This window comes from Buttiauxella sp. B2 (assembly GCF_006376615.1).
Classification (GTDB): domain Bacteria; phylum Pseudomonadota; class Gammaproteobacteria; order Enterobacterales; family Enterobacteriaceae; genus Buttiauxella.
The window spans coordinates 226,827-284,497 of sequence record NZ_VEXQ01000001.1; the positions used below are offsets into that span (position 1 = coordinate 226,827).

At 48.5% G+C, this 57,671-nt stretch carries 50 protein-coding genes and 2 tRNA genes (2 of these 52 cut by a window edge); 27 read left to right on the forward strand and 25 right to left on the reverse strand.

The annotated features are described in order from the left end of the window. From FH968_RS01230 to rnt, 4 genes are all read left to right on the forward strand, one after another. A protein-coding gene (locus FH968_RS01230) for a TetR/AcrR family transcriptional regulator (protein WP_139876569.1) crosses the window boundary here: on the forward strand, positions 1–560 show its 3' portion. Its footprint begins 40 nt before the window's first position; only the last 560 of its 600 coding nucleotides appear in the window; the start codon falls outside the window, past its left edge; the stop codon is at positions 558–560. Positions 561–612: 52 nt separating this feature from the next. Beyond that, a complete protein-coding gene (locus FH968_RS01235) occupies positions 613–1,710 on the forward strand; it encodes an alkene reductase (protein WP_139876570.1) in 1,098 nt (365 codons plus the stop codon). Between the two features lie 84 nt (positions 1,711–1,794). Continuing rightward, positions 1,795–2,202: a lactoylglutathione lyase gene (gloA, locus tag FH968_RS01240; RefSeq protein ID WP_139876571.1), complete on the forward strand. Its 408-nt coding sequence runs from the start codon at positions 1,795–1,797 to the stop codon at positions 2,200–2,202. A gap of 95 nt (positions 2,203–2,297) precedes the next feature. After that, positions 2,298–2,951: a ribonuclease T gene (rnt, locus tag FH968_RS01245; RefSeq protein WP_139876572.1), complete on the forward strand. Its 654-nt coding sequence runs from the start codon at positions 2,298–2,300 to the stop codon at positions 2,949–2,951. 61 nt (positions 2,952–3,012) lie between these two features. Here rnt and FH968_RS01250 read toward each other — a convergent pair whose 3' ends face one another. Then, positions 3,013–3,357: a Grx4 family monothiol glutaredoxin gene (locus FH968_RS01250; protein ID WP_139876573.1), complete on the reverse strand. Its 345-nt coding sequence runs from the start codon at positions 3,355–3,357 to the stop codon at positions 3,013–3,015. A gap of 361 nt (positions 3,358–3,718) precedes the next feature. Between FH968_RS01250 and FH968_RS01255 the strand changes: the two genes are divergently transcribed. Both FH968_RS01255 and sodB read left to right on the forward strand, forming a co-directional pair. Then, positions 3,719–4,528: a C40 family peptidase gene (locus FH968_RS01255; protein ID WP_139876574.1), complete on the forward strand. Its 810-nt coding sequence runs from the start codon at positions 3,719–3,721 to the stop codon at positions 4,526–4,528. A gap of 126 nt (positions 4,529–4,654) precedes the next feature. After that, complete coding sequence (gene sodB / locus FH968_RS01260; RefSeq protein ID WP_139876575.1) at positions 4,655–5,233, forward strand: superoxide dismutase [Fe]; 579 nt, start codon at positions 4,655–4,657, stop codon at positions 5,231–5,233. A gap of 31 nt (positions 5,234–5,264) precedes the next feature. Here sodB and FH968_RS01265 read toward each other — a convergent pair whose 3' ends face one another. Further along, complete coding sequence (locus tag FH968_RS01265) at positions 5,265–5,354, reverse strand: YnhF family membrane protein (RefSeq protein WP_139876576.1); 90 nt, start codon at positions 5,352–5,354, stop codon at positions 5,265–5,267. 295 nt (positions 5,355–5,649) lie between these two features. Between FH968_RS01265 and purR the strand changes: the two genes are divergently transcribed. After that, the gene (gene purR, locus FH968_RS01270; protein WP_139876577.1) at positions 5,650–6,675 is read left to right on the forward strand and encodes an HTH-type transcriptional repressor PurR; all 1,026 of its coding nucleotides are present in this window, start codon (positions 5,650–5,652) and stop codon (positions 6,673–6,675) included. A 19-nt stretch (positions 6,676–6,694) separates the two neighbouring features. On the opposite strand, the gene punR is transcribed toward purR, so the two are convergent. Beyond that, positions 6,695–7,612, reverse strand: a complete 918-nt coding sequence (gene punR / locus FH968_RS01275; RefSeq protein ID WP_139876578.1) for a DNA-binding transcriptional activator PunR — start codon at positions 7,610–7,612, stop codon at positions 6,695–6,697. Positions 7,613–7,727: 115 nt separating this feature from the next. On the opposite strand from punR, the gene punC reads away from it, so the two are divergent. The 5 genes from punC to FH968_RS01300 all read left to right on the forward strand — a co-directional run bounded on the left by punC (position 7,728) and on the right by FH968_RS01300 (position 14,312). Beyond that, complete coding sequence (punC, locus tag FH968_RS01280) at positions 7,728–8,921, forward strand: purine nucleoside transporter PunC (protein ID WP_139876579.1); 1,194 nt, start codon at positions 7,728–7,730, stop codon at positions 8,919–8,921. A 298-nt stretch (positions 8,922–9,219) separates the two neighbouring features. After that, positions 9,220–10,368 (forward strand): cyclopropane fatty acyl phospholipid synthase, encoded by a 1,149-nt coding sequence (gene cfa, locus FH968_RS01285; RefSeq protein WP_139876580.1) that lies wholly within the window; start codon positions 9,220–9,222, stop codon positions 10,366–10,368. 206 nt (positions 10,369–10,574) lie between these two features. Further along, a complete protein-coding gene (locus tag FH968_RS01290; RefSeq protein WP_139876581.1) occupies positions 10,575–11,894 on the forward strand; it encodes a PTS sugar transporter subunit IIC in 1,320 nt (439 codons plus the stop codon). Between the two features lie 48 nt (positions 11,895–11,942). Next, positions 11,943–13,334, forward strand: a complete 1,392-nt coding sequence (locus FH968_RS01295; RefSeq protein WP_139876582.1) for a glycoside hydrolase family 1 protein — start codon at positions 11,943–11,945, stop codon at positions 13,332–13,334. A gap of 54 nt (positions 13,335–13,388) precedes the next feature. Continuing rightward, positions 13,389–14,312, forward strand: coding sequence for a LacI family DNA-binding transcriptional regulator (locus FH968_RS01300; protein ID WP_139876583.1), 924 nt, complete (start codon positions 13,389–13,391; stop codon positions 14,310–14,312). A 115-nt stretch (positions 14,313–14,427) separates the two neighbouring features. Here FH968_RS01300 and FH968_RS01305 read toward each other — a convergent pair whose 3' ends face one another. Further along, the gene (locus tag FH968_RS01305) at positions 14,428–15,069 is read right to left on the reverse strand and encodes a riboflavin synthase subunit alpha (protein WP_139876584.1); all 642 of its coding nucleotides are present in this window, start codon (positions 15,067–15,069) and stop codon (positions 14,428–14,430) included. A gap of 226 nt (positions 15,070–15,295) precedes the next feature. On the opposite strand from FH968_RS01305, the gene mdtK reads away from it, so the two are divergent. From mdtK to FH968_RS01320, 3 genes are all read left to right on the forward strand, one after another. Then, complete coding sequence (gene mdtK / locus FH968_RS01310) at positions 15,296–16,669, forward strand: MdtK family multidrug efflux MATE transporter (protein WP_139876585.1); 1,374 nt, start codon at positions 15,296–15,298, stop codon at positions 16,667–16,669. 153 nt (positions 16,670–16,822) lie between these two features. Beyond that, a tRNA-Val gene (locus FH968_RS01315) sits at positions 16,823–16,899 on the forward strand. Positions 16,900–16,925: 26 nt separating this feature from the next. Then, positions 16,926–17,002, forward strand: a tRNA-Val gene (locus tag FH968_RS01320). A gap of 86 nt (positions 17,003–17,088) precedes the next feature. Here FH968_RS01320 and FH968_RS01325 read toward each other — a convergent pair. After that, positions 17,089–17,355, reverse strand: a complete 267-nt coding sequence (locus FH968_RS01325) for a hypothetical protein (protein ID WP_139876586.1) — start codon at positions 17,353–17,355, stop codon at positions 17,089–17,091. A 194-nt stretch (positions 17,356–17,549) separates the two neighbouring features. Between FH968_RS01325 and FH968_RS01330 the strand changes: the two genes are divergently transcribed. Beyond that, the gene (locus tag FH968_RS01330) at positions 17,550–17,798 is read left to right on the forward strand and encodes a DUF883 family protein (RefSeq protein WP_139876587.1); all 249 of its coding nucleotides are present in this window, start codon (positions 17,550–17,552) and stop codon (positions 17,796–17,798) included. Positions 17,799–17,891: 93 nt separating this feature from the next. On the opposite strand, the gene FH968_RS01335 is transcribed toward FH968_RS01330, so the two are convergent. The 5 genes from FH968_RS01335 to FH968_RS01355 all read right to left on the reverse strand — a co-directional run bounded on the left by FH968_RS01335 (position 17,892) and on the right by FH968_RS01355 (position 22,423). Then, positions 17,892–18,575, reverse strand: coding sequence for a hypothetical protein (locus FH968_RS01335; RefSeq protein WP_139876588.1), 684 nt, complete (start codon positions 18,573–18,575; stop codon positions 17,892–17,894). Between the two features lie 39 nt (positions 18,576–18,614). After that, positions 18,615–18,854 (reverse strand): DUF2164 domain-containing protein, encoded by a 240-nt coding sequence (locus FH968_RS01340; RefSeq protein WP_139876589.1) that lies wholly within the window; start codon positions 18,852–18,854, stop codon positions 18,615–18,617. A gap of 441 nt (positions 18,855–19,295) precedes the next feature. Next, entirely contained in the window at positions 19,296–19,553 is a 258-nt protein-coding gene (locus FH968_RS01345; RefSeq protein ID WP_139876590.1) for a SemiSWEET transporter, read from the reverse strand. 2 nt (positions 19,554–19,555) lie between these two features. Then, positions 19,556–20,983: a melibiose:sodium transporter MelB gene (gene melB, locus FH968_RS01350; protein ID WP_139876591.1), complete on the reverse strand. Its 1,428-nt coding sequence runs from the start codon at positions 20,981–20,983 to the stop codon at positions 19,556–19,558. Positions 20,984–21,067: 84 nt separating this feature from the next. Next, positions 21,068–22,423 (reverse strand): alpha-glucosidase/alpha-galactosidase, encoded by a 1,356-nt coding sequence (locus FH968_RS01355; RefSeq protein ID WP_139876592.1) that lies wholly within the window; start codon positions 22,421–22,423, stop codon positions 21,068–21,070. Between the two features lie 271 nt (positions 22,424–22,694). Here FH968_RS01355 and melR point away from each other — a divergent pair, with 271 nt between their 5' ends. After that, entirely contained in the window at positions 22,695–23,624 is a 930-nt protein-coding gene (melR, locus tag FH968_RS01360; protein ID WP_139876593.1) for a transcriptional regulator MelR, read from the forward strand. A gap of 5 nt (positions 23,625–23,629) precedes the next feature. Here melR and FH968_RS01365 read toward each other — a convergent pair whose 3' ends face one another. From FH968_RS01365 to FH968_RS01380, 4 genes are all read right to left on the reverse strand, one after another. Next, positions 23,630–24,832 (reverse strand): cytochrome c, encoded by a 1,203-nt coding sequence (locus FH968_RS01365; protein ID WP_139876594.1) that lies wholly within the window; start codon positions 24,830–24,832, stop codon positions 23,630–23,632. A 6-nt stretch (positions 24,833–24,838) separates the two neighbouring features. Continuing rightward, positions 24,839–26,731, reverse strand: coding sequence for an NAD(P)/FAD-dependent oxidoreductase (locus FH968_RS01370; RefSeq protein ID WP_139876595.1), 1,893 nt, complete (start codon positions 26,729–26,731; stop codon positions 24,839–24,841). Positions 26,732–26,887: 156 nt separating this feature from the next. Then, positions 26,888–27,364 (reverse strand): ester cyclase, encoded by a 477-nt coding sequence (locus FH968_RS01375; RefSeq protein WP_139876596.1) that lies wholly within the window; start codon positions 27,362–27,364, stop codon positions 26,888–26,890. A 9-nt stretch (positions 27,365–27,373) separates the two neighbouring features. Further along, positions 27,374–28,801, reverse strand: a complete 1,428-nt coding sequence (locus FH968_RS01380) for a gamma-aminobutyraldehyde dehydrogenase (protein ID WP_139876597.1) — start codon at positions 28,799–28,801, stop codon at positions 27,374–27,376. A 266-nt stretch (positions 28,802–29,067) separates the two neighbouring features. Here FH968_RS01380 and FH968_RS01385 point away from each other — a divergent pair, with 266 nt between their 5' ends. After that, the gene (locus FH968_RS01385) at positions 29,068–29,793 is read left to right on the forward strand and encodes a FadR/GntR family transcriptional regulator (RefSeq protein ID WP_139876598.1); all 726 of its coding nucleotides are present in this window, start codon (positions 29,068–29,070) and stop codon (positions 29,791–29,793) included. A gap of 14 nt (positions 29,794–29,807) precedes the next feature. Then, positions 29,808–30,500 (forward strand): cache domain-containing protein, encoded by a 693-nt coding sequence (locus FH968_RS01390; protein ID WP_139876599.1) that lies wholly within the window; start codon positions 29,808–29,810, stop codon positions 30,498–30,500. 94 nt (positions 30,501–30,594) lie between these two features. Here FH968_RS01390 and FH968_RS01395 read toward each other — a convergent pair whose 3' ends face one another. The 3 genes from FH968_RS01395 to puuE form a co-directional block, all read right to left on the reverse strand. Next, a complete protein-coding gene (locus FH968_RS01395; protein ID WP_139876600.1) occupies positions 30,595–32,076 on the reverse strand; it encodes an APC family permease in 1,482 nt (493 codons plus the stop codon). A 237-nt stretch (positions 32,077–32,313) separates the two neighbouring features. Then, on the reverse strand, positions 32,314–33,762 hold the full coding sequence (locus FH968_RS01400; RefSeq protein WP_139877223.1) for an NAD-dependent succinate-semialdehyde dehydrogenase: 1,449 nt from the start codon (positions 33,760–33,762) through the stop codon (positions 32,314–32,316). An 11-nt stretch (positions 33,763–33,773) separates the two neighbouring features. After that, complete coding sequence (gene puuE, locus FH968_RS01405; protein WP_139876601.1) at positions 33,774–35,039, reverse strand: 4-aminobutyrate transaminase; 1,266 nt, start codon at positions 35,037–35,039, stop codon at positions 33,774–33,776. A 109-nt stretch (positions 35,040–35,148) separates the two neighbouring features. On the opposite strand from puuE, the gene FH968_RS01410 reads away from it, so the two are divergent. Beyond that, positions 35,149–36,645, forward strand: coding sequence for a PLP-dependent aminotransferase family protein (locus tag FH968_RS01410; protein ID WP_139876602.1), 1,497 nt, complete (start codon positions 35,149–35,151; stop codon positions 36,643–36,645). A gap of 50 nt (positions 36,646–36,695) precedes the next feature. Here the strand turns inward: FH968_RS01410 and tnaA are convergent, their stop codons facing one another. The 4 genes from tnaA to FH968_RS01430 form a co-directional block, all read right to left on the reverse strand. After that, positions 36,696–38,111 (reverse strand): tryptophanase, encoded by a 1,416-nt coding sequence (tnaA, locus tag FH968_RS01415; protein WP_139876603.1) that lies wholly within the window; start codon positions 38,109–38,111, stop codon positions 36,696–36,698. Between the two features lie 274 nt (positions 38,112–38,385). Further along, on the reverse strand, positions 38,386–38,463 hold the full coding sequence (locus FH968_RS24115) for a tryptophanase leader peptide (protein WP_139877225.1): 78 nt from the start codon (positions 38,461–38,463) through the stop codon (positions 38,386–38,388). Positions 38,464–38,593: 130 nt separating this feature from the next. Next, the gene (locus tag FH968_RS01425) at positions 38,594–39,301 is read right to left on the reverse strand and encodes an exonuclease domain-containing protein (protein WP_139876604.1); all 708 of its coding nucleotides are present in this window, start codon (positions 39,299–39,301) and stop codon (positions 38,594–38,596) included. A gap of 2 nt (positions 39,302–39,303) precedes the next feature. Further along, a complete protein-coding gene (locus FH968_RS01430) occupies positions 39,304–41,169 on the reverse strand; it encodes a DUF294 nucleotidyltransferase-like domain-containing protein (RefSeq protein ID WP_223271256.1) in 1,866 nt (621 codons plus the stop codon). A gap of 294 nt (positions 41,170–41,463) precedes the next feature. Between FH968_RS01430 and FH968_RS01435 the strand changes: the two genes are divergently transcribed. From FH968_RS01435 to FH968_RS01455, 5 genes are all read left to right on the forward strand, one after another. Beyond that, the gene (locus tag FH968_RS01435) at positions 41,464–41,958 is read left to right on the forward strand and encodes an SH3 domain-containing protein (RefSeq protein WP_139876606.1); all 495 of its coding nucleotides are present in this window, start codon (positions 41,464–41,466) and stop codon (positions 41,956–41,958) included. Between the two features lie 59 nt (positions 41,959–42,017). After that, entirely contained in the window at positions 42,018–42,968 is a 951-nt protein-coding gene (locus FH968_RS01440; RefSeq protein WP_139876607.1) for a hypothetical protein, read from the forward strand. 39 nt (positions 42,969–43,007) lie between these two features. Continuing rightward, a complete protein-coding gene (locus tag FH968_RS01445; protein WP_139876608.1) occupies positions 43,008–44,393 on the forward strand; it encodes a protein kinase in 1,386 nt (461 codons plus the stop codon). 143 nt (positions 44,394–44,536) lie between these two features. After that, the gene (locus FH968_RS01450; RefSeq protein WP_139876609.1) at positions 44,537–46,249 is read left to right on the forward strand and encodes an alpha,alpha-trehalase; all 1,713 of its coding nucleotides are present in this window, start codon (positions 44,537–44,539) and stop codon (positions 46,247–46,249) included. 314 nt (positions 46,250–46,563) lie between these two features. Next, positions 46,564–48,747 (forward strand): TonB-dependent siderophore receptor, encoded by a 2,184-nt coding sequence (locus tag FH968_RS01455; RefSeq protein WP_139876610.1) that lies wholly within the window; start codon positions 46,564–46,566, stop codon positions 48,745–48,747. 44 nt (positions 48,748–48,791) lie between these two features. Here the strand turns inward: FH968_RS01455 and FH968_RS01460 are convergent, their stop codons facing one another. The 4 genes from FH968_RS01460 to ebgR form a co-directional block, all read right to left on the reverse strand. Continuing rightward, positions 48,792–50,288, reverse strand: coding sequence for an amino acid permease (locus FH968_RS01460; RefSeq protein WP_139876611.1), 1,497 nt, complete (start codon positions 50,286–50,288; stop codon positions 48,792–48,794). Between the two features lie 67 nt (positions 50,289–50,355). Beyond that, a complete protein-coding gene (locus tag FH968_RS01465; protein ID WP_139876612.1) occupies positions 50,356–50,808 on the reverse strand; it encodes a beta-galactosidase subunit beta in 453 nt (150 codons plus the stop codon). A 13-nt stretch (positions 50,809–50,821) separates the two neighbouring features. Next, entirely contained in the window at positions 50,822–53,890 is a 3,069-nt protein-coding gene (gene ebgA / locus FH968_RS01470) for a beta-galactosidase subunit alpha (protein ID WP_139876613.1), read from the reverse strand. A 175-nt stretch (positions 53,891–54,065) separates the two neighbouring features. Continuing rightward, the gene (ebgR, locus tag FH968_RS01475) at positions 54,066–55,046 is read right to left on the reverse strand and encodes a transcriptional regulator EbgR (protein WP_139876614.1); all 981 of its coding nucleotides are present in this window, start codon (positions 55,044–55,046) and stop codon (positions 54,066–54,068) included. Between the two features lie 208 nt (positions 55,047–55,254). On the opposite strand from ebgR, the gene ygjJ reads away from it, so the two are divergent. Both ygjJ and ygjK read left to right on the forward strand, forming a co-directional pair. Further along, entirely contained in the window at positions 55,255–56,325 is a 1,071-nt protein-coding gene (gene ygjJ, locus FH968_RS01480) for a protein YgjJ (protein WP_305038332.1), read from the forward strand. A gap of 9 nt (positions 56,326–56,334) precedes the next feature. Continuing rightward, positions 56,335–57,671, forward strand: partial view of an alpha-glucosidase gene (ygjK, locus tag FH968_RS01485; RefSeq protein ID WP_139876616.1) — the 5' portion only. 1,036 nt of this gene lie beyond the right edge of the window; the window shows 1,337 of its 2,373 coding nt (coding positions 1–1,337); it begins with the start codon at positions 56,335–56,337; its stop codon lies beyond the right edge, outside the window.

Here is a 57,671-nt window from a genome sequence, read left to right on the forward strand (position 1 = left end):
TTGCGATCGGCGAGCAGCTTTGCCTGCAACGCGGATTTACTGGCATGGGATTAAGTGAATTATTAAAAACGGCCGCGGTACCGAAAGGTTCTTTTTATCACTATTTTCGTTCAAAAGAGGCGTTTGGTGTCGCAATGCTGGAACGGTATTACACCGCTTACAACCTACGATTGCAGCAGCATTTTTCGCAAGAGAGCGGGAATTATCGTGAAAAATTACTGGCATGGTATCAGGAAACAGTTACCTGGTTTTCTCAACACGGTAGCCTGATCAGCTGTTTGACAGTCAAACTATCGGCTGAAGTGTGTGACCTTTCGGAAGATATGCGTGCAGCATTAAACAAAGGCTCGGCGCAAATTGTATCCCAGCTTGCGGATGCTCTGGCAAAAGGTGATGCCGAGAAAAGCCTGAAATTAACCGGTGTTGCATTAAGTCAGGCACAAGTGATTTATGCACTGTGGCTAGGCGCGAGTTTGCAGGCGAAGATTTCACGTAGTGCGATGCCGCTCGAATGCGCCCTCGCCCATGTAACCCAAATATTAGCGGAGCCTGTGTCCTGACAGGCTTTTTATTTAATTCAAAACTAGACGACCGGTCTACTCGAGGTTTTTTATGTCAGCAGATAAATTGTTTACTCCACTGAAAGTGGGTGCCATTACCACGCCAAACCGCATTTTCATGGCGCCATTAACTCGTCTGCGCAGCATCGTACCTGGCGATATCCCAACGCCATTGATGGGCGAATATTACCGTCAACGTGCGAGCTCCGGGCTTATCATCAGCGAAGCGACTCAAATTTCAGCACAAGCTAAAGGCTACGAAGGTGCACCAGGCCTGCACAGTGACGAACAAATTGCTGCATGGAAAAAAATCACCGCTGGCGTACACGCAGCTGATGGTCGCATTGCTGTGCAACTGTGGCACACCGGCCGCATCTCTCACACTAGCATTCAACCAGGCCAACAAGCTCCTGTAGCACCCTCTGCAATCTCTGCAGGAACGCGCACTTCCTTGCGTGATGAAAACGGCCATGCGATTCGTGTCGATACCTCAATGCCACGCGCCCTTGAACTCAATGAAATCCCTGGCATCGTGAATGATTTCCGTCGGGCTGTGGGTAATGCGCGTGACGCAGGTTTTGATATGGTCGAGCTGCACTCAGCGCATGGCTACTTGCTACACCAGTTCCTCTCCCCAACGTCCAACCATCGTACCGATGAATACGGTGGCAACCGTGAAAACCGCGCTCGCCTCGTGCTGGAAGTGGTTGATGCTGTGAACAAAGAGTGGAGCGCCGATCGCATTGGTATCCGTGTCTCACCAATTGGGTCTTTCCAGAATGTCGATAACGGCCCAGACGAAGAAGCAGATGCCCTGTATCTGATTGAAGAACTTAGCAAACGCGGCATCGCTTATTTGCACATGTCCGAGCCTGACTGGGCGGGTGGCAAGCCTTATACCGAAGAGTTCCGCCAGAAAGTTCGCGAACGTTTCAAGGGCGTCATTATCGGTGCTGGTGCTTATACCCCAGAAAAAGCAGAAGCGTTAATCGAGAAAGGTTTGATTGACGCCGTAGCCTTTGGTCGTGACTACATTGCTAATCCGGATCTGGTAGAGCGCCTGCATCGTAATGCAGAACTCAACGCTCAACGCCCTGAAACCTTCTATGGCGGTGGTGCCGAGGGTTACACCGATTACCCGATTTTGTAGACCTCTCTCATTGATAGCGGCGCTAGTTCGCCGCTATACTTACCTCACATTTAGAAATTAACCATTTAATTCTACGAGGATTTTATGCGCTTACTTCACACCATGCTGCGCGTTGGCGACCTGCAACGCTCCATCAATTTTTACACCAACGTTCTGGGTATGACCCTGCTGCGTACCAGTGAAAATCCTGAATACAAATACTCTCTCGCATTCGTTGGCTACGGCCCAGAAACCGAAGAAGCGGTTATTGAACTGACCTACAACTGGGGCACAGACAGCTACGATTTGGGTACCGCATACGGTCACATCGCCCTGAGCGTTGATGATGCAGCCGAAGCTTGCGAACGCATTCGCAAAAACGGCGGTAATGTCACCCGTGAGGCTGGCCCGGTAAAAGGCGGTTCCACCGTTATCGCTTTCGTTGAAGATCCAGATGGCTACAAAATTGAGCTGATCGAAAGCAAAGACGCGGGCAAAGGCCTGGGTAACTAATACTAATTAGCGGGGCCTTTTTGCGCCCGCTACTGCATCCCTTCACAAAATTTGCCATAATGCGCGCTGCTTTTTCCCCGTATTAAGAGATCCTGATGTCTGACAACACGCAACTGCAAGGCCTGTGCGACCGTTTTCGTGGTTTTTATCCGGTAGTCATTGACGTTGAAACCGCCGGGTTTAACGCTAAAACCGATGCTTTACTGGAAGTCGCAGCCATCACCTTAAAGATGGATCAAGATGGCTGGTTAATGCCTGATGAAACCCTGCATTTCCATGTCGAACCTTTTGAAGGTGCAATTCTCCAGCCTGAAGCGCTGGCCTTTAATGGTATCGACCCGCATAACCCGTTGCGTGGTGCCGTCAGTGAATATGATGCATTGCATGCGATTTTTAAAATGGTGCGTAAAGGTATCAAAGACAGCGGATGTAACCGCGCAATTATGGTGGCCCATAACGCGACATTCGATCACAGCTTTATGATGGCAGCTGCAGAGCGTGCTTCTTTAAAACGTAATCCATTCCATCCATTTGTGACCTTTGATACTGCGGCGCTGAGCGGGCTGGCGTTAGGCCAAACCGTACTGGCGAAAGCTTGTATTGCGGCGGGTATGCCGTTTGACAGCAGCCAGGCACACTCAGCGCTTTATGACACTGAGCAAACTGCTCAACTGTTCTGTGAGATAGTCAATCGCTGGAAACGTTTAGGCGGCTGGCCTCTTCCGCTACCGGCTGAACCCGAAGCATGAGCATAAAAAAAGCGACCTTAAAGGTCGCTTTTTTTCATTTACAGCTTAATCCAGCAACAAATTACTCTGCATCTGACTCTTCTGATTTGTGCTTAGCTGCAGCTTCTTTAATTAGTGACTGCAATTCACCACGCTGATACATCTCAATGATGATGTCGCAACCGCCAACCAGTTCGCCATCAACCCACAATTGCGGGAAGGTCGGCCAGTTTGCATATTTTGGCAGCTCAGCACGGATGTCCGGATTCTGCAAAATATCGACGTACGCGAAACGCTCGCCGCACGCAGACAGTGCCTGCACAGCCTGGGCTGAGAAGCCACAGCTAGGGAGTTTCGGAGAACCTTTCATATAAAGAAGGATTGGGTTCTCAGTAATCTGTTGTTGGATCTTTTCAATAGTGCTCATTGCTTGCTTCCTCAAACCAAGTCCTGGCATAGTCTGCCATTGTAGCGATTGACGCCCTCTCCAGAAAACACCATTTTTTACAGGGTTTCTTTGTCATGCGTGATGGAGGGACAACATACATCAAGAATAACACTTTTCCCGCAGCTGCAAATCAGCAAATAACCATATGCATGATCAATAAATAGCCTTGCAACCATTAGTTTGGTTAATTTTTTTGCGTCTGGTAACGAAACAGGAAGAGGAATAGTAAAAGGTTATTAACTTTATTGCGTCTTATAGATTAGAATCGGCAGGTTTTGCAAAATCATACACGGGCATGATGGTATTCATCGTGCATTCAATTTAACCAGGGGATTGTTGAGTGGCGCGGATAACAAAAATTTCTATCACGCTCTGTGCTCTGCTATTTACCTTGCCGTATACACCATTGACGCAGGCGTCTGAGCACGCTCGTCCCGTGGCTGCGCAAAAAGCGCACGTTGTGAAGAGCACAGAAAAGAGTAATAAGAGTAAAGATAAAACCACTACCGCCAGCAAGAAAAAAGAAACGACTGCAGCGAAAAGTAAAACTGCTAAAAATTCCAGCAGTACTAAAACGAAAACCCCAGCAAAAAACTCCAGCAAAAAAACTTCTCAGCTCGCCAAAGTCCAGCCTGTTACTTTCACCGAAAAATGCAGTAAGCCACGTAAAGGCTACAAAACGCGTTGTGTAAAAGTCAAAGCAGAGCAACCAACGACGATTGCGGCAGCGCATAAAGTCCGTGTGCAGAAAGCACAGAAAACGGCGATGAACAAATTGATGGGCCAGATTGGCAAACCCTACCATTGGGGTGGTACTTCCCCAACTACCGGGTTTGATTGCAGCGGTCTGGTTTATTACGCCTATAAAGATTTGGTGAAATTCCGTATTCCACGTACCGCAAACGAAATGTATCACCTACGTGATGTCTCATCTGTGGATCGTGGTGAACTGGAAACGGGTGACCTGGTGTTCTTCCGTACCCGTGGCCGAGGAACTGCCGATCACGTTGGCGTGTATGTCGGTAATGGGAAATTCATTCAGTCACCTCGCACTGGCCGTGATATTCAAATCACGTCTCTGAGCGAAGATTACTGGCAGCGCCACTATGTTGGTGCAAAACGCGTCATGACACCAAAAACCATTCGTTAAAACCTTCACTTGCCCTGAATTGGGCAGGTGAGTTCTTCTTTTGCTTATCCTTTCAATTTGTTAACCTAAACCCACACTAAGTGTGGTTACTTAGTGATGTATAAATCAAATAAGAAGGAGTTAGCAATGTCGTTCGAACTACCTGCGTTACCATATGCAAAAGATGCTTTAGCACCGCATATCTCTGCCGAAACCCTGGAATACCACTACGGCAAACACCATCAAACCTATGTCACTAACCTGAACAATCTGGTTAAGGGCACTGCGTTTGAAGGTAAAACTCTTGAAGATATCGTTCGTACCTCCGAAGGCGGCATATTTAACAACGCAGCCCAGGTATGGAACCACACCTTCTACTGGAACTGCCTGGCACCTAATGCTGGCGGCGAGCCAACGGGTGACGTTTTGGCTGCCATCAACACCTCTTTTGGTAGCTTTGCTGATTTCAAACAGCAGTTTACTGATGCTGCTATCAAGAACTTTGGTGCAGGCTGGACTTGGTTGGTTAAACAAGAAGATGGCACTTTGGCCATTGTTTCTACATCAAATGCTGGTACGCCGCTGACAACAGCTGCAAAACCATTATTGACTGTAGATGTGTGGGAGCATGCGTACTACATCGATTACCGTAATGCTCGTCCTAATTACCTCGAGCATTTCTGGGCGTTGGTGAACTGGGAATTTGTTGCGAAGAATCTGGCATAGTTGATATGGGCCGCGATTGCGGCCCATTTAATCAGTGCAGTACGGCAGTTAATGCGCCACAAACAATCAGTGTCAGAACAATAACTGTGGTCGTGATTGAAAATTTCAGGTCTGTACTCATCAGCAAACTCCTTTTATTACCTTACAATCGGTGTGTCGAAGTGATTTTCCCACAACCAGAGACAAAAATCCTCCTGGTTTTAAGCTGATGTTACTTTTCCCTCTTCCACTTTCCGCCAGGATAGGCCAAAATCCCTCGCTAATTTATTGCGTACCATCAATTCAACGCCCTCCTCCCGTTTTATGTCGCATCCCCGACATACCTGCAACCATAACGTTGCCTTAGGAGTTAGCGTACGCAAACGTTTAACATATTAGTTATCAGGAGTTTACGATATGGCCTGGAGTGACATTTAATGGCGACAATCAAGGACGTAGCGAAGCGCGCAAACGTTTCCACTACAACCGTATCACATGTGATTAACAAAACCCGTTTTGTGGCAGAAGAAACGCGCAACGCGGTATGGGCGGCAATTAAAGAATTACATTATTCGCCAAGCGCCGTAGCGCGCAGCTTGAAAGTTAATCACACCAAAACGATTGGCCTGTTAGCGACTTCCAGCGAAGCACCCTATTTCGCCGAGATAATCGAAGCTGTCGAAAATAGCTGCTTTGAAAAAGGCTATACCCTGATTCTGGGTAACGCACATAACAATTTCGAAAAACAGCGTGCTTACCTGTCCATGATGGCGCAAAAACGCGTCGATGGCCTGCTGGTCATGTGTTCTGAATATCCGGAATCATTGCTTTCTATGCTTGAAGAGTACCGCCACATCCCAATGGTTGTGATGGACTGGGGCGAAGCGCGTGCTGATTTCACCGACTCCGTTGTTGATAACGCTTTCCACGGGGGTTATTTGGCCGGGCGTTATCTGATTGAGCGCGGTCATCGTGAAATTGGTGCGATTCCAGGGCAAATGGAGCGTAACACCGGCGGCGGACGCCATGCTGGCTTTATGAAGGCACTGGAAGAAGCAGGGATTACCATTCCAGAAAACTGGATTGTTCAGGGTGATTTCGAGCCTGAATCCGGATATAGGGCAATGCAGCAAATCATCAGCCAGTCACATCGCCCTACTGCAGTGTTCTGCGGCGGTGACATCATGGCAATGGGCGCGATATGTGCGGCTGATGAAATGGGCCTGCGCGTACCGCAGGATATTTCCGTTATCGGTTACGACAACGTGCGCAATGCGCGCTACTTCTCTCCAGCGTTGACCACCATTCACCAACCAAAAGACTCACTGGGTGAAACAGCGTTCAACATGCTGCTGGATAGAATCGTCAATAAACGCGAAGAATCCCAGTCTATTGAAGTACACCCGCGCTTGATTGAGCGCCGTTCAGTCGCTGATGGTCCGTTCCGCGATTATCGTCGATAAGTTTTGTTGAGCCCGGGATTTACTCGGGCTCAGGCTCCTGCAACCACTCCTGATTCATCGTCTCACTATCCCCCAAATAATCCAGCAACCAGCCCAGTGCCGGTGATGCATCATTTTGCCGCCATGTCAGGCAACAGGCCGCATCGGGGAATGGGTTATCGAGTGTCAGTTCACTCCACTGCCCTGAAGCCAGCCACGGTCTTGCGATATGCAACGGCACCATACCAATACACAATCCCGCACTAAGGCAATCTGAACCCGATTCCCAATCCGGGACCACAACACGTCGTTGGTTATCCAGCAACCAGGTAATACGTTTTGGCAATGAACGCGACGTATCTTCCAGAACCAGTGAAGGCCAGGCGCGTAAATCATCATCGCTCAACGTGCCGCCACTTTGTGCCAGTGGATGAGTTGAAGCCACCACACAACGCCAGCTCAACGAACCCATGTCACGGAATGCATAGCGGCCCCCAACCGGAATGGCTTGCGTTGCACCAATCGCCACTTCGACACGCCCATCAGCCAGCGCATCCCACACACCATTGAACACTTCCTGGAAGATACGCAATTCGATATCCGGAAAATGGCGATAGAAATCGACTACCAGCTGTCGCGTTCGCTCGGGTTTTACAATGTTATCAACCGCAATGGCCAAATGCCCACGCCATCCATTTGCGATCTGTTGACACTGCTGCCGTGTCGTCATCATTTTTTTGATAACAGAGCGGCCTTCTTTAAGAAAAAAGACGCCTGCGGGGGTTAATTCAACATCCCGATGGCGTCGTTCAAAGAGCGGAACGGCTAACCATTCTTCAAGTTGCCGCACTGTATAACTAATGGCAGACGGAACGCGATGCAGCTCTTGTGCGGCACCACTGAAACTACCATTGCGCGCTACCGCATCTATCACTTCCAGCGAATATTCTGACCACATTTCTCTGCTCACAAAATTTTTGAACGCAACCTACAAATATTAGCGTTTCACAAGCGCATTTGCACTCCGTACACTCTCGCGGCAATCAATCTGCAAGATAAAACAAGAGAAAATTATGCAACCATCAAAAGGATTTCTTATCTGGCTGGCCGGATTAAGCGTGCTGGGCTTCCTCGCCACAGACATGTACCTGCCTGCTTTCGCTACCATTCAGCAAGATTTGCAGACGGATGCTTCCGCCGTGAGCGCAAGCCTGAGCCTGTTCCTTGCTGGATTTGCGTTTGCCCAGTTAATGTGGGGACCGCTCTCAGACCATTTTGGACGCAAACCAGTATTGCTGGCGGGTCTGAGTCTGTTCGCCATCGGTTGTATTGGCATGTTGTGGGTAGAAAGTGCTGCAGCTCTGTTAGTGCTGCGTTTCGTTCAGGCGGTTGGCGTATGTTCTGCCGCTGTAAGCTGGCAGGCATTGGTTACCGATTATTATCCGGCGAATCGCGCGAATCGTATTTTCGCAACAATTATGCCGCTGGTTGGTCTGTCTCCGGCATTAGCACCACTGCTGGGAAGTTGGATTTTGAACCACTTTGACTGGCAGGCGATTTTCGTCACGCTATTTGTCATCGCGCTGGTACTAATGATTCCAACTCTGCGTCTGAAACCACGTACTCAGCATCACCCACAGACAGAAGACAATAAAGTCAGCTTTATGTCGTTACTACGCTCTCGCGTATACAGCGGTAACGTATTGATTTATGCCGCCTGTTCCGCGAGCTTCTTTGCGTGGTTGACCGGTTCGCCGTTCATTCTTAATGATATGGGTTACAGCCCTGCGGCAATTGGCCTGAGCTATGTGCCACAAACAATCGCCTTCCTGATTGGCGGCTACGGTTGCCGTAGTGCGCTGCAAAAATGGCAAGGTAAACAAATGCTGCCATGGTTGTTGGGTGTTTATACGTTGAGCACGTTCGCAACCTGGGGTGTCGCAGTCAGTGGTCACGCCAACCTTACCTTGCTGCTGATTCCATTCTGTGTGATGGCAATGGCAAACGGCGCGATTTACCCGATTGTCGTGGCTTCCGCCCTGCTGCCTTTCCCACAAGCCACAGGCAAAGCCGCTGCATTGCAAAATACCCTGCAATTAGGGCTGTGTTTCTTCGCAAGCTTGATGGTTTCATGGCTGGTCGTGACCCCACTGCGGACCACCACCAGCGTGATGTTGGTAACAATCATTTTAGCCATGCTAGGTTATTTACTGCAACGCCGTAAAAACGTCGAATCGTGGCAACCCGCTGAATCCGATGCACATTAATGTGCATCAATCGTGACAGCAACATCGTTAGCGAACTAACGATGTTGCGTTGAATCGTTTCGCTTGGGAGCCTATACTGATTAACGGCTCGTAAGTCAGTACCATAATAATATGAAGTCGTGACGGGAGCCTATGTGCTCCCGTTTGTTGTTTTTGAAGCGTATTTTTTGGGCGTACGCCCGTTTCTCTGTTCTACGCCGGATATCAGGCTCACGGAATTTTTCGTGACATTTCTCACATGCCCAAAATAGCGTCTACGCTGTTTGAAGGTTCCTCTCACAAAGGTGATGGAGAAGCTATGAGTTCATCGTGTATAGAAGAAGTCAGCATAAGAAATAACCCGTGGTATCGAATTGTGAATGAAATGCTCACGCGGGCTGGGGTGGAAATTAATGGCCCACGTCCATTCGATATACAGGTTAAGCATCCCGATTTTTTTAAACGCGTCCTGCAAGAAGGTTCACTTGGACTAGGTGAAAGCTATATGGACGGTTGGTGGGATTGCGAACGGCTGGATATATTTTTCAATAATGCCATCCGTGCTGGACTTGAGCGCCAACTCCCTCGTCATTTAAAAGACACGCTACGTGTTGCTGTCGCCCGTTTTCTCAATCTGCAATCACAAAAACGCGCCTGGATTGTCGGGAAAGAGCATTACGATCTCGGCAACGACTTATTTATCCGTATGCTCGACGAGCATATGCAATATTCCTGTGGCTACTGGAAAGACGCTTCCACCCTTAGCGATGCGCAGAATGCAAAACTGAAAATGATCTGCGATAAGCTTCATCTTGAGCCGGGTATGACCCTGCTTGATATTGGTTGCGGTTGGGGAGGCCTTGCAGAATATGCAGCGCGAAATTACGGTGTTGCCGTTCACGGTGTCACTATTTCTGCTGAGCAGCAAAAAATGGCGCAGCAACGTTGTGGCGGGCTTAACGTTAATATTGCGCTGCAAGATTATCGCGAACTGGATATGCAGTTTGACCGCATTGTTTCCGTTGGCATGTTTGAACACGTCGGGCCGAAAAACTACGCCACCTACTTTAACGTTGCCGACCGAAACCTGAAACCAGAGGGTATTTTCTTGCTGCATACCATCGGTTCCAATAAAACCGATAACGCCGTCGACCCGTGGATAGACAAATATATTTTCCCTAACGGTTGTCTGCCATCGGTTCGCCAGATTGCAGATGCCAGCGAAGGCCATTTTGTGATGGAGGACTGGCATAACTTTGGTGCCGATTACGACAAAACCTTAATGGCCTGGCATGAACGATTCCATAGTTACTGGCCAGAAATTGCGGATAACTATTCAGAACGATTCAAACGTATGTTTAGCTATTATCTTAATGCATGTGCAGGCGCTTTCCGCGCACGTGATATACAGCTCTGGCAAATCGTCTTCACGCGAGGAGTCGAGAACGGCTTACGCGTCCCGCATTGATTTTCACCCCGGTCACGCCGGGGTAATCCCTTCGCTCACCTGTTTGCATCATTTTCTTAACAAAGCGTGAGTTTCTTCACGTTTCTCGCTGACAATTATTCGCGATTTTGATCCGGTTAACACTTATCTCTTTCTTCATTGGAAACCGGTTTCCATATTGTTTCACAATAAGCCCACATTCAAAAAACAATAGCAAGGATACCGCCATGAGCATGTACCAAAAAATGGTCAATGTGATTGAGCAAAAAGTCACGCCGATGGCGGGAGCGATGGGCTCTCAACGCCATGTCATCGCCATCCGTGACGGTTTTATCTCCGCTCTACCGTTTATGATTATCGGTTCTTTCTTGTTAGTGTTTATCTTCCCGCCATTCTCTCCGGACAGCAGCTGGGGGTTTGCTCGCTCGTGGCTGAATTTTTCTCTCACCTACCGCGAACAACTGATGCTGCCGTTTAACCTCAGCATGGGCGTGATGACCTTCTTTATATCCGTCGGGATCGGCGCAAGCCTCGGGAAGCATTATAAGCTCGACCCAATAATGACCGGATTGCTGGCATTCATGGCTTTTTTACTGGTTGCCGCACCTTATAAAGATGGGCAGATCTCAACACAATTTTTCTCCGGCCAGGGCATCTTTACTGCACTGATAACCGCGATCTACGCAAGCGAGATGTATGCGTTCTTAAAACGCCACAACATCACAATCCGCCTGCCAAAAGAGGTGCCGACGGGGGTCGCGCGTTCGTTTGAAATTCTGATCCCGGTCGTGGTGATTGTCGCCACCTTGCATCCACTGAATTTATTCATTGAGTCCACCACCGGAATGATTATTCCGGAAGCGATTATGCATCTACTGGCACCGCTGGTTTCTGCTTCCGACTCACTGCCCGCGATTCTTATTTCCGTGTTTATCTGCCAGATCCTGTGGTTTGCCGGGATACACGGCGCACTGATTGTTACCGGCATTATGAACCCGTTCTGGATGGCTAACCTTTCCGCCAACCAGACAGCGCTCGCCGCCGGTAACGTGCTGCCACATATCTACCTGCAAGGGTTCTGGGATCACTACTTACTGATTGGTGGTGTCGGTTCAACGTTGCCACTGGCATTCCTGCTGCTGCGTAGCCGCGCAATTCACTTGCGTACCATTGGTAAAATGGGCGTGGTGCCAAGCTTCTTTAACATCAACGAACCGATTCTGTTCGGGACGCCAATCATCATGAACCCGCTGTTCTTCTTGCCGTTTACGTTAGTGCCTATGATTAACGCCACACTGGCTTATATCGCCACTAAGTTAGGTTGGATTGCACAAGTGGTGTCGTTGACGCCGTGGACCACGCCTGCCCCAATCGGTGCCTCATGGGCTGCAAACTGGGCGGTAAGTCCCGTAATCATGTGTCTGATTTGTATGGTCATGTCGGCTGTGATGTATTACCCATTCCTGAAAGCTTATGAGCGTACCTTGCTTAAACAGGATGAAGAGCGCAACGCGCAGGATGAAAGCAGCCCAGTGACAGTGAATTAAACTTTTATTGCCTGCCCGGATGGCAGGCACGTCAAACGAGGAACGAAAATGAAATACGTATTTCCTGATAATTTTTGGTGGGGCAGCGCAAGTTCAGCGCCACAGACCGAAGGCGAAACGCTCTCCTTTGGCAAGTCTGCCACCATTTGGGATCAGTGGTTTAAAGAGCAACCAACCCGTTTCCATAACGGCGTAGGCCCTGCTGATACGTCTACTTTCTACCAAAACTGGAAGCAAGATATCGCCCTGCTCAAAGCGCTTAATCACAATACTTTCCGCACCTCTATTTCCTGGGCTCGTCTGATTCCTGAAGGCCGTGGTGCAGTAAACCAGGAAGCAGTGACTTTCTATAATAACGTTATCGACGAGTTACTGGCTCAAGGCATTAAACCGTTTATCAACTTGTTTCACTTCGATATGCCGATGGTGATGCAACAACAAGGTGGCTGGGAAAATCGTGACGTTGTCACGGCTTATGCAGAGTTTGCTAATGTTTGCTTCGAATTGTTTGGCGACCGCGTGAAGCATTGGTTCACCTTTAACGAGCCGGTTGTGCCCGTTGAAGGCGGTTATCTGTATGATTTCCATTATCCAAACGTAGTTGACTTCAAACGTGCGGCAACCGTTGCTTATCACACCATGATTGCGCATTCGCTGGCGGTGAAGAGCTACCATGAACGTAATGACGGCGGTGAAATCGGGATCATCCTGAACCTCACGCCTTCTTACCCGCGCTCGCAAAACCCTGCAGATGTAAAAGCGGCTAACATTGCCGATTTGATGTTTAACCGCAGCTTCCTCGACCCTGCTCTGCGTGGCGAATATCCACAAGAGTTAGTGGCGCTGCTGAAAGAACACGGTCAGTTACCTGAATGCCTGCCAGAAGATAAAACCCTGCTAGCTGCGGGCGTCGTCGATTTACTAGGGATCAACTACTACCAACCGCGCCGTATTAAATGTCGCGATTCGCAGGTCAACCCAGAAAGCCCATTTATGCCTGAGTGGTTCTTCGAGTCTTACGAGATGCCAGGCCGCAAAATGAACCCGTACCGTGGCTGGGAAATCTACGAGCAAGGAATTTACGATATTCTCACCAATCTGCGCGAGAATTATGGCAACCCATATTGCTATATTTCCGAGAACGGAATGGGCGTTGAAAACGAGGGGCGTTTCGACGAGAACGGCCAGATTCAAGATGACTACCGCATTGATTTCGTGCGCGACCACCTGAAGTGGCTGCACAAAGGCATCAGTGAAGGCAGTAACTGCCTCGGTTATCATATGTGGACGTTTATTGATAACTGGTCATGGTGCAACGCCTACAAAAACCGTTACGGTTTTGTCTCGTTAAACCTTGAGACGCAAGAACGCACCATCAAGAAAAGCGGTGAATGGTACAGAGCGACCGCAGCGGAAAATGGCTTTAACGATCGGACGTAATCTCAACATCCGGGCCGCAAGGCCCGTTTCTGGCTGAGTGCAGGGAAACACACCATGTCGAATATTAATGATGTAGCACGCCTTGCGCAGGTTTCTAAAGCAACCGTTTCGCGAGTGTTAAGTGGCAGCCGTGGCGTCAAAGAAGAAAGTCGCCAGGCCGTTTTACACGCAGCGGAAATCCTCAATTATAAGCCTAATGCTATTGCTCAATCCTTGAGTAGTCAGTCAACTAATTGCATCGGCGTTATCTGTGCAACCGAGCATATTCAGCAGTCCACAGGTTACCTGCAAGCGCTTGAGAAGCAGCTTAATCAGCATCATAAACATTTATTGTTACGCTTCGCCAATGACCATGACAGCGTGGCGCAAGCGGCTCAGGAACTATCAAACGGCTTGTGTGATGCACTGGTTGTGGTGGGTGCACGCTTCCCGTTACCCGAGTTAGATGACGACATCATGTTGATTGATTGTCTAAGTGGCTCCAACAACTTAAGCATCCAATGTGATCATATTTTTGCTGCAGAAACTGCAGTTCATTATTTATGTAACCAGCAACGACGGCATATTGCATTGATTAACTTCGGAAGTGGAGAAGCCGCAGCGCTGACACTTGAGGGTTATCACCAGGCGCTTCACAATCACGTCGTACCGTTCAACCGTCAGTTAGTCATTGAAGATGAGTCGTCTGTGCGTATCGCGTTGCAACGTCTGATTAACCGTGGCGTGAAGTTTTCTGCACTGCTGGTCACCGATGATACCCAGGCACAGGAAGCGGTGATGATGCTCAATCAGTATCAGTTAAAAGTACCAGAGCAAGTAATGGTATTCAGCCTGGATGGTTCAACCAGAATGCCAGGTTCAACCGCAATTCCTGCGATTAAATATCCACTTGAGAGTATTGCCCGTCGGGCAGTTGAGTTGCTGTTAGGCGAGCGCCATACCAGCGATTTGGTGCGTGGCAGTTTGTTGATTGCCTGATGTGAGTCACTGTACGTTTTTGTCGGATGTAGCACATGCTAATCCGACCTACAAAAATCGTTGTTTTAGGGTGGATTAGCGTAAGCGACATCCACCGTTTACACAGTTCTTCTCGTTATTGCTTCGGCAAAACTGCATCCAGCGTTGCTTCACGTTGTGCCAGTACGCGCTCAACGGTATCGACAATCGCCTGAGTTTGCGGGTCGATTTCAATATTAATGCGGTTACCCAATTTCTTGTTACCAAGCGTGGTGCGCTCAAGCGTTTCTGGAATTAAATGCACGCAGAAACGCGAAGAGGTAACTTCCCCCACCGTCAGGCTAATACCATCAATACCGATATAACCTTTATGCAGGATATATTTCATCAGCGTCTTATCACGCATTTTAAACCAGATCTGGCGGTTGTTTTCTGAGGTCAGAATTTTGACAACTTCGGCCGTGGTCATAATATGACCTGACATAAGATGTCCGCCGATTTCATCGTTGAATTTAGCCGCGCGCTCGACATTCACGCTATCGCCCACCACTAACTCGCCGAGATTGGTGATGCGCAACGTCTCTTTCATTAAATCGAAACTGACGCGGTTACCGTTGATTTCCGTGACCGTCAGGCAACATCCGTTGTGCGCAACAGAGGCCCCTGTTTCAAGGCCTGGTAACATCGCATCTGGCATTTCAATGACATGCGTACGGAAGTTAGGTTTCTCATCAATGGAGACCAGGGTCGCAGTGCCCTGCACAATACCTGTAAACATCGTAAAGCTCCTGGTAAAAATATTGCGGCTGAAAATTTATGATGCAGCACTTTAACAGTTGGAAAAAAGCCTTGCCAGCTATCCGCACTACCCCACCATTATTTGGCTGGCGTAATCGTTTTCTCACGCTACAATAGTCAGGCTTATTCCCCTGCAATTCCTATTTTGCTGCCATTTATGGCGGCCTCGTAGTCTTTCTAATAACTAAAAATAATCAGGTGTAGACATGCAGAAGTACGTTATTGAAGCCCGCCAGTTACTCGGACTGGCGATACCCGTGATCCTCGCGCAAATTGCACAAACCTCAATGGGTTTTGTCGATACCGTCATGGCCGGTGGTTATAGCGCAACCGATATGGCCGCTGTAGCAATCGGTACATCCATCTGGCTACCAGCCATTCTCTTTGGCCATGGCTTGCTGATGGCGCTGACGCCAACCGTTGCGCAACTCAACGGTTCAGGTCGCCGTGAACGCATCACCCATCAGATTCGCCAGGGCTTCTGGCTCGCGGGTATTGTCTCCGCGCTTATCATGGTCGTGTTATGGAACGCGGGTCATATCATCCATGCGATGAAAAATATCGACCCACAACTGGCTGATAAAGCCGTGGGCTATCTGCGCGCGCTGTTGTGGGGCGTCCCTGGCTACCTGTTCTTCCAGGTTGCACGTAACCAATGTGAAGGACTGGCGAAAACCAAACCCGGTATGGTGATGGGGTTTATCGGTCTGTTGGTTAACATTCCAGTCAACTACATCTTTATTTATGGCCACTTTGGCATGCCAGAACTTGGTGGCGTGGGCTGTGGCGTAGCAACGGCGGCGGTATATTGGGTCATGTTCTTCTGCATGATTTCTTATGTGAAGAAAGCACGCTCAATGCGCGATTTGCGTCACCCAAAAGGCTTCGTGCAACCCGACTGGAAAGTGATGTACCGTCTGACCCAGTTAGGGCTACCCATTGCGCTGGCGCTGTTCTTTGAAGTGACACTGTTTGCTGTCGTCGCACTGCTGGTTGCGCCATTAGGGATTGTTAATGTCGCAGGTCACCAGATTGCACTGAACTTCAGTTCGCTGATGTTTGTATTGCCGATGTCGTTATCCGCGGCGGTCACCATCCGCGTTGGCTTCCGTCTTGGGCAGGGTTCAACACTCGATGCTCAAACTGCAGCCTGGACAGGCATCGGCGTTGGGATGTGTATGGCGATGGTTACCGCTATCTTCACTATTCTGATGCGTGAGCACATCGCCCTGCTCTACAACAGCAACCCGGAAGTGGTCGCACTGGCAGCTCATCTGATGCTGCTGGCGGCGGTTTACCAACTGTCCGACTCCATCCAGGTTGTCGGCAGTGGTGTATTGCGTGGTTATAAAGATACGCGTTCTATTTTCTTTATCACCTTCATCGCTTACTGGGTGTTGGGATTACCGAGCGGTTACATCCTCGCGCTGACCGATTGGGTAGTTGAACCGATGGGGCCGGCAGGATTTTGGACTGGCTTTATCATTGGCCTGACCTCCGCCGCAATTATGATGATGCTGCGGATGCGTTGGTTACAACGCCAGCCATCGCTAAATATATTGCAACGCGCTGCGCGATAATCCCTGATAGCCGCCGTTATGGCGGCTATTTTTCCATCGAGTTGCGCAGATGCTCAGCAAACAGGTGAAATATGGAAGAAAATTGCTGTTTTCCTCTTGCAAGGCTTAGGTGCTACCGCTAATATTCGTCCCCGTTGTCACAGACAACCCGATGCGTTCATAGCTCAGTTGGTTAGAGCACCACCTTGACATGGTGGGGGTCGTTGGTTCGAGTCCAATTGAACGCACCATTTTAAGTTTTACCGCAGCAAACAGTGCGTCCGTAGCTCAGTTGGTTAGAGCACCACCTTGACATGGTGGGGGTCGGTGGTTCGAGTCCACTCGGACGCACCATTTCTTAGTAGTCACTTTCCGATTCAAAACTTTCGTTTCATCCAAAACAATCTTATTTATTACAAAATAAATCCCTTCTTTATTTGCTATAAAGACAGCCCTAATAATCGATAGCGAAATTCTTTTCTTTCACTCTCCATCCCCACCACTCGTACATGTCGATTGCAAATAAACCAAATCTCGTCACGGTCATTTGCCAGAATATAATAAGCATCTGATGTCTCTGACGGATTAAAGCACCCCAGTACGCGATACGCTGTTTCCATATTGAACCCACTTTGCAGCGGCAGCGGTCTTGGTCCATTTTCAAGCTCTTCAATTCTCAAATACAGTCCTGGCTCAAGCCAAAGCATAATGTGTCCTGTGATTTTCATATGCAGAAAATAAAGCATAGAACAAAACGTCAGGCAGATTCTAAACCCCTACCAGATATAAGATTTAGCTGAAAATATTAATGTTTCGGCCAGTAGCGAATATTCTGTATTAGCCTTCCCTCTGTATTCTCTCAACTATACTTATCTCCACATTTCGTTTTAAGGAGTTCAGCATGTTTGATAAAGCAGCAGACAAAGTTAATGAAGCCGCCGGTACTGCCAGAGAGCTGTATGGCAAACATACTCATCGCCCTGATGACGTATTAAGAGGAGCCGCTCAAAAATATGCCTCACATGCCAGTTATGCTGTCAGGGATGCAACGGATACGGTCCGGGGCCAGGTATCAACCAATCCTATAGCCGGTCTGGCGATTGCAGCTGCAGTAGGTGTTGTATTTGGATTTTTACTGGGCCGTAAGTAAAATCAGGGCTGTTAATTATCCACTATGATAATTACAGCCCATTGAATATCCGCGCTAATCATTAACGCCACAGCCATTCATACTCTCTGCTCATTAGCCGCAACCGTACACTTGCGTCCAGTTGTAGTTTGTAAAAGCCAACTGGGTTTGTGCTGAAACATCACCGTAATTAAACGACTGTCGGGTGTGAAAATAGTCTCTGAAGCGTGTGGGAAGAAAATCGGCCTGGTAGCGCAAAAGCGTGCTGTGCCAGAAAGGTGGCGGCAAAGGAATGTCGCCATGTCTTTCACGCAGTTTCTCACTCCAGGGTGAATCAAGTAGCTGATGGGCAAAGGCCTCTTTGGCTATCTGGTTTTTAATGTCTGGTATACCCGCTATCAGCAGTTGATTTGGCAATGCCACCAGCCGCAAATGACTAATGACCACCGTAAGATTTTTCGCGTGTTCCGTGAATGCGGCCAGCAGGAATGGATCGAGTGCCGCAATATCACTCTGCTGGTAGAGCGGCATCGTGATGGCAAAAAAAGTAAAATGCAGCCCATTAAAAGGCATGACATCGGCGAGTGAATCGTTACCTACGAGCTCGTGTAGCTCTTGCAAAAGCTGGCGCAATGGTTCAGTCAATGCAGGCTGGATACCACTGGTAATTGCAAGTTTATGCGGTTCATAGAAAGCTTCTTCGCGAATCCGCCTGATACCTGGTTGCATAGCCCAGGTTGCGAGAGTTTTCTCGCTCGTGCATGCATAAAGCTGCTCTAGTTCTTCAGAATTTAACAATGCCACCTCCATGCCTCAGGCCGTATTCGGAACGGATTATTAGAAAATCTTCTTCAGATCCATTTCTTCTTGAATCCGTTCACTCCATGCAATATGCACTTTGATAGCCTCTTCAACGCCGGCGTTATATATCACCTTCCCCAATTCCTTAATGACAAAATCAGTGAAAAAGTCAGCGTCGAACTGCTCAAGCTTCAGATCTAAATTCTTCTCGCAGTAGGCTACCAGCTTCTCGCGAATATCATCCGTCTCACCTACATTCAGTTTAATTTCAGACATTACATTTCCATATATCAGAGGGAGTTAGGTTAATGTAACGCCCTCAACGCCGGGCTTCAACATTAGTGGCTTCTATTTCTTTTTATCCTCTTCTCCTGTGCATGTAGCGTCTCTGGGGCATTGAAAAATAAGGTTCACGCCAATAACGTCAACTGTAGCAGAACGCGTGATGGCGCTTATTCGTGAACATTTCAATTAGACAGAACTTCGCCGCGCTCAAATGTTGCGTAGGGCATGTGAAGATGGTGCAGCATTTTTTATTAGATTTTTCATTCGTTAAAGCAACTGTTTGATCCATTATTTGAAAGCTATTATTGAATTCTGGACTCTCGTAGAAATCCTCTCCGTTTTGGCAAGAGTAACTACCACCGTTGTCGACTGTACAATTCCCCCATTATGAAATTGGCCGCCTGAACGGTTAAGGGCATCCTTGCCCTGTTCTCATTGTCCTGTGCGGTACTTGATAACCAAAATCGGTAAGGCAAAGAGCAGCGTGAGAAGATTGGCCCCGCTGATGGCCAGATCGTTAATAAGCAATCCGTAGAAAAACCACAGGGTCAGACCGCAAACAAACATCGCGTACATCAGTCCTGAGATCCCCTGCGTGTTGCGTGTGGTAATGACTTTTATCGCCTGCGGTAAAAATGACAACGTAGTCAGGCTTGCCGCCATATAGCCAATCACCGATTCCCATTCCATGTTTACGCCTTCACATCCGATGTTTCCGTTATGTTGATGCTTACCGGTTTGCTCGCAACAGGTTCACGGGGTTTACGATACTTATCCAACAAATGGATCTGGATTTTTCGCAGCATATCGCCATTCAATTTGTAGAGTCGGAAGTAGAAAACCAAAGTGATGAGGAAGAAGAGAGCAGGCAGCGCAATCATAATGAACTGCATCCCAATCACGGTACTTTCAGACTGAGCCACGTTTGGCACGTAACCGATGATGCCGAGCACCAGCGCGATAAAGAAAGCGGCAAATGCCGATCCCCCTTTCACCACCAGCGTTTGAACGGAGTAGGCAATACTTTCACAACGCACGTTGAGTTTGTACTCCCCATAGTCCACGGTGTCCGCCACCATAATCACCTGCAAAACCCAGAACAGTGCAGTACCGACATTGAGCAATATCCCCGCCAGCGAAATAATCCAGACGTTGTGAAACCCGGCCAATGCTATCCACAACAGCACCCCACCGCCCAGAATAGGCAGCACTGAAGCCCCCGCCCACAGCAAACGCCGTGACAGTGTTTTTACCAGACGAGGGAACAGGATGAGGGTTAACAGATTTGCAGCCCCCGCATAAGACATGTAGTACGGGAAAAGACTGGCATCGCCGATAACATAGGTAAAGTAATAAATCGCAAATCCGGTAATGATATTCGACGCGATGTTATAGGCCAGAGCCATACCCAACAGGCAAGAAAGCTGATCGTTTTTGTAAATCAACGCCACAATTGCTTTTAACGTCAACCGGCTACTGTCAGCAGTGGCATCGCTGTCTGACGAGAAGACCTCTTTAACATTACGCAGCGTGATAATGGTTGAAGCAATGAAAAAGGCAATCAGCACCAGAGTAAACATCTGGAAGCCGAATCCGCGATCCGCACCACCCACATAGTTCACGAATGGCAGCGTAACGCCTGCGGTGATAAATCCTGCCAGGCTTGCAAAAAAGCGTGGGAATGGAACCAGTTGTTCGCGTTCACGTTTATCCAGCGTAATTGTCGGCACCAGCGACCAGAACGGAATATCCATGATGGTGTAAGTCATCCCCCACAAGATATACGTGACGCAGACGAACACCACCTGGGTTGTGCCTTCAAAAAGATGTGCACTAAACAGCAAAAACAGCACGATGGAATTAGCAATAGTCCCTACCAGAATCCACGGCTTAAACTTTCCCCAACGCGAGCGCGTAGAGTTGACGATCCACCCCATTATCGGGTCGTTGATGGCATCCCAAATCCTGGCAACCAGGAATAGAGTACCGACAACACCTACCGACAAGCCCACGATATCGGTGTAGTAATACATCAGGTACATGTAAACAATGCCAATAGCGAAATCTTTACCAAACGCCCCAAATCCATAACTGAGTTTTGTTGTAATCGATATGCTCATATAGGGTACAGGGTCACTGTTGCCAGTGCCCTCCTTCTGTTATTAGACACGTCAGGTGCCGGGCATACTGCCCGGCGTTCGCAATTATGCGCGGTGCAACCACGCCGGTAGCCAGTTGCCATGCGCTGCAATCAGGTCGTCAACCAGAGCGTATATTTCTTCAATGCCCAACACCGCCGAGGTATGCGGATCAAGCATCGTTGCGTGATAAACACGGTCACGGCTTTCAGTCAAAATGGCCTCAGTCAGCAGCGTCTGCACATTGATATTGGTTTGCATGAGTGCCGCGAGGTGTGAAGGCAGTGTGCCGATGCGCGTCGGTTGAATCCCATTGGCATCCACCAGACAAGGAACCTCGACACAGCATCCCTGCGGTAGATTTTCAATGAGATTATCGTTGCGTACGTTGCCATAGATAACGCTTGGTTCACCGGTCCACAACGCGTTCATAATGGTGCTGGCATACTCGCACGACGGCTTGATATCAATCCTCTCGGCGGTTTTGTACTCTTCGAGTTCTTTGCGCCAGGTGGCCAGTTGCTCAACGCAACGTTTTGGATACTCATCCAATGGCACTTTATAACGCTCAATTAAATCCTCGCGCCCAGGTTTAATAAACCACGGGGTATATTCAGCAAAGTGCTCAGAAGATTCCGTTACGAAATAACCCAGTTTTTTGAACATCTCGTAGCGAACGATATTCTCGCAACGCGGGTTACCATGAAGATTAGATTTTGGCGCCTGGCCTGATTCGTAAGCCTGCAACAAATCAGGGTAGATACTGACGTACTCTCCATCCGTGGTTTTTTTCTCAAGCGACAGATAAAAGGCCATATGGTTGATCCCGGCGCAGCGATAGCGCAGCGTGGCCGGGTCGATGGATAAATCTCGCGCCAGTTCTTCAGCCGTTCCCTGCACCGAATGACAAAGGCCTACCTGCTTAATCTGCGGGAATCGTGCATACATGGCCCAGGTATTCATCGCCATTGGGTTAACATAATTGAGCATTGTGGCATCAGGGCAGACGTCCATCATGTCCTCACAAATCTGCCACAAATGGGGAATGGTGCGCAGCGCACGCATAATGCCGCCAGGGCCGAGGGTATCAGCAATGGTTTGTTCCAACCCATGGCGTTTACACACGTCAAAATCAGTTACGGTACAAGGCTCATACCCGCCAATCTGGAAAGCAACCACCACGAAATCAGCATCCTGGAGCGCTTGTTTCTGGTCGGTATGGCAGGTGATTTTGCCGCAGGCGCCCGCGGAGTCCATCAGCTTGCGCACCACAATGTGCGACTCCTCCAGCCGGGTTTCGTCGATGTCCATCAGAGCGATGTGGGCAGATTTCAGAGCGGGACGATGAAAAACATCTCCAAGGATATTTTTGACAAAAATCGTGGAGCCTGCGCCGATAAAGGTAATTTTGGGTGCTGACATGTTATTTCTCCGTGGCGTAATTGAACAATGTCAGATTGGCACGCCCGATAGCGCTTATCTTCCCTCTTCCGTGCTAAGCATTCCCGAAAACTCATATTTTTTTCATTACTCGTTTAAATCTGAGGTTTCAGGAATTTATTGTCAGGAAAGAAGATAATTCAGGGTTTAATGGGGATATTTTTTTGTTTAAGACCACAGAACCCACAGGATTTTGGGGCACTTTTCATCGCTTGTGCCACTATTTCTGATAATTCAGGAACAGGAGAGAACGATGGATCTCAACCAGACCCGCCTGCCACCCGACCCACATATGTGCAGCAGTACCGATAGCGCGACGCGAAGCCCGCTTTCGCTCTATTCTGAATACCAACGCATGGACATCGAACTGCGTAAACCACATTTCATGGAGTCCAGCCACTGGCACGGCCAGGTTGAAGTGAATGTACCGTTCGACGGCGATGTGGAATATCTGATTAACAATGAAGTTGTACAAATTAAACAGGGGCATATCACGCTATTTTGGGCCTGTACGCCGCACCAGCTCACCCGCCCTGGCAACTGCCAGAATATGGCAATTTTTAATCTGCCCATGCATCTGTTTCTTTCATGGCCGCTGGACAGACAACTGATTAACCATGTCACCCACGGTATGGTTATCAAATCGTTGGCAGCTCAGCAGCTCAGCCCTTTTGAAGTCCAGCGTTGGCAACTGGAGCTAAATAGCCCCAACGAGCAAATCCGCCAGTTAGCTATTGATGAAATTGGCCTGATGCTTAAACGCTTTAGTTTGTCGGGATGGCTGCCGATACTTGTGAATAAAACAGTCCGTACACGCAGCAACGCGCATAACGTTTCGCGCCATGCACAGTTTTACGTGAGCCAAATGCTGGAGTTTATCGGTGCAAATTTCGACCAGCCACTCACCATTGAGCAGGTGGCTGAACATGTAAAACTCAACCCCAACTATGCAATGGGGATATTTCAACGAGTCATGCAGTTGACCATGAAGCAGTATATTACGGCGATGCGTGTCAACCATGTGCGGGCCCTATTAAGCGATACCGACAAATCCATTCTTGATGTAGCCCTCACTGCAGGTTTCCACTCCAGCAGCAGTTTCTACAGCACATTTAATAAATATGTCGGTATGTCGCCGCAAAACTATCGCAAGCTCAGCCAGTTTAAAACTACGGGTGATTAAGGCGCTTATTTTGCTGCATCTTCCATATTGGCAACGTCGTCTTTTTTTACCTGTGGCGCGCCATTCCCCCAGGTTCCACGGACGTAATTCACCACATTAGTCATTTCATCGGCTGACATAATCTCTTTATACGCTGGCATTTTGAAGGAAATATTGCCCTGCGTTTGCGGGGTTTCAGCCCCCTGATTAATCACTGAAATCAGCGAGGAAGGATCTTTGGCGGTTACCACTGAATTGTTCGCTAATGAAGGTACGGTAAAATCTTTTCCTTTGCCGTCATCGCCATGGCAGGTTGAACAATACATCGAATAGAGAATTTTCCCGTCAGTGGGCGAATAAACGATTGAACCGTCGGTGGCAACTGGCGTTGGGTTCCTATGGTTAAAATTCAGCAGATAATACGAAATAGCGTCCAGATCACTGTCGGTCAAATATTGGGTGCTTTGGGTAACAACTTCGCTCATTGGCCCGGATATCGCGCTGTGCTGGCTCCTACCCATACGCAGCAAATCCTTTAATTCTTCTGACGGCATGGTGATATCTCTCAGAGATGGCGCATACCAACCATCAATCATCGCACCGCTGAGATACACATCGCTGGACGCGTCATAGCCTTTTTCCTGCATCGTCACGCCTCTTGGCGTATGGCAGGCACCGCAATGTCCTGGCCCTTCAACCAGATAAGCCCCACGGCTTAGCAATATCGCGTTCTTATCATCGGGCTGAATGGCTTTCGTTTCTGGCTGTGTTTTATCGACGTATAACCAGTTCCAGACATGTAGCGGCCATCGAGCAGACAGCAGCCAGGGAATGTCATTGTCTTTGTTTTTCACATCGGAAGGCGGCACCTCCTTCATGAAATAATCATAAAGAGAGTGAATGTCTGCATCGGTCATTTTTGCATAGGAAGGGTACGGCATGGCGGGATACAGAGCATGTCCATCTTTCGCGATACCCTGCCTTACTGCTTTTTCAAAATCTTCATAACTGTAATTACCGATGCCAGCTGTTTTATCTGGGGTAATGTTGGTGGCATAAATATCCCCAACCGGTGTGGAAAATTTTTTCCCACCCGCCATGGGTTGTCCGCCCTGCGCCGTGTGGCAAGCCACACAGTCCGAGGCCCTTGCCATATATTCACCAACGGAAGTCGCTGCTGCATTACCCACGTAAATTAAGCACCCGAGAGCTATTATTATCTGTTTCATTTCAAGTTATCCCATCGCCTTGAGCTCTTTGACCGCTCGCCACGCCTGGTCAATCGCAGTATGCGCATAGGCGTCCCAGTCTGAATCAGAATTAGCAATCGCTATGCGTCCAATAGGCTTACGCGCTCGCTCAATAATTTCCGGTATTTTGTCCATATCATCGAACAACGCGCTGGCATAATACGCATAGCCATGTGCCCAACGGTTGACGGTGATAGCCGTGATATCGCGTTCGTGGTCAAACCCAGCTTGCCCCAGCATTTCCTGAAGTTGCGAACGGATCATTTGTTCATGGGTATCAAAAGTGGTGCCCAGTAAATACGCTCGCCCCTGACGGAACTGCTCACGGGCACTCAGTTTGCTCCCCGGATACGTTGGGACATAAACCATATGCAGGCACATGGGTTCATCCGGATTTTGTGGATGCTGATAGCTCCCAAGACTAACCGGATAATCGAGCTTAACGCGGCTATAAGGAGCGGCTGGTGAATAGAATTCGTGAATACCCAGTTGAGTAAATGCGTGCCAGTTTTTCACCACCACATTGGTATAAACCAGCGGAGCTTTAACGTTTAAACGCAGGTCAGCTTTTTGTTCCTCCGGCGTTTCAGGCACAAGATATGGGATCATCATGTTGTAACCCGCCATGATCGCATTTCGGCCTTTCACACGATGCGCTTTACCGTCGTTAACGTAGGTCACTACCACGCCATCATCGGTATTTGCCGCATTGATGACAATACTGTTGAGGCGAATACGGGTGGCATTTTCTTTGCGGTCAAGCGTCCGATAGTTAAGTTTTGAAGTGATAGAGTCTTCCATCGTATTTCCAGGCAACGATTCAGGCACCAGATGGCGGACTATCAGGCGAGCCAGACCGGCGTTACCATCCGGAAAATGGTAAACATAAGGTTCTTCAAGGTCAGCGAGGGCTTCTTCATCAAGCGGAGGTAATTTCATTGCCTCAAGCCCTGGCAACGCACAAGTTCGGGCATCACTACAGCTCACACCTTCGATACCGATGGCAAAAAAGTCATTGGTACGCTGCTGGAAATACATAATGGCCATTTTGCTCAGCCCCACTTTTTCCACCAGAAAATCCCGGTAGCTGTGAGTGTCCATCCACGCAGTTTTTTCGTCCACTGACATGCCTTCCAGGTAGTCCACTGGGTTCACGTACAAATCCAGAATCGCTTTGCGGTCGGTTTCGCTTAACGGGAAGTCGTTAATAAAGGCTTCAAGGCTGCGGCCATTGAGTTTATTCGGTGGAATATCATCGGCAACCGCGCGCCCAGGATCGCCGCCAACAATTTTTGTTTCGCCGAAATTCTTTTTGTCGAAGAAAACACCGCGGCTTAATTTTAAATCCGGATAGAAATTGACATCAAACCCTTGTTTCATGCGCGCGACGCTGACGCCCACAGTGGACATCAGCCCATTCACAACGGGGCTAAAGTTTCGCGTTGGCGACTGAAATGCTTCGCTGCCGCCGTATCCAATAACTTTTTTACCCCCTGCGTTAAATTCATTGCGTTTAGCGTGGCCGCCAAAATCATCGTGATTATCAAGCACCAGCACTTTGCTGTCTTTGCCTGCGACGTCGCGCCAGAAACTGGCCGCAGCTAATCCGCTAAGCCCACCGCCGACAATAACCAGATCGTATTCTTCTTCGACAGGAAGATGGTCGGTGCTAAATTTTTCATGATCACGGCCAATAGCGTGTGCCATCTCGAAAGAGCCGGGATGGTTACCGCGCAGCCCAGTCAATTGGGGTGGATAGTAGTCCTCCCCTATAACCGCACTGGCTTTACCGGCAGCATTGGCAAGGTCGAGAGGTGTCAGCCCTGCGGCAATAGTAATAGCAACACCGTTGAGAAAATCACGTCGGGTAATGGACATAAATATCCTAAATAATTCGAGCTATGGGTAGGCGGCCAGGGAGCTTATCCCCAGGAGCTTACTTTAGTAAGTGACTGGGGTAAGTGAGTGCAGCCAACACCCCCATAACTTGAAGTATGACGGGTATAAAACCTTACTTGTCAGCCGCTAATACCGTTATTTTGCCTGGGCTTTTAGCTCTTCATCGAGCTTCTTAGAGTCATAATAGTCGCCCTGCCAGGTAATTTTCCCTTTATTGACGGTGATATAACTGACACCTTCAAATTTTATCGGGTTATTTGTTGCCGGACTTCCGCCCCATTCACCGCTATTTTTCCCGGTGAATTCCCAACGAAATGCGATGGTATCGTGGTCGTATACCGGCTTGCTGGTCATTTTCCAATTCAGATCAGGTACGGCTTTAATAAAGGCACCAATAACCTCTTTTTCCGCATTGCCTTTTCCTTTTACGGGTGTGCCATTTGCCGCATCGTAATAAACCACATCGTTAGCTAAATATTGCGCGGCTTTTGCAGAATCATGCGCATTCCAGGCAGACATATAATCTTTAACCACGGTTAATGGTGAAACATCAGCCAGTGCCAGATTTGAAAATAACGCAAAAGATAAGACAGCGACCTTCATTGCTTTCATTTGATTACCTTATTCAGAGATATCGCACATGATGTGCTTCACACGCGTGTATTCATCCAGTGAGTAGGATGACAAATCTTTGCCGTAACCTGATTTTTTGAAGCCGCCGTGTGGCATTTCGGCGCACAGTGGAATGTGGTTGTTAATCCAGACCGTACCGAAATCAAGGCGAATGCTAAACCGCTGGGCGCGGCCGTGATTGCTGGTCCAGACACTGGCGGCAAGCCCATATTCCACATCGTTTGCTTTATCAAGCGCTTCGGCTTCTGAGGAGAATTTCTGCACGGTCATCACCGGGCCAAAGACTTCATGCTGAATGGCCTCATCATGTTGCTCAAGCCCTGAAATAATGGTCGGTTCAAAGTAAAAACCTGGGCCTGCACCTGGTTTACCGCCAGTTTCAATTTTAGCGTGTGCCGGGAGGCGGCTAATAAAACCTTTAACTTGCTCAAGCTGATTACGGCTATTGAGCGCACCGTACAACGCGTCTTTATCATCCGGCGTACCGAATTTGATTTCACGGGTTTTGTTAATCAGCTTTTCAAGGAATGACTCGTAGATAGAATCTTCTATCAGGATGCGTGTAGCGGAGGTGCAATCTTGCCCGGCGTTGAAGAAACCGGCCGTAGTGATGGTATCAACAGCCTTAGAAATATCCGCATCGGCAAAGACAATAACTGGCGCTTTGCCGCCTAATTCAAGGTGTGCTTTCGTTAAATTTGCCGCAGCGCAAGCCGCAACCTGAAGCCCTGCACGAACCGAACCCGTTATGGATACCAGCGAAGCTTCAGGGCTGGAAACCACCAGCGAGCCGGTTTCGGCTTTACCCAACAGCACATTAAACGCGCCCTGTGGGAAAATGGGTGCCGCGAGTTCTGCCAGAATCAACGTGCTGATTGGTGTGGTATCACTCGGCTTGAGCACTACCGTATTCCCCGCGGCCAGTGCGGGTGCAATTTTCCACACGGCCATCATGAAGGGGTAATTCCACGGTGTAACCTGACCGACAATGCCGAGAGGTTCGCGGCGGATGGTGGATGTCAGCCCGGCTGAGTATTCATACGATGCTTTACCTTCCAGACAACGTGCGGCACCGGCAAAGAAACGAAGTGCGTCGCAAGACGCCGCGATCTCTTCCTTTTCAATAAAATGGCGCAACTGCCCTGTTTCCTGGCTTTGCGCCTGGGCCAACCTGTCGATATTGCGTTCGATTTCATCTGCCAGTTTTAACAAAGCGAGCTGTCTTTGCGCTGGCGTAGAATGTTTCCAGACAGAAAAAGCGCTTTTAGCTGCACTATAAGCCTGGTCGACTTCAGCACGACCCGCACTCGGAGACAGCGCATAAGTTTCGCCATTGACCGGGCTTACCAGTTCAAAGAGATTTTCTTCAGAACCTGACACGTACTGCCCATTGATAAAATGCTTAAGTACTTTCATTCTGCTCTCCACTGGTTTAAACATATATTATATTATGTAATATGTTTAACGACGGTTAATTTCAATAACATTATGCTAACAATATGATATACATCCCATTTCGAAGTGATTATTTGCGGTGCAATGTCGCCGCGGAAAACACGCTGTGTAGACGGTTCAGCCGAATGAAGCACAGTGACACGAACACTTAAGGCTTCCTTCATTAACAAGGGGTTGTATGCTATGTTCAGTCGTTCAGATTAAGGATTGCTTCATCAAGGAAAACTATGATTACTCATGCGGTGATATTCGCGCCTATCGGTCAGGCTAGCCGTTCCGATCAAATTGTTCAGCGACTCTCGAATGCCATTATTACCGGGCTACTTGAAGCGAATGAGCAGTTACCTAATGAAGCCGACCTTGCAAAAATGATGGGTGTTTCGCACATCACCATCAGGGAAGCGCTGAATACCCTTCGCGCCAATAATTTAATACACACCGTGCGCGGACGTAATGGCGGCAGTTTTGTCTGTGAGCAAGTATGGGAATTCAGTAATACCCTTAATCCATTTAAGACATTAAGTACCGATTATTTGTCCGACCTGGGTGAAATGCATTGCGCTATTATTAGCCACAGCGCAAGACTTGCTTCACGAAGAATGACCAATGCGGATATTACCCGCTTGCGTGAATTCGTTGAGGTGCTTAATTCAGCCTGTTCGCCGGAAGCAAGAACTCAAGCGGATATGCGTTGTTTGTTAGCGCTGGCAGCGTGTTCCCAGTCAGCTCGTCTCGCGAACCAGGAACTGATTTTACAGTCCGAATGGTCGTCACTGGTTGCTATTCTCTTTCGTTCGGAAAATATACACCGCGAGATTGTTAATCTGTACACCACATTAATTGACGCACTGGTCTCACACAACGAATCGGAGTCAGTTAACACGGCCAAAAGTTTAATCGACACATTTACTTTCTATCTGATAGAAAATAAATTGAAGTACAATGCAAAATAACAATAGGCATAAATATGCTATTAACAACATCACTCCGTACCCTAAGCGAAAAAATTGATAGCATCATTAACTCCACCATTGACTCCACCGGAATGTTGGCAAGGGATATTGAATCTTCTCTGGCTGAAATTAAGGATGTTAATCTGGAACATCTTCTTGAACCCGCCGTCAAAAAAACGATTCAGGACAACATTAAAGCCACATTGAACAGCAATGTGTATTGTTCAGGTGCGGGTTTCGCCAGCCATATAGAAAGCAGCGCCAGCAATAAAGAATTCTGGCTACTTGAATGGTGGTATAAAAAAGCCGACGGTGTAAAGCAAGTGAATCTTGATTTAGACCAGGCAACACAACAACGCCTTGATTTCAGAACCTTTGAATGGTTCAAACAAGCACCCGACGTGGGTAATGCCTTTATTCATGGGCCTTATGTCGATTATATCTGCAACACATCTTATACCCTCACCTCAGCGGTCCCCGTCTATTTCAATGAACAGTTTTTAGGGGTTGCTGCAATAGATATTCTGGTAAGCCGTGTTGAGGATGAATTATTGCCCTACGCAGCAAATGATAAAGTCATTCTTACCAATAAAGATGCGAGAATTGTTTTTTCTACCCATCCGAGATTTCGGGTCGGTGATTTGCTTGATACTAAAATAGCTACTCTCGTTTACGAAAATGATTACTTCAACCTTTATCAATCCTGATAATTTGAGCAGTAGTGGATTAGCGAAAGCGAATCCACCACTGCATCGACTTCGTCTGTCAGAGTAGCTTTAGCGACATCCGACATTTTTTTCCCTAGCTATTTTGTTGAGCAGCCAGCTTTTGCGCATACTCGATGGCATCATTTTCAGGTGCGTTAGAGCGGCCAAACGGTTTAGTAATCAACATATAAAGCAACCCAGAACCGATAACAATCGCCAGACCCACCAGCACTGTCCAGCGATCAGCAAAGCTCGCACCTTCTGCCGGCTGTGCCAGTAACCAAATACCGCACAGACCGTAAGCCAGCGCCAGAATGTTCACGATGAAACCCCATGAACCCACGGTCCATTCACCTGCTGGTTTCCAGCCTTTCAAACGCTGGCGCAATGCTGCCAGTACCACCATCTGGAAGGAAATATAGATTCCGATAACCGCAAAAGCCGTGATACGTGCCAGACTATCCGGTTGGAAATATACCCAGACACAAATGATCACTGGCAGTAAACAGCTCACCATCATGGCATTATCAGGCACGCTATTTTTCGATATTTTGGACATCCAGTCACTGCCCGGCAACATATTGTCACGGGAGAAGGAAAATATCAGACGGCTCAGTGCAGCTTGTAGTGAGAGAATACAAGACAGCATGGCAATAACTGCAACAACGATGAAAACTGTAGCTCCCGTTTCGCCCAACGCCTGGTTCAGAATCATCGGGATTGGGTCAGCAATTTTACCGTTGACGATATTCATCAAATCCGGTGAAGACAACAGATAACCCATAATCGAAATTACGGCAGAGATTGCACCGAATACGATGCTTAATATCATGGCTACGGGAATTTTCTTACCTGGATTTTTAACTTCTTCCGCCACATTACCGCAGGCCTCAAAGCCAAAGAACATAAATAAGCCCATCAGCGATGCAGACATAAATGCTGTGGTGTAATTCCCGTCTTTCGCAAGCACCCCCATCGAGTCAAAAACGACAGAGAAAGGCTGTGAACGATGGAATATTAACAGGTAGATACCCAATGCAATCACGCTGACTATTTCACACCAGAAGCCAATTTTCGCAACGCGCGCCAGGTTTTTTGTACCTGACATATTCACGCCCATCATGATTAACAACAGCACGACAGATGTTGTCATCATATTCCCCGCGCTCGTTGCGTAGTGGAACAAGGATGCGACGAACGTAGAGGTGTATTCCGCGATAGAAGTGATGGTGACGACTAAAGCCCAAAGATAAATCCAGGCGGCTATCCAGGCATATTTCTTTCCCCACAATCTTCTTGCCCAAGGGTATAAGCCCCCGGTAATCGGATATTGTGACGCGACTTCACCGAATACCAACGCCACCAGCAGCTGGCCACAGGCAACGATCAGTATCCACCAAATTGCCGGTGGCCCCGCAAGCGTTACCGCCAGTGCAAAGAGTGAATAAACGGCAGTCAGGGGTGAAAGGTATGTAAATCCCAGCGCGAAGTTAGACATCAGCCCTATCGAGCGATTGAATTGCTCACCTTTAACTGGCTGATGTTGATGGTGTTCTTTGTCTATCGTCTGTTCCATATCTTTTCTCTTTATGTGGCATAAGGGCAGGCAGTGTTTGTATTTTATAAAACATAATATGTTATATGTATATGCTTAATGTCACATAATTGTTAAAGACACTCACAAGTGATTAACGTAGTGCAGTGAGCGCAGAAGTGCCCTCTTTTGGTGCTTCACGATTGAATGAATCGAGGGAATAAATGCAAAAAAAACCGGCGACAAGAACTGTCGCCGGTTGACTTATGTGGACGGGTATTACAATGCAACGCAGACGTACTTCATCTCCAGATACTCATCTATCCCGAAGCGGGAGCCTTCACGGCCCAGACCGGATTGTTTGATGCCGCCAAATGGAGCGACTTCATTGGAAATCAGCCCAGTATTTACACCTACCATGCCGTATTCCAGCGCCTCTGGAATTTGCCATTGCCGTTTTGCATCTCTGGTGAAGATATAGGCGGCGAGACCAAACTCGGTATCATTGGCGAAATTAACGACCTGGTCATCGGTATCAAATTTAAATAATGCCGCGACTGGCCCAAACGTTTCTTCTCTGGCAAAACGCATCTCTTGAGTCACATTTGCAACGACCGTAGGCGCGAAGTAATTCCCACCTATTGAATGCTTGTGCCCGCCAGTTAATAACGTGGCTCCCTTCGACAGCGCATCACTAATATGAAGCTCAACCTTTTCAATTGCCTTTGCATTAATCAACGGCCCCTGAGTCACCCCGTCGTCCATTCCATTTCCGACTTTCAAGGCCTCGACCGCCTTCACCAGTTCTTCACAAAGTTTCTGATAAATGCCGCTCTGAACGTAAACCCGGTTAGCGCAAACGCATGTCTGTCCGCTGTTACGGAATTTGGAGGCCATAATACCTTTTACGGCCAGCTCAAGACTGGCGTCATCAAAGACAATTACAGGCGCGTTCCCCCCCAGTTCAAGCGACAGTTTCTTGATAGTCGGTGCGCACTGTGCCATGAGTAAACGCCCGGTTTGAGTTGAACCCGTAAAACTGAGTTTTCGCACAGCAGGATTGCGGCAAAGTTCCCCGCCAATTTCTTTGGCATCACCCGTGATAACCTGCAATATGCCTTTGGGTAAACCAGCCATTTCGGCAAGCTTAGCCAATGCCAGCGCGGTCAGTGGTGTTTGCTCAGCGGGTTTGACGATAATCGCACAGCCTGCTGCCAGAGCGGGTGCGACCTTACGGGTTATCATCGCCGCGGGAAAATTCCACGGTGTAATTGCCGCACAGACACCAACCGGTTGTTTGGTGACAATAAATCGCTGGTCAGGATTGGTGGGTTGCAGCAACACGCCATCCACCCTTTTTGCCTCTTCCGCAAACCAGGTAATAAACGATGCGGCATAGGTAACTTCACCTCGAGCCTCCGCAAGCGGTTTGCCCCCTTCAAGGGTAATCAACCGAGCAAGATCTTCGCTGTTGTCATTAATCAAGCTAACCCAGCGATGCAAGATTTTGGCACGGTTTGCCGCAGTCTGCTTTTTCCACTCTTTTTGCGCAATTTCAGCAGCAATAATGGTGCGCTGGGTTTCCGCCTGCCCCATCAAAGGGACGACGGCGATGTCCTCCCCAGTCGCCGCATTCAGTACCGACATTTTTTTACCCGAAAGGGCGTTGCTCCACTCGCCATCGATCAGACAGGTCTCGAGCAACAGTTCAGGGTTGTTCATGTTCATCATCTGGGTTCTCACATTTGTGTCGCGTTTTTGATGATATCCAGAGCTTTGTCGAACTGAGCGTCAGGGATAGTGAGCGGATAGAGGAAACGAATCACGTTACCATTCTGGCCGCAGGTCAGCAGCAGCAAGCCTTGCTCCAAAGCACGTTTCTGAACCTGCTGCGCGACAGCCGCAGAAGGCTCACCCGTTGATGTGTCGTAAAACTCGGCGGCAACCATTGAACCCAACCCACGAATTTCTACCAATGCAGGGCACGTTGCGGTGATTTCACGCAACCGCGAAGTCAGGCGCTCACCCAGAGTTTGCGCTCGCAAGCACAGTTTTTCGTCTTCAATAACATCCAGCACAGCGTGTGCGGAAGCTACGGCTAATGGGTTTCCGGCATAGGTTCCACCCAATCCGCCCGGCGCGGGTGCATCCATTATTTCTGCTTTACCAACTACACCAGACAATGGCATACCGCCCGCCAGGCTTTTCGCCATCGTCATCAGGTCAGGCTGATGGGTGTAATGATTCATCGCGAACATTTTGCCCGTACGAGCAAAACCACTTTGCACTTCATCGGCAATCATCACGATGCCATGAGTGTTACAAATCTGGCGAATAGCCGCGACAAACTCAGGGGGGGCCACATTAAAACCGCCCTCGCCCTGTACAGGTTCAAAAATGATTGCCGCAACTTGAGTCGCTTCGATATCGGACTTAAACAAACGCTCAATTGCTTTTACGGCGTCATCGGTCGAAATACCGCTGAGTTCGGACGGATATGGCGCATGGAAAACGGAGCCCGGGAATGGCCCAAAACCAATTTTATAAGGAGCCACTTTGCCGGTTAGGGCCATGGTCATATATGTGCGGCCATGGAACCCACCGCTAAAGGCAATCACGCCAGGGCGACCAGTATGAGCGCGGGCGATTTTCACCGCATTCTCAACGGCTTCTGCTCCGGTGGTGAAAAATGCCGTTTTCTTTGGCCCAACGATTGGTGCGGCGGCATTAATTTTTTCCGCCAGCGACACGTAACTTTCGTAAGGAACAATTTGATAAGCGGTATGAGTAAAGGCGTTCAGTTGCTGTTCGATGGCCTGCACCAGACGTGGGTGGCGGTGGCCCGTATTCAGCACGGCAATTCCGGCGGCAAAATCGATATATTGCTTCCCTTCAACATCAGTAATGGTGCTGTTTTCAGCCGATTGGGCAAAAAAATTACACATTACACCGACTCCACGAGGAGTAGCTTCCAGACGACGTTGATGGAGTTCGTTATTACTCATTTTTTATCCCTCATACGAAAAACAAATTTACTGGTTGATAGTCAGGATTCATTTAGACAGTATCTGGTACCTTAATCGAGAGCCAAATCGTTTTAATAATAGGATCCAAATGCGTTCACTTGCCGTAGATGTGATCAAGCAGGCATTTAGCCAAACGCCTGAAGAGAAGCTTCATAAGAAACTTTATGTTGCGATATGCAATTGTATTCTTGAGGGAAGTTTGCGTCCTGCCGCGCGCTTGCCGCCTTCCCGAGATTTGGCAACTGAGCTTACGCTGTCACGCAATACGGTACTGCGAGTCTACGAACAGTTGCAGGCCGAAGGATATATCTCGACGCGCACCAGTAGCGGCACCTTTGTCACCGAGAGTGTTCTGGATAACCTCAACACGCTGGTCGCCAGAACTGAACACACTTCTCAGCCCGAAGACCGTTCAAGTCTCTCTGACCGCTGCCTCGAACTTTTAGAAAATGCCAGTGCCAGCCCTGCTCAATGGGGGGATTTTATTCCCGGTGTGCCCGACGTAAACAGTTTCCCTCACCAGGCGTTTACAAAAATCTACGACCGCATTGCCAGACGTCCTGCTCCTGAATATCTGACTTACGATGCCGATGGTGGGCTGGAAGTTTTAAAATCCGCATTGTCAGATTATTTGCGCACCGCTCGCGGCGTAAAATGTTCAACCGACCAGATATTAATTACCGAAGGGATCCACCAGGCACTGGATTTAGTCACCCGCACGTTATGCAATCCTGGTGACCATGCCTGGATTGAAGAACCTGGTTATTGGGGGATTAAAAATATACTGCGCATGAACGCCGTGCATATTTCAGCCCTTACAGTTGATGACCAGGGACTGGTACCCCACACATCACCAGAAGAAAAACCAAAGTTAATTTTCGTTACTCCATCACACCAATATCCGCTGGGTTCAGTGATGAGTCTCCCTCGCCGCCAATTATTGCTATCGCAGGCACGGGAATTTCAAAGCTGGATTATTGAGGATGATTACGATAGCGAATTTCGTTTTTCCGGCCAGCCTATTCCTTCGCTACAAGGCCTGGAAGAAGACAGCCCAGTTATCTATATCGGTACATTCAGTAAAACGCTCTATCCCGCGCTGCGTCTGGGTTACGTTGTGTTACCCCCTCCTTTAGCCGCGCCGCTTAAAAAGGTCCATAACGAACTCTATCGCAGTGGGCACCAGGTTATTCAAGCTGCCTTAGCTGAATTCATCAAAGAAGGTTATTACGCCGCGCATATTCGCAAAATGCGCCAACTTTATAACAAACGCCGCAGCCAATTGGTTGAACTGATTAAACAGCATTTAGGTGAAGAATATCTCGGTTATTACAATAGCAATGCTGGACTACACCTAATTATTCAACTGCCATCGGAAGCAGACGATATCAGTATTTCCAAACAGGCCAATTCTGAAGGGATTTTGGTCAGGCCGTTGTCGCGTTATTACCTTAATGACCAGAAGTTGAAAGGATTATTAGTTGGGTTCGCCAGTATCAAAGACCATGATATGGTTCCTTCTTTTATGCGACTGGCGGGCATCATCAAACAAAAGCGCAATAGCGGGAATGATAACAGCCCATAGTCAATGAGTGGCTATATAAGATATAGCCACTCGGAGTAGCGTATTATTGATTAAATTTCTTTGAGCTTAGCTGTAAAGTGACGCAATACTTTTGGTTCATATATGAAACTTAATCCCTTAATATTGTTTGCATTCTCTTTTACATGACTGAACGCTTCAATAATAAAGTCCATGTGAGATTGGGTATACGTTGCACGGGGAATGGTTAAACGGAGCAATTCTGCAGGGCAAGGTAATTGCTCACCGGTTTTAGGGTCTCTACCCAGCAAAAATGAACCTATTTCGACAGCCCTAATACCGGCAACCTTATATAATTCGCAAGCAAGCGCCTGAGCTGGAAATTGTTCGGCAGGAATATGCGGCAGCAACTTACCTGCATCGACAAAAGCGGCATGGCCACCTGCCTGCTGGCACGTCACTCCGATGGCCTCAAGACCGTCAACCAGATATTGAATCTGCGCAATACGATAGGCCAGCCAGTCTTGATTCATACCGTCACAGAGCCCTACGGCAAGACGTTCCATTGCCCCGCCCTCTAAGCCGCCATAGGTTGGAAAACCCTCCTGTACAACACAAAGTGTTCTGCACTCGGTATAAACATCAAAATAACTGTCATCTTTGATGCACAGTAATCCCCCCATTGGCACCATTGCGTCTTTTTTCGCTGACATCGCTAACATATCAGCATATTTATAGGTTTCCTGGGTGATTTTTTCTATGCTCCAGTCTTTATATCCAGCTTCCCTTTGCTGAATAAAATACGCATTTTCGGCAAAGCGCGCTGAGTCCATCACGACTGGAATGTCATATCTTTTAGCAATGTGATACATCGCTTTCAGGTTTGCCATTGAAACTGGCTGCCCCCCAGCAGAATTACAGGTGATGGTAGCAACAATATATGGAACATTATTGGCTCCGACCTCCTGAATACCTTGCTCTAACCCTTCCAGATCGAAATCACCTTTAAAGTCATAGCGAATTGATGTATCAAACGCCTCTTTGACATAGATATTACGGACAGTACAGCCATTTATCTGACTATGTCCCTGGGTGGTATCAAAGAAATAGTTCGAGAACGCAACCATTTTGACACGGTCCAGACCTTTTTCCTGTACGCGTTTTTTAATTAATACAGGAATATAAATTTGTTCTGCACCACGCCCCTGGTGAGTGGGGATAGTGTGCTGGTAGCCAAAAATATTCTTAACTGCATCAGCTAGTGCATAATAACTTCGACTTCCACTGTATGCTTCATCGCCACGCATCATTGCAGCTTGCATATTCTGAGTAATGGCACCCGTACCGCTGTCAGTTAGCAAATCAATAAATACATCTTCGCTGTCCAGCAAAAATGGATTCATACCTGATTTGATGATCGCATTTTCACGATGCTCACGTGTAGTACGTTTTACAGGTTCAATTACACGAATGCGGAATGGCTCAGGCAAATGTTTGAAGTTATTCATGGTGAAGCCCTTATTCATATTTATATATAGCAGTGCCCACAATTATTCATTTGTTGTGAATAACTGTTATAAGCTATGTGCATCCCTTAATGGCATTATGCCGCGCAGGTGTTAACAGAGTCCCACCACAACCCGCTTCATGATAAATAATGGGCATGGGAAAACTCAGGCGTGAAAGCTGCGCCAATCGGACATAATTATTGGGGATATGCGAAACAAAACAGATGAGGAGTCATCTGCGCTTGCTTATCTCGCATTAATTGGGAGGAAGGTTCTAGGGACGATGGTTGACAATAATAGCGTCAATGTTAAACCATTTTGAGATTATATATGTATCATTTACGAGAATCATAATATATCAACTCTTGGCGGGTATAACGACACATTAATTATGATGGTTTTATTTGTCTAATAGCATGCAATCCTTCTGTGATTTAAATCACCATAAATGAACATTTCTGTCTCGAGTTCAACGTTGCGGATCAGTCACAAAGAAATGCACTTAGTGGCAAATCGTTGCCGTTAGCATGCACCTGCGCCAAAAGCAGTTCGGCTGTTGCCACCGCATCGCATAATGCATGATGCGCGGGGTAATCGGGTAGTTGGTAATGGCGGCGAATACTGGATAGCCGGAAGTCATTGTGCACATTTCTGGTTGCCTGTTGATGTCGCCGTTCCAGCTCAAGAGTATCTATCCACAATAAAGGTAGCCCTTCCCGCCCATAACGCATACGCAGCCAGGCATTAATAAATGCCCCTTCCACCATTTTGCCGTGAACAACGGCTACCCGCCCAATAAGACGTGTGAACAGCACTTCCATCGCCTCATCAAGTGCCACGCCATCACGCAGCATTTCAGGGGTAATGTGATTGATAACGGCACTGTGTGCATTTACTGGATTGTCGCTGGAAATGTATTGGTGTTGTGCACTCGCCAGCTTAATCTGGCCTTTTTCGGCTATTACGCTGCCAATCGACAAAACCCGATGAGTGTTGGCATCAAGACCGCTTGTTTCAAAATCAAAAGCAAGCCAGGGCACACTTGTGACTTCGGTCGTAAAATCCGGTAATGGAGTTTCAAGCAAGTGCCGCAAAGCGGGAGATATATCGGGGATTCGCACCCATTGCTGGCGCTGTTCCTCCATACGTGTCGCTAATGGCGCCGGGAAAATACGCGATAAAAATCCCATCGTTACCCCTTAACAAAAAGCATACGCGCCAATTCTTGCTGGCGGGCAATAATGCGGAAGGCGTCTTTCAGGTGCTTACGTTCAAAACTACCAAACTCGCGCGGGTCTATTTGGTTATCGGGCGCTAAACCTTTACGCAATTGTGACAACTGGTGATTAAAGCGCTGCCGGGTTAAAAAATGGAAGTCATCGATAATATCGGTACACCCACCAGGGGACATTAATCCCTTGTCTCTCGCCGCATAAAAACGCGCCTCGGTATGGGTTTCACTACATCCTGCGGCCAGAGCATAAATGCGCGACAGGTCGATAATCAGCGTTAGTGCATAGCGTTTGATGTTAAGCGTTTTGCTGTCGTTGCCACTTTTCTCCAGAACCAGATGGTTAAAAATCCCTAACGGAGGAGAGGTACTGGTGGAGTCGCGGGTGAGTGAACGTAAAAAACCAGGATGAGCGGCGATTTCTGTCAGTAACGCTTGCTGGAACGCATCATGCAGCCAGGTGTTACCGTAAAACGCACGCGTTTCCAGAAACACCGTCGCGTTCAGCAATTGAGTATATTCAGGGTTGGTCACCCATTTTCGAATGCAGGCAAGCCAAACCGACAACGGTTGGCACCAGCGGCTTTCAGATGCCATAAAATGGCCCGTACATAATGGATATCCGCAGTCGGCAAGCCCCAGGCAAACGAAGTCGGCAAAGCGTAAAAACCACTGTTGCTCTTCTGCGCCCGCGCTGTCCGGCAAAATAATCGCACTATCCTGGTCGGAATAGGCATGTACTTCATTGCGGGCATGCGACCCGGCAACTATCCATGAAAACTCACAAGGTGGTTCGCCAAATTCGACGAGGGCAAGTTCTATAAGTCTGCGGGTGAAGGCATCCATCAGCATCGACATCACCATTTCGACCACACCGTTACGTAGATTTCCCTCCACCAGAGCTTCGAAAATCGCCTGCCGTTCAACTTTAAGGGCTGCCAGATCAGCAACAGTCAGGCAATGATTAATACGTTCAATCAGGAAAATAGCCTGTACGCGATGATGCTGTACCAGATGGGATGCCGTCAGTAGGCCAACAGTTTTTGGCCCGTCAACCACCGGTAAACTACTCACGCCATGGCGCATCATGAGTGCGACGGCATGCATCACTAAATCACCTGATGAAACAGTGATGGGGTTAGCCGTCATCACATCTCTGACCGGGCGCGAAATATCAAAACCTTCAGCCACCACACGCCGCGTCATGTCTCTGTCGCTGATAATGCCGATGATTTTGTCCTCTTCAATCACCACCGCCGTTGAGCAGCGATCAACCCAACGCATTTGTTTCGCCGTTTGTTGAATGGATGTCGATGCCTCGACCACTGAAATGGTGCCGCTCGCCACATCAGACACTTTACGCACGAACATGCCCTTATCTTCATCGCTCCAGACCACGTCCATCGCGGAATTAAGGCGTTCATGCGCGTTGATAGAAAAGTGTGTGGCGTACTGAGGATAGACTTCCAGGATAGATTTCAGCACGCTGTGCGGGATCTGGTACAACAACGTGTTTTCGATAGCCGTGACGTTGTAACAATCTTCAGGATTCCCCGGAATGCCTTCGAGGAAGGTGAAACCAAATAAATCTTCCGGCCCAAGACGTGCACGTAAAACACCGTCGCTCCAGCGCTGTTCAAGCGAGCCTGTGCGCACGATGTAGAGGTACCGTTCACTTGCGGCAATATCAAACGGTAATGTCTCACCCACCGCCAGATAACTGATACTAATAGCCCGCGCGATATCATTTTGCGCCTCTATGGGGAGCGTGTTGAGCGGTGATACATGCGCAATAAAATCGCAGATATTGGGCAATAACGGTTCCATCGCCATCATTAATCCTAAAGTTGAAATCCTGTTTCATAATATAAGCTTGTGGTGTGTTGTAAAGATGCATCATTCATTTCGTGAATTATCACTCTCTGCGCTGTTCTTGGGCGGCTTAACACTTAATGATGTCAATCATTTACATCACCATTGAATTGTTAATCAGGCGATGTAAAATTAACGTTATCATGTATAAATGATGTGAATAACTCTTCAGCTTCCTGGGTCTCTTCTTCGCCATGTCCAGCCCTTTTCGGCGACCAGGTTTGAACCATTTTTTCAGGGAAAGTTACGATGAAATTGCGAAACCTGTTGATCCTTGCTGTTGTTGCCACGGTCGTAGGCTGTAAAGCACCACCGCCAAAAATGACGGATGACACTATTGTGAGCAGTGAAGTTAATGGCGTCACGCTCACACACCGTTACGCTGTCTCTGCGCCGCAAGAGTTCACCCCCGTCAACGCCAGTTATCGCGCACTCTATCCGGGCTCGATTATGAGCAAGCCAGATTTTGGTGGGAAAGTTGTTAGCACGCTTGAAAATGGACAAACATATACTGTGCTTGGTCAAGTTGAGAATAACTGGTTAGCCATTGCCAAGGAGGATAAACAGGAAATGTTGGGCTACGTTCCAACACGCGCACTTGTCAAAAGCGAACTGTATGCACAGACGCTGAAAAAAGACCGCCCGCGCCCTCGAAAAGCTGCGAAGAAAACAACCTGTGTTGCCGTCGATGACGCCAGCAAAGCCTGCCAAAACGCAAATAGTGGCACATGGATTATTGATTAGTTATCGGCATCTTACGCCCTGACCTTTCGTTTAAAATTGTTCGGCTAACAAGGATTTATATGAAACTCTGGCTTTCGGGTTTGGCGCTGTTGCTGGCATCTACCACCGTGTGGGCAGATAACTATCGTGTTGTACAGTCGCCTTCTCAGAAGCTGGATGTCTGGATTGATAATATCCAAAACAACTCGCCACAAAGCTGGTGTGCGGCTGAACTCACACTGCGTATCGTCGCAAATGGCGACAAAAACCCAGATCTTCTCAACGTGTTTATGCCGCGTCTGGGAACACTGCTGGAAAGCCAGTGTAACTCGGTTCAACTGGTGAGTTGGCGACTGGAAGATCCACAAGGGGAAACGTTAGCCGTTGGTACGGCCACCAAAAATAGCGATTGGGCGGTAATTATCGCCCCCGTTGTGTCCAGCGAGCCCAATATCCAGGCGCATTCAGAAACAAAGTCACCGTTAGCTGACCGCACACCATGGCAGGAATTTACGCTGCAAGATGGCTGCCACCTGCGCACCTTCTGGCAAGGTGATGCCAATGCTTCAGCCATGTTTATTCCCAACGGGAAATGTGAAAAAGGCGGCTGGTTGAATGGTCGTAGTGAAATCATTCAGAGCGGTGTTCATGGCGAAAAACGCCATATGATGACCTTCGTGCATGGTTTCCCTGTGAGCGGATTAAGCAAAGAGGCGAGTTCTGACAGCTTGCTTATTACCAGCCTGAACAATGAACGCATGGTTGTCAGCAATGAACACGCCCCGCAAAGCTGGATGATTTTGCCCTATAACTCTGAGCTAAATAGCTGGCAAGCTACGGGAACTGTCGCCGTCGAAGTATCGCGGGAAATGACAGTTGATGAATCAGGGATTCAGGCGCGTTTGAATGAAGTACGCAAAGTGTGGTCAGCCTGGCTGGCACCGGACACCCCGATTACGCTGCTTTTGATTGACTCCCTACGTCCGCAATTGCGTGATCCAGCGGTTGGCGCATGGCGCGCCCAGAAGTAACACTGAATATTCGTCGATTTCGAGCAGAGAAAGGCCATCATGACAGATAAAGATTACGACTCAGAACTCCCCGACGCTCTGCCGCCTGGTTTCCGTTTCGACGAATTTGAAATTCAGCAAGTGACTGAATCGACGAATACCCATGTCATCTATAAAGCATGGGACCATCAACTTGAACGACCTGTCTCTATCCGGGAGTTTATGCCCCGTGCGCTGACTGTGCGTAGCGATAATATGCAGTTGGTTTTGCGCAGCAAACAAGATAGCCAGGCGTTCAACACTGGACTGAAGCGTTTTGTTCAGTCCACCCGTCAGCTCGCGCAATTTAACCACCCTAATCTGCTGCAAGTTTTAAGTTTCTGGACGCAAAACGAAACTGCCTACGCCGCATCGCTCTATTCCAGCGGCATGACGCTTGCAGAATTACATCAGCATCAGCCCGACATCATCAATGAAACCTGGATACGCCATATGCTGCCAATGCTGTGCGGCGCGCTGGCGATTCTTCATGACGAAGGTTTTATTCATCGCGATTTGTCGCTCAGAAGTATTCAGATTCAGGATAACGGAGCGCCACTGTTGTTAAACGCAGGTGCCCCACGCCGCACCAATACCGAAAACGGTGATGGGAATAAAACGTCTCTGAACCCCGGTTTTGCTCCACTGGAACAATATGCGGAGGACCTGGAAAACCAGCTCGGGCCATGGACTGATATCTACGCGCTCGGCGCGATTCTCTACACGCTTATCACCGGCAACTGCCCGCCAGCTAGCGTCACGCGAACGATTCAAGACCCCTGCGTTAAGCTCGCCAAAAATCGTCCGGAAGGTTATTCCCATAGTCTGTTACATGCGGTTGATTGCGCACTGGCGTTGAAACCTGAAGACAGGCCCCAGTCTATCGCTGAATTTGCCGCGCTGGCTGAAATCCCTTTGAGTGGGATTAATGGCCTCATTCCGCTAAAACAGCCCGGCACTATGCTCATTGAAGTGGAGAATGCGGAAATTACCCCATTGTCACCTTTCAAAAAGCGATACAAATTACCGTTGCAAATAGCCGCGAGCTTATTGGTCGGTATTGCCGTCGGTGGCATCATTTTTGGTGGCCACTTATCCAGCGGCCCTAAGATTGCGAAGATTGAAAAAACGACCAGTGCGGAAGAAGCTCCGTCAACTACAGCAAAAAGCGTGTTGCCCGTAACCGATGCCACGCTTGCACGCATTTATGTCCGAATGAATGATGGCGAACAACTGGATGTGAATGGCAAGGCAGAAAACGTCACACCTGGAGCCAATGGTTACGGTTTCCTGCAACTGCCTGTTGGCAAATATGAGATTACGTTACGTGATAATAACCAGCAGTCGCGAAACATGACGTTATCGGTTGAGAAAGCAGGTACGTGGCTGATTAATCCACAAGGATGAGGCGTTGGAACATCACCGGTGATTTATCTGCTTTGTTGCAATATGCGACATCTCCCACTGGTACAGCCTCGAAATTCGTCTAAGGTTTTCATAGGGTTGATTGCGGAAAAACTTCACCGCTAGCCTGCAAAGGAGAACAATAAATGACTTATCACGTTTTGCGCCGTCCTCGTACTTTATTGCTTGCGATTCAAATAGCTATCGGTTGTGCGTTCGTCACTTTTACCTTCCCCGCTACCGCGGATGACAATTTACAAGCCCAGCCCCAACCACCAGATGTCCTCCTTGGCCCGTTGTTTACCGATGTGCAAACAGCCAAATTATTCCCTGACCAAAAGACATTTGCTGATGCGGTTCCTAAAAATGATCCGTTGATGATCCTTGCAGATTACCGAATGCAGCGGAACCAATCTGGCTTTGATTTGCGCCATTTTGTGGATGTGAATTTTAGCCTGCCACATGAAGGTGAAAAGTATGTCCCACCGGAAGGTCAATCGTTACGTGAACATATCGACAGTTTATGGCCGGTGCTAACGCGTACCACTGATAGCGTGGATAAATGGGATTCTTTGCTGCCGTTGCCTAAACCGTATGTGGTGCCCGGCGGACGTTTCCGTGAAGTCTATTATTGGGATAGTTATTTCACTATGTTGGGTCTTGCAGAAAGTGGTCACTGGGACAAAGTGCAAGATATGGTTGATAACTTTGCTCATGAAATTGATGCTTACGGGCATATTCCCAATGGCAACCGCAGTTATTATCTGAGCCGTTCCCAACCGCCATTCTTTGCGTTTATGGTCAAACTTCTTGCCAGCCACAATGGTGACGAGACTTACACCACTTATTTGCCGCAGCTTAAAAAAGAGTATGCCTACTGGATGCAAGGCAGTGATTCGCTGCAACCCGGTACTGAAAACCTACGCGTAGTGAAACTCAAAGATGGTTCGGTGCTGAACCGTTATTGGGATGACCGCGATACGCCACGCACAGAATCTTATTTGGATGACGTCACCACCGCGAAGAGCAACCCAAATCGCCCAGCGACTGAGATTTATCGTGACCTACGCGCCGCCGCCGCTTCCGGTTGGGATTTTAGTTCGCGCTGGATGGATAAACCTGAGCAGCTAGGTTCGATTCGCACCACATCTATCGTGCCGGTCGATTTAAATGCGCTGTTATTCCAGATGGAAAAAACACTGGCTCACGCCAGCAGCGTGGCGAAAGACAGCTCTGGGGCTACACAATATCAGCAGCTGGCGGACGCACGACAAAAAGCTATGGAAGCGCATTTTTGGAATAGCAAACAAGGCTGGTATGCAGATTACGATCTCAAAACCAACGCAGTTCGTTCACAACTGACGGCTGCCGCACTGTTCCCGCTGTATGTGCATGTCGCGTCTAAAGAGCGTGCCGATAAAATGGCGGCCATCACTCGTGCGCAATTGCTCAAAGCCGGTGGGCTTGCCACTACCAACTTGAAAACGGGGCAACAGTGGGACGCCCCAAATGGTTGGGCGCCTTTGCAATGGGTCGCCACAGAAGGTCTGCAAAATTACGGGCATAAAGATTTAGCCATGGAAGTCACCTGGCGCTTCCTGACCAACGTGCAACATACCTACAACCGTGAGAAAAAACTGGTTGAGAAGTATGATGTATCTTCAACGGGGACTGGCGGTGGTGGTGGCGAATATCCTCTGCAAGATGGGTTTGGCTGGACCAACGGTGTGACGCTGAAAATGCTCGATTTACTGTGTGGTACAGAAAAACCATGTGACTCAACGCCGGATAAATTGCCTTCGGCAACGCCCGGACCTGCAACGCAAACGACAAAACCAGCCGCATCAACTGCGCAGTAATCCATTGCCCTCAATCTAACCCTCTCCTACAGGAGAGGGAATTTTCCCGTATTTTCCCTCATGTCACTTTTTCCTTCTCCTGGAATAAAAGGTTGGGATGAGGATACCTTCCCCTCGCAGCTCGCCATAAACATTAATCTTTTCATGGGCTTTGATTTCGTACCTGCCAATATTTGCACTTGAAACTGCAAACAATAACGATAATAATTCGCATTCTTACATTGCGGTGGCATCACCTGAATTTAACCTAACTCGGCTGACGAAGAGCAGCATTCCAGGCGATGACAACAAGACCTTCTCGGGAAAATAATTAAATGAAACTGGCATTTAACGTAAAGCGCTCTGCTTTACTCTGCGCACTTGCACTTGCACTTGCTGCTCCGGCTTATGTTATGGCGGAAGACACCGTCGTCGTAACGGCAAAACCGACAGAAACCTCCACTAGCCCAACTGAAGGCTACAGCGCAACAATCAGCCGTGGCGCAACTAAAACGGATGAGCCGCTAATCACTACCGGCCAATCTGTTTCTGTGATTACTCGTCAACAAATTGACGACCAAGGTGCGTTATCCGTCAACAATGCGCTGAACTATACGCCTGGTGCTTTCACCGGTTTTGCTGGCGGTGCAACCCGTTATGACACCGTTGCCCTGCGTGGTTTCCACGGCGGCGACGTGAACAACATCTTCCTTGATGGCCTGCGCCTGATGAGCGATGGCGGCAGTTTCAACGTAGTACAAGTTGACCCATGGTTCCTTGAGCGTATCGACGTCATCAAAGGGCCATCTTCCGCACTTTACGGCCAAACCATTCCTGGCGGCCTGGTCATGGAAACCTCAAAACGTCCGCAATTTATTGAGGAAGGCCACGTTCGTGCCATGTACGGTAACAACAATACCAACGGTACAGCGTTCGACTACACCAATGCGATTAACGATGAATGGGCGTACCGCATAACCGGTATGACCAAAAATACCGATACTCAATATGAGAAAACGCGTGAAGAACGTTATGCAATTTCTCCGTCCCTGTTGTGGCAGCCTGGTGACAATACCTCTTTGCTGCTGCGCGCTTACCTGGAAAAAGATCCTTCTGGCGGCTTCCACGGTTCCGTACCGTCTGATGGCAGCCTCTACTCCAGTACCGGGCGTAAAATCAGTACCGGCTTTTCTGACGTAGAACCTGGCAATGATGAATTTAAACGCCACCAGCAAATTTATAGCTACGAGTTCTCACACGGCTTCAATGACGTGTGGGCCTTCCGTTCTAACGCCAGCTATACCCATTCAAACGTGGGTCTGAAGCAGGCTTACCAGATTGGATGGGCAGATACTGCGCATGATGAGCTGATGCGTTACTACAGCGGTGAAACGTCTTCGCTTGATGCGTATGCCATTGATAATCAGTTAGAAGCCGATTTTGCAACTGGCGAACTGGATCATAAAGTCGTGCTGGGCGGCGAGTTCCATAAATACACCAACAATCTGTCTGATGATTCAGCTTACACAACCAACCTGAACCCGTGGACGGGCGAGTCTGGCGGCCCTGGTGGTTTCTACTACTACGACCCGCGTGATCCGACTTATTCCACCATCAATCAAGGTCTGCTGACCAAAGCCGGCAAGCGCCAGTACGAACAGACCGGTGTTTATTTGCAAGATGACATGATGTGGGATCAATGGCATATGACGCTGTCTGGCCGTTACGACCATATCGTTACCAAGAGCCATATCGTGGCTGATGCCATCGACAGTGACGTGACAGATAACCGCACCGACAATCATTTCAGTGGACGAGCATCATTACTGTACGCATTCACCAACGGTGTTTCTCCGTACATGAGCTACAGCCAGGCGATTACCCCTCAGGTGCTACCGGATGCCCAGGGCAAGCTGCTAAAACCGACGACCGCCGAGCAATATGAAGCAGGTGTGAAATATCAGCCAGTTGGTACTGCGGATATGTACACCATGGCGGTATATGACCTGACGCAAAATGATGTCGGCAACCGTGTGGTTCAGGGCAGCTATTATGAGCCTGCTGGTAAAGTACACTCGCAAGGTGTTGAGCTTGAAGCACGCTCACAGTGGAACCAACGTTTTTCAACCATCGCGGGTTACACCTGGAACAAAGTGCGCTTCAAAGATGCGATTGACGGCAACGACGGCAACACACCGTACGTAACACCAGATCAAATGGCTAGCCTGTGGGCTATGTTCAAAGCTGACTTTGGCATCAGCCTGGGTTCTGGCGTGCGCTACATTGGTAAACAATGGGCAGATAACGAAAACACCCTGCGCGTACCTTCTGTCACCCTGCTTGATGCAATGCTTCGTGCCGATATCGGTACGTGGACACCAACGCTGAAAGGCGCTTTCGTGCAGCTTAACGCCACCAACCTTACTGGCCGTGACTACGTTGCAGGCTGTTACGGTACGGGTTACTGCTACTGGGGTGCTGAGCGTTCTGTGATTGCTACTGTGGGATATGATTTCTAAGTATTAACATGTAAAACGGCCCCAATTAATGGGGCCGTTTTTTATCACTGCCGTGTTACCGCTACATCACCTGTCGGTGGTACAACCTGCTTTGCCTGCTGGTGTTCCAGCGCAATCTGGGCAAGTGGAGTATCCGCCTCATAACGCGCATTGGCATCCAGCCCTTTCTCGTATTTGTTGTATTTCCACCAGGCATAGCCCAGGAAGATAACCAACCCACCGACGTTATAAAACATGATGGTCATGATGCTGGCACCGGTCGGGAACGTAGAAGCAATAAACCCAATGGTGAAAATCACAATCAACACACTGACGATGGTAATGCCCTGCATCCGTGTCCCCATGCGGAAATCACGGTTTACAGCATCGTATTTCATGCGCAGATTCAGGTACGCCAGCATGATAAACAGTGGTGGCAACATTGATGCCGCAGCCGTCATGTTAATCAGCGTATTCATCAATTCTTGCACGTTGCCCGAGCCAATAGTTGGGATGAGCATCAATGGGATAACAATTAAGAACTGAATCCAGGCCGCGCGAGTCGGCACACCGTGTTGGTTAAGGCGCACGGTTTTCTCACCAAAGATACCTTTCGGGATTTCAGTAAAGAAGATTTTCACCGGTGCGGCAGTCCACATCAGCAGTGAGCCAAACATCGCCGTAAAGGAAATAATCCCCACAAAACGATTCATCAATATGGTTGGCAAACCGAAGTGACGCGCCAGCCCTTCAAATACCTGAACTGTGCCGCCTGTATAGTGCAGGTCAGCCTTATGCACAAAGACGTTGATCAGCAGCGACGAAACGGTATACAACCCACCGATGAACAGACCGGAAAGGATTATCACTTTCACGAAAGCTTTGCTGCCACCTTTTACGTCGTTCACGTATACCGCAACAGATTCCGCACCGCCTGCGGCCTGGAAAATCCACGCGATAATACCGAGGAATGCCCAGCTAAATTGCGGTGTAATCGCCTGAACGTTGATTGGATCAGCCGGCTCCACACCACCGATTACAGCAGCCCCCGCGAGGATGATGTACGAGAACGTCAGTAATAACATCAGCGTGGAGGTGACAGACGTCATCGGCCCAAGCAGTTTCGCCCCATGGTTTGAAATCCAGGTGGAAAAAGCAAACAGGCAAATACTGATAAGTGCAGTCGTTAACGGGGTGAAAATATAGTCATAACCGAGGAACGCATACGACGCGTAGGCGATAACTCTTGGCAATAATGCGGTGAAGAAAAATAGGTTAACAAACCAATACGTGTAGGCGGTGATAAATGCCCAACGGCCACCGAGTGCACTTTTTACCCAGGCGTAAACACCCGCTTCGGAATTACGGTTCAGCGAAACGAATTCTGCGATGATCAAACAGAATGGGATGAAGTAAATAAGTGTCGCCACCAGGAAAACAGGGGCTGATGCAATACCTAACTGGACGTTATTATTAATGACATTATTGAAGCTAAAAACTGCCGCAAATGTCATTGCTAATAGTCCGAACTTGCCAATAGTGTTTCTATTCGTTGAAGCCATATTAACTCCACATGTAGGGTATTTTTATTGTATTTACCTGCCCGGTAAACTGGGCAGGTACCGAAAGTTATTTGTTAAGGAAATACGTTTCTTCAACGGTAACTTTCAGGATGACTTTCCGCACGCCATCCCCGGCGGAAAATCGGTACGCTTCGTGGTTTTCAAAAATGGCGACATTACCCGCCACTAGCTTGTGTTTTTCACCCTGCCCGCAGAAATACTCGCGGTCAGTTTCATCCTTGTAAGGCACTTCCTGGATTAATTCGGTTTTGGCGGCATATTCCACCGTCTCAATACCTGCAAGGTAATAATGCACGTCAAAGTAACGGCGGTTGCCTTCAAATAATGCCGCGTTATCCGCAGAACCTTCAGCGAGGCGATAGACCAGCGAATCACCTATCGAATAAAAAACATTAGGCTCAATGTTTTTAAGATTATTTATGGCTTCCATACAGCGTTGCCACTTTTTCCCCGCCCGATAAACGCACTGGAATTCTTCTAATGTATTTAAAATAATCATTACGCCTGCCTCATCAAGAAAGTGCGCGAACGGTTTGCGGTTGGAAATCATATTTCGCCAGACAGACCGTTGCGACTTCAGCCTTACGGAACGGCACCATCGTGAAACCGTATTCGAACGGTTTGAGATAAACCCGGAACGAATCCAGTACTTCGGAACCCCAGGAGTTGGAGCCGAGGCCGAGAATTTGGTCATCAAGGTTGAGCGTCAGGTAATCGCTGGCTTCCAGTTCGTTGATGTGCTGCGCTTGTTGCAGCATTTCAGCACTGTAAGGCCAGAGGCTGAAGTTAATCGGCTTGCTTGGTTGAATGAAAATCCCGTTACCCTTTTCATCCTCAACGCTTAGCCAGCGCACTTGTTGCCGGTTGCCGTTATCTTGTGGGAACGGATAGTTTTCAAACAGGCTTTCAACTGGCTGGCGGTAATGGCCAATCAGGTTGCTCTGGCAGCTATCCCCGTAGTTTTCACCCGGCCCACGTCCGTAATATTCCACCTGCTTAAAGCGCTTGCTAATGCCAAAATCGAGACCGATTTTCGGGATGATTGCCTGGTAATTACCGTAAGGTCTGCCGGACAAGTCAAGCGTGACATGGCCTGCGGGGGTGATGCGCCAGCGATAAGTACAGCGCATACCGAAATCGAATACCGGTGGTGCAATCACGCTATCAATTTCAATAATTTCGTCTTCACCTTGCGAGTAATGCCGCATGGCACGGAAATTATGCTGCATTAAATGCATATGGTACGGCTGCCATAACCCTTCAAATTCCTGCTTATGGTTATCAATTGTCGGTTTGAAGAAAGTCAGATGCGGTGCTCGCCCAACGATTTCTTCGCCTCCAACTAACCATGAAACCAGCTCACCACTCAGCCGGCAGAACGTCAGAGAAAACTCATTGCCGCTGATAACCTGCTGATGCCCTTGTGTTTCATTACTCAGCGAACCTAATTTCTTGAGTGGCAATGGCTCACGCGATTGGGCCTGTTGGCGCAAAATCTGGTAATGACCAAGAGTGTGCATCGCTTCGCTGTAGCGCGTCGCACTGCGCTTAACGATTTCAACATTGATAAAGACTTCACCGGCAGGCAGTTCCGGTGGTGTCAGAGGCAGCTCTTCGGCCTCACCTGGTAGCAGGTGAGGCCGCGTTAACGTTTGTTGCGCGATGGTTTTGCCATCAACCTGATATGCAACCTGAAACTCGATATCGCCAAGCGGGCTGAACCAGTAACGGTTTTCCACCAGCAACACGTCATTGTGTTCAGTCTGGCGAATGTTGACCGGACATAGCACCTGTTTGTATTCGCGCAGACCCGGGCCAGGGCGCTGATCAGGGTAAATCAGGCCATCCATGCAGAAGTTGTAATTGTTCGGGAAGTCGCCGTAATCACCACCGTATTGGTAACGCTCACGTCCCTGTTCGTCATGCACCAGTAAACCATGGTCGCACCATTCCCAAACGTAATGGCCCTGTAGGCTTTTATGTTGATTAAACACCGCCTGATATTGCGCAAGCCCGCCGGGCCCATTCCCCATCGCATGGGCATATTCACAGATGATGCGCGGTTTTGGATGTGGGTATTCACCAAATGCGTTCATCATTGAGACGCGCGAGTACATGGTGCTGATAACATCTACCACTTCCGCGTCACGGTCTTCTTCGTAATGCACCAGCCGCGTTGGGTCGAGTTCCTTGCAGCGCGCAGCCATCGCCCGAATGTTACAGCCGTAACCCGATTCGTTGCCCAGCGACCACATAATGATGGAAGGATGATTTTTCTGCGCCAATACGTGGCGTTCAATACGCTCGACATAAGCATGCTCCCACGTTGGGTCATCCGTGATGCGGCTAATGTCGCCGACGTTGGCAAAACCGTGGCTTTCAAGGTCAGTTTCCGCCATCACAAATAAACCGTATTGGTCGCACAATGCATAAAAACGGGGATCGTTCGGGTAATGAGCAGTACGTACTGAATTGATATTGTGCTGCTTCATCAAAATGATATCTCGCTCAACACGGGCCATATCAACCGCGCGGCCTTTCTGATGATCGTGATCGTGGCGGTTTACACCGTGTAATTTCAGATAGCGACCGTTCACATAAAACAGGCCGTCACGCACTTTGATATCGCGGAATCCGACTTGTTGCGGCACCACTTCGATGATTTTACCGCTGCCATCACGAAGAGTTAGCAGCAGCAAATAGAGGTTGGGATGTTCCGCATTCCATTGCTTTGGCTGTTTTACCGGCAGTAAAAACTTGCAGGTTGAGTGGTTTTGTAGTGTGAACGTATTTTGTTGTTCAGCAACGCATTTTTCGCCATCAAACAACTGTGCATGAAGTTGGTAACCTGCGGTTGGCGTTGTGGAATTATTATGAAGTTCGCAGTTTATCTGGAGTTCAGCATCACAGTAGTTTTCGTCAAATTCAGTCACGACGGTTAAGTCGTGCAAATGCACTTGCGGCTGACCAATCAAGTAAACATCGCGGAAGATACCAGCCATCCACCACATATCCTGATCTTCAATATAAGTGGAGTCAGCCCATTGCATCACCCGTACGCTAAGCAAGTTCTCACCTGCCTGTACGTAAGGGCTGAGATCAAACTCAGCACTCAGACGGCTACCTTTGCTAAAGCCAACGTAATGACCGTTAACGTAGACTTCAAAGTACGTTTCTACGCCATCGAATTTAATAATGATTTGGCGTTGCAGCCACTCTTTCGGAAGTGAAAACTGGCGCTGATAGGCACCGGTTGGGTTATTGGTTGGAACAAAAGGCACGTCGATAGGGAATGGATAACCTTCGTCGGTGTATTGCAGTTTACCGTGGCCTTCCATTTGCCACATACCCGGAACGGTTATGTCACCCCAACCCGTCATTGGCTGACGGTAAAACTCAGCAGGTACTTTTTCCGGATGGTCGAAATAGTTAAACGTCCACTTCCCACTTAGCAACATAAAGCCCTGGCTTGCGGAGCGGTTTAGTTCCCTCGCCTGTTCAACGCTGTCATAGCTGTGAAACCATGCTCGTGCGGGTAGCCGGTTCTCTGATTGTTTTTCTATGTTTTCCCAATTGTTCACGCCAACATCCTCATTACGTGTGTATGAGCAAACAATAGTAAATATTTAGTAAAACTAAAAATTAAAGTTTACCAAATGACGGAGGGATCACAATAAATCAACATCCGTCACAAAGTGAAACGCTCTGTTGGCTTTTAGTCCCAACAGAGCGTGCGAATACTACTCATTGATTTTATTAAGATAATGTTGTATCGCGGAGTTGCAACGAGCTGGGAACAAAGACTGAGAGTGGAATGGTACGTTCATCGCGGATACGTTCCATCAGCAGGTTAACAGCTTGCGCGCCGATGGTTTCGGAATGGACGCGCACTGTCGATAACGCCGGATATACAAATCGTGCAGTGGGAATATCGTTGACGCTTATCAGCGCCATTTGCTCAGGAACTTTAATTCCGTTTTCATGCAGTGCACGCAGCACACCAATAGCGATAGAGTCTGTCGCGACAAACAAGGCTGGCGGATAATCATTTGAAGCAGCGAGCATTTTTTTCGCGCACTGGTAACCTGCCTGGCTGCTAAAATCGCCGTAGTAAACATCTTGCGGCTGGACCACGTTTTTACTCAGCCCGTATTCAACAAACGCCCGCTCGCGCTGATCGGCATATTCAGGGTCATCGCGCCCGCCGATAAAACCAATACGCAGATAATCACGGGAGATAAAGTAGTCGATAACTTTCTGGCTGATTTTGTATAAATCGACGCTCACGCAGTCAAAACGCGGGTGGTGGGTGACCCCATCGAGATACACCAGTGGTAAATCCTGCTGTTCAAGTATTGCCTGCGCAGTAGGTTGAGGTTTACCAATTATGAGTAAACCATCGGCTGCTGGCAGCGTTCTGTCGCCTTTGAAGTCATAACAGGAAACCAGCGTGATACCCAGTTTTTCACATTGCGTTTCAATACCATAACGCATAGCCAGATAATACGGATCGTTGATTTCCAGCTCTTGGCCATGGGTATAAACTGCGGCAAAAGTCATGCGCAGGCTGGCCTGGCGTTTGGCGCTGGGGACTTTATATTCCAGCCGTTCAGCGGCTTCGAGGATTTTCTGGCGCGTCTGGCTTTTTACACTCAGCGTGGGATCGTCATTCAGTACACGCGAAACGGTAGCCACAGAGACCTGGGCTGCCTGCGCGATTTCCTTCAAAGTTGCCATAACATCCCAATAATCATCAGATGAAAACAATAGCTTAATGGCACAGGCGTGGCGTGTATAGCCCTTCGTTTAACCTGCCATGATGCAATTTGAAGTTGTGACCGAGTTATCGCTTTACTGATTCAAGTGTATATTTTAGTAAATTTTTAACTAGTATGTGCGCCATTACGCTAACTGAGAATAGCAATAACAACAAAGAATGGACTTCATGGTTAAAATTTTATCTTGGGCACCGCTAGTTTTATTGCTTTCCCCTTTAGAAACGCTGCTGGCAGCAGAAACCGTTGTACCGGCTGAACATGAAACCCCTGTTACCCCACCAATACTGACAACCAAAGACGGCGAAACGGCATTGCGTTTTTACGGTGAGATGGGGCTAGGCGGCAGTGTTTACCTCAATGGCAACGATAAGCATAAATACAGTGACGGCACCTACATTGAAGGCGGTCTGGAGGTCAAACATGGGAACTGGTTTGGTCTGCTTTATGGCGAAGGCTGGACCGTTCAGGCTGACCATCAGGGCAATGCGTGGGTACCGGACCATAGCTGGGGTGGCTTCGAGGGTGGCATCAACCGTTTTTACGCGGGCTACCGCACTGATAAAGGCACCGAATGGATTTTAAGCGGACGCAACGATTCATCACTGGATGACTTGCAATGGTGGGGTGACTTCACGCCGGAATATGGTTACGTGATCCCTAACACTCGCGATTTAACCTATGCCGCCAAAGTGCAAAACCTCACTGGCGATTTTCGCTACAGCATCACCGCAGCTCCAGAAAGCCGCGTTGACGAAAGCAAAGCTTGGCTACATTTCGGTAAATATGACCGTTATTCAGATAAATACACTTATCGGGCGATGATCAACGGCTATCTTCAATACGACATTCAGAAAGATTTAACACTGCTTAACGGGCTGGAAATCACCGATGGCACTGGACAACTCTATTTGCTGGGTTTACAGAGCAAACATCTGGCGGGACGCGTTTGGCACCACACAGGTAAAGGTGATGGATATCACCCTGGGAGTGAAAGCGGGATGATGCTCAGCGGTATGGTTGAACCGAGCAAAGGGCTTTATTTGTCCACCGCGTGGAGCTATGCAAAGCACCTGCTGGATAACGCTGAAGACCAGACCACCTCTTATGCGCAGTTTGGTATCTGGTACGAATATTTCGACGGTAAATTTGCCACCGCGCTGGACAGCCGTTTTTATCTGCATAACAACACCACGGATGCCAGCAACTCGGTATTCCTGATGCAATATTTCTACTGGTAAGGACACAACATGAAACCATTATTCCGTCTTGCTCCACTCGCAGCCGTACTGGTACTGGCTGGATGTAAAACCGCACACCACGACACAACAGCGTTAAAAGCCAACGATTATCAAAACGTGATTGACCGTACCGGTGCACCACACGCGATGCTCGATTACGATTTTGATGAGCATCAGCGTTTTAACCCGTTGTTTGATGACGGTGCATGGCACGGGCATTTATTACCGGCAAGCAGTGAAGGAATGGGTGGGTTCCCCGGCCCTGCACTGCTGACCGAAGAATACATCAACTTTATGGCGAACAATTTCGACCGTCTGAGCGTGTATAAAAATGGCCAGAAAATCGCTTTCACTATGCAGGCGCACAGCATCCCGGGCGCGCTTATCCAGACACTGACCGCACCGGGTGTGACGGTGAAAATGACGCTGCGTTTTGTTACTTCACGCACCTCATTGCTGGCGACAGAAATCACTACTGATGCACCACTAGAACTAGTGTGGGATGGAGAATTACTTGAGAAATACCATCTTCAGGAACAGAAACCGCAATCTGACCAAACCATTGAGCAGGCTTTCCCTGGCTACACACGCACACTGCATGCCACCGCCGACGGCCTGACCGTGAACTTTGGTAAAGTGCGCGCAGATTCTAATTTAATGACCTCTGGCGAGTCCCAGTACCAAATCCATAAAACCCTGCCAATGAGCACGCAAATCGACGGTCATCGCTTTGTCGCTAAGGCGAAAATTGACGGTTCAACCACGGTTTATACCACCTACTCTCATTTGCTAACGGCAACCGAAGTACAAAAAGAACAGAGCAAGATTGCCGATATTCTCAAAAATCCGCAGCCGTACCTCATGGCTTCGGAACAACGCTGGGAAGGCTATTTGAAAACAGGTTTGAATAACCCGGATGCCACAGCTGCACAAACCCGAGTCGCAGTAAAAGCGATTGAGACACTAAACGGTAACTGGCGTGGTGTTGCCGGTGCCATGAAATTTGATTCTGTTACACCATCAGTAACCGGACGCTGGTTCTCAGGCAACCAGACCTGGCCGTGGGACACCTGGAAGCAGGCTTATGCCATGGCGCATTTCAACCCGTCGGTTGCCAAAGATAACATCCGCGCTGTATTTGCCTGGCAAATTCCGGCTGACGACCCTGTTCGCCCATGGGACGCAGGTTTTGTGCCGGATCTTATTGCTTATAATACCAGCCCAGAGCGTGGCGGCGATGGTAGTAACTGGAATGAACGCAACACCAAACCGAGCCTTGCGGCCTGGTCTGTGATGGAAGTCTACAAAACTACGGGCGACAAAACCTGGCTTGAGGAGATGTATCC

What these genes read in the sequence shown, in the direction of transcription:
- FH968_RS01355 (WP_139876592.1), bottom strand. Translation starts at nt 22,423, where the DNA reads ATGTCAGCACCCAAAATTACCTTTATCGGCGCAGGCTCCACGATTTTT.
- puuE (WP_139876601.1), bottom strand. Translation starts at nt 35,039, where the DNA reads ATGAGTAATAACGAACTCCATCAACGTCGTCTGGAAGCTACTCCTCGT.
- FH968_RS01380 (WP_139876597.1), bottom strand. Translation starts at nt 28,801, where the DNA reads ATGAAAGTACTTAAGCATTTTATCAATGGGCAGTACGTGTCAGGTTCT.
- FH968_RS01400 (WP_139877223.1), bottom strand. Translation starts at nt 33,762, where the DNA reads ATGAACATGAACAACCCTGAACTGTTGCTCGAGACCTGTCTGATCGAT.
- FH968_RS01340 (WP_139876589.1), bottom strand. Translation starts at nt 18,854, where the DNA reads ATGTCTGAAATTAAACTGAATGTAGGTGAGACGGATGATATTCGCGAG.
- rnt (WP_139876572.1), top strand. Translation starts at nt 2,298, where the DNA reads ATGTCTGACAACACGCAACTGCAAGGCCTGTGCGACCGTTTTCGTGGT.
- FH968_RS01235 (WP_139876570.1), top strand. Translation starts at nt 613, where the DNA reads ATGTCAGCAGATAAATTGTTTACTCCACTGAAAGTGGGTGCCATTACC.
- FH968_RS01365 (WP_139876594.1), bottom strand. Translation starts at nt 24,832, where the DNA reads ATGAAACAGATAATAATAGCTCTCGGGTGCTTAATTTACGTGGGTAAT.
- punC (WP_139876579.1), top strand. Translation starts at nt 7,728, where the DNA reads ATGCAACCATCAAAAGGATTTCTTATCTGGCTGGCCGGATTAAGCGTG.
- FH968_RS01425 (WP_139876604.1), bottom strand. Translation starts at nt 39,301, where the DNA reads ATGGGATTTTTATCGCGTATTTTCCCGGCGCCATTAGCGACACGTATG.
- FH968_RS01430 (WP_223271256.1), bottom strand. Translation starts at nt 41,169, where the DNA reads ATGGAACCGTTATTGCCCAATATCTGCGATTTTATTGCGCATGTATCA.
- FH968_RS01455 (WP_139876610.1), top strand. Translation starts at nt 46,564, where the DNA reads ATGAAACTGGCATTTAACGTAAAGCGCTCTGCTTTACTCTGCGCACTT.
- FH968_RS01390 (WP_139876599.1), top strand. Translation starts at nt 29,808, where the DNA reads ATGCTATTAACAACATCACTCCGTACCCTAAGCGAAAAAATTGATAGC.
- punR (WP_139876578.1), bottom strand. Translation starts at nt 7,612, where the DNA reads ATGTGGTCAGAATATTCGCTGGAAGTGATAGATGCGGTAGCGCGCAAT.
- cfa (WP_139876580.1), top strand. Translation starts at nt 9,220, where the DNA reads ATGAGTTCATCGTGTATAGAAGAAGTCAGCATAAGAAATAACCCGTGG.
- purR (WP_139876577.1), top strand. Translation starts at nt 5,650, where the DNA reads ATGGCGACAATCAAGGACGTAGCGAAGCGCGCAAACGTTTCCACTACA.
- FH968_RS01435 (WP_139876606.1), top strand. Translation starts at nt 41,464, where the DNA reads ATGAAATTGCGAAACCTGTTGATCCTTGCTGTTGTTGCCACGGTCGTA.
- FH968_RS01265 (WP_139876576.1), bottom strand. Translation starts at nt 5,354, where the DNA reads ATGAGTACAGACCTGAAATTTTCAATCACGACCACAGTTATTGTTCTG.
- tnaA (WP_139876603.1), bottom strand. Translation starts at nt 38,111, where the DNA reads ATGAATAACTTCAAACATTTGCCTGAGCCATTCCGCATTCGTGTAATT.
- ebgR (WP_139876614.1), bottom strand. Translation starts at nt 55,046, where the DNA reads ATGGCAACTTTGAAGGAAATCGCGCAGGCAGCCCAGGTCTCTGTGGCT.
- FH968_RS01440 (WP_139876607.1), top strand. Translation starts at nt 42,018, where the DNA reads ATGAAACTCTGGCTTTCGGGTTTGGCGCTGTTGCTGGCATCTACCACC.
- FH968_RS01445 (WP_139876608.1), top strand. Translation starts at nt 43,008, where the DNA reads ATGACAGATAAAGATTACGACTCAGAACTCCCCGACGCTCTGCCGCCT.
- FH968_RS01385 (WP_139876598.1), top strand. Translation starts at nt 29,068, where the DNA reads ATGATTACTCATGCGGTGATATTCGCGCCTATCGGTCAGGCTAGCCGT.
- melR (WP_139876593.1), top strand. Translation starts at nt 22,695, where the DNA reads ATGGATCTCAACCAGACCCGCCTGCCACCCGACCCACATATGTGCAGC.
- melB (WP_139876591.1), bottom strand. Translation starts at nt 20,983, where the DNA reads ATGAGCATATCGATTACAACAAAACTCAGTTATGGATTTGGGGCGTTT.
- FH968_RS01250 (WP_139876573.1), bottom strand. Translation starts at nt 3,357, where the DNA reads ATGAGCACTATTGAAAAGATCCAACAACAGATTACTGAGAACCCAATC.
- FH968_RS01395 (WP_139876600.1), bottom strand. Translation starts at nt 32,076, where the DNA reads ATGGAACAGACGATAGACAAAGAACACCATCAACATCAGCCAGTTAAA.
- FH968_RS01375 (WP_139876596.1), bottom strand. Translation starts at nt 27,364, where the DNA reads ATGAAAGCAATGAAGGTCGCTGTCTTATCTTTTGCGTTATTTTCAAAT.
- FH968_RS01345 (WP_139876590.1), bottom strand. Translation starts at nt 19,553, where the DNA reads ATGGAATGGGAATCGGTGATTGGCTATATGGCGGCAAGCCTGACTACG.
- FH968_RS01300 (WP_139876583.1), top strand. Translation starts at nt 13,389, where the DNA reads ATGTCGAATATTAATGATGTAGCACGCCTTGCGCAGGTTTCTAAAGCA.
- ygjJ (WP_305038332.1), top strand. Translation starts at nt 55,255, where the DNA reads ATGGTTAAAATTTTATCTTGGGCACCGCTAGTTTTATTGCTTTCCCCT.
- FH968_RS01410 (WP_139876602.1), top strand. Translation starts at nt 35,149, where the DNA reads ATGCGTTCACTTGCCGTAGATGTGATCAAGCAGGCATTTAGCCAAACG.
- FH968_RS01330 (WP_139876587.1), top strand. Translation starts at nt 17,550, where the DNA reads ATGTTTGATAAAGCAGCAGACAAAGTTAATGAAGCCGCCGGTACTGCC.
- FH968_RS01450 (WP_139876609.1), top strand. Translation starts at nt 44,537, where the DNA reads ATGACTTATCACGTTTTGCGCCGTCCTCGTACTTTATTGCTTGCGATT.
- mdtK (WP_139876585.1), top strand. Translation starts at nt 15,296, where the DNA reads ATGCAGAAGTACGTTATTGAAGCCCGCCAGTTACTCGGACTGGCGATA.
- FH968_RS01460 (WP_139876611.1), bottom strand. Translation starts at nt 50,288, where the DNA reads ATGGCTTCAACGAATAGAAACACTATTGGCAAGTTCGGACTATTAGCA.
- FH968_RS01305 (WP_139876584.1), bottom strand. Translation starts at nt 15,069, where the DNA reads ATGTTTACAGGTATTGTGCAGGGCACTGCGACCCTGGTCTCCATTGAT.
- sodB (WP_139876575.1), top strand. Translation starts at nt 4,655, where the DNA reads ATGTCGTTCGAACTACCTGCGTTACCATATGCAAAAGATGCTTTAGCA.
- FH968_RS01370 (WP_139876595.1), bottom strand. Translation starts at nt 26,731, where the DNA reads ATGTCCATTACCCGACGTGATTTTCTCAACGGTGTTGCTATTACTATT.
- FH968_RS01325 (WP_139876586.1), bottom strand. Translation starts at nt 17,355, where the DNA reads ATGCTTTGGCTTGAGCCAGGACTGTATTTGAGAATTGAAGAGCTTGAA.
- FH968_RS01295 (WP_139876582.1), top strand. Translation starts at nt 11,943, where the DNA reads ATGAAATACGTATTTCCTGATAATTTTTGGTGGGGCAGCGCAAGTTCA.
- FH968_RS24115 (WP_139877225.1), bottom strand. Translation starts at nt 38,463, where the DNA reads ATGATTCTCGTAAATGATACATATATAATCTCAAAATGGTTTAACATT.
- FH968_RS01465 (WP_139876612.1), bottom strand. Translation starts at nt 50,808, where the DNA reads ATGATTATTTTAAATACATTAGAAGAATTCCAGTGCGTTTATCGGGCG.
- FH968_RS01290 (WP_139876581.1), top strand. Translation starts at nt 10,575, where the DNA reads ATGAGCATGTACCAAAAAATGGTCAATGTGATTGAGCAAAAAGTCACG.
- gloA (WP_139876571.1), top strand. Translation starts at nt 1,795, where the DNA reads ATGCGCTTACTTCACACCATGCTGCGCGTTGGCGACCTGCAACGCTCC.